Below are 57,671 nucleotides of genomic sequence, written 5' to 3'. Positions count from 1 at the left end.
GGTCCGGATAGTAGGCGCGCAGCAGGGCGGCGGTGCCGGCCACGTACGGCGCGGCGAAGCTCGTCCCGCCGCCGGAACGCAGGCCGAACCCACCGCCCTGCGGTGCGGGGCCCTGGATCCGCACACCGGGCGCGGCGACGTCGACGTAGTCGCCGGACGTCGACGTGGAGACGTGCTTGTCCTGCTCGTCGACGCCGGCGACGGCGAGCACACCGTCATACGCGGCCGGGTACGCGGGCTGGTTGGGGTTCTGGCTGGCGCCGTCGTTGCCGGCTGCGGCGACCACGACCACGTTCTGGCTCAGGGCCCGGCTCACCGACGCGGCGAGCTTCGGCGTCGGCTGCGTCACCAGCGACAGGTTGATGACGCCGGCGCCGTGGTCGACGGCGTAGTCGATGGCGGTCGCGATCGTGTTCGGCAGGTTCTGGTCGAAGGACTTCTGGTCGTCCTCCATCACCCGGATCGGCAGGATCTTCGCGCCGGGGGCGACCCCGTAGAACCCGGCGCCCGGCAGGCGCAGGCCGGCGATGATCCCGGCGACGAACGTGCCGTGCGCGACCTGGTCGCAGTCGCCGACGCCGTTGGCCTGCACGAAGTCCTTGCCCGGCAGGACCTGGTCCTTCAGCGACGGGTGGGTGGTGGCGACGCCGGAGTCGATGACGGCGACGATGACCCCGTCACCCTTCGTCATCGGCCACGCGAGCTCGGGATGCAGCCGGGTCAGCGGCCACGGCGTGTCGGTCAGCTTGTCGGTGAAGCTCGGCCCGCACGCCGACGGCGCCGCGGCCGCGGGCGTCGCCACGCCCGGCACCGCGGCGAGCACGCCGGCGGCGAGCGCGCCGGCGACCGCCTGAGCGCCGATCCGTCGAATGTGCCGCACGAGCGAAAGGGTATCGCGCCCCGCCCGGCGACCGCGGCCCGTGGCGGGGTGCGGTCACGGCAGCGACGGGTCGATGTGCACCTTCGGCGCGGCGCCCCACGCGGCCGGCCGGGACCCTGACAGCGCGGCCGCCGCCTCGGACAGCCCGATCGTCGCCGCGACCAGCGGGCGCGGGTCGACGGCACCGGAGGCGTAGAGCTCGACGGTACCGGCGAGACCTCCGGACGCACTGAGCACACCGACCGCGGTCACGTCCTTGAGTGCCAGGCTTCGCGAGTCGAGCAGGCTCGGCGTGCCGGACAGGCCGATGAACACCACCCGCCGGCCCGGCTCGACGAGGTCCAGCGCCAGGGCCGGCGAGGTCGCGGCGTTGGAGGCGTCGACGACCGCGTCCCACCGCAGCGGCGGCAGCGTGCCGGCGGTCCAGACCTGGCCGTGCCCGAGCCCGCGGGCGAACTCGACCGACGCCGCGGTGACGCCGAGCAGGTGCACCTCGACCCCCTGCGCGGCCGCGATCTGCGCCACGAGCAGCCCGATCGTGCCCGGGCCGAGGACGAGCAGCCGCTCACCGGGGCGCAGTCCGGCGCCACGGACGGCGCGCAGCGCGTTGCCGCCCGGCTCGACGAGCGCGCCCGCCGTCGGGTCGACCGGCGGCGGCAGCGGGTGCAACGCCGTCACCGGCACCGGGAGCCGCTCGGCGAGGGCGCCCGGCCAGCCGTTGCGGATGCCGATCTCGTGGCGGGTCGCGCAGAGGTGCTGGCGGTTGGACGTACATCTGCCGCAGACACCACAACCGAGCATGGTGTCGCCGGTGACCCGCCGGCCGACCCACCCCGGGTCGACGCCCGGCCCCGCCGCGCGGACCACGCCTGACCACTCGTGCCCGATCCGGATCGGGTATCGCGCCTGGCCGTCATGCAGGTAGGACATCTCGCCGGTGAAGAACTCGACGTCCGTGCCGCACACACCGGCCCGCTCCACGTCGACGACGACCTGGCCCGGCCCGGCGACAGGTTCCTCGACGTCCTGGACCTCAGCCCGGCCGGGGCCGATGATGACGAATGCGCGCACGGGCTCCATCTTCCGGGAAGCAGGTCCGATGTCACGACTGCGCAGTGCCGAGTGGTACGCCGGCGACGACCGCAACGCCTACATCCACCGTGCGTGGATGCGGCGCGGCCTGCCCGACGACGCCCTCGACGGCAGCCGCCCCCAGATCGCCATCGCCAACACCGCCTCCGACCTGACCCCGTGCAACCGCCACCTGGACGAGGTCGCCGAGCACGTCAGCCGCGGCGTCTGGGAGGCCGGCGGGGTGCCGCACAACCTGCCCGTCGTGTCGCTCGGCGAGACGCAGGTCCGCCCGACCGCGATGCTGTGGCGCAACATGGCCGCGATGGCGATCGAGGAGATGCTGCGCGCCAACCCGATCGACGGCGTCGTGCTCCTCGGCGGCTGCGACAAGACCATCCCGGCGCTGCTCATGGCCGCCGCGTCCGTCGACCTGCCGGCCGTGGTCGTGCCCGGCGGCCCCATGCTCACCGGCACGTTCCGCGGCGTACCCCTCGGCTGCGGCACCGACGTGTGGCGGCTGTCGGAGGAGGTCCGCGCCGGCACGCTCAGCGAGCAGGCGTTCCTCGACTCGGAGTCCTCGATGATCCGCAGCCGGGGCCACTGCAACACGATGGGCACCGCCTCGACGATGGCGCTGCTTGCCGAGGCCCTCGGCATGACGCTGCCCGGCACCGCGGGCATCCCCGCCGCCGACAGCCGCCTGCTGGCCCGCGCCCACGCCAGCGGCCTGCTCGCCGTGGACATCGTGCACGCCGGCCGCCGGCCCAGCGACGTCATCACCGCCGCGTCGCTGCACAACGCGATCGTCACCCTCGCCGCCACCGGCGGCTCCACCAACGCCGTCGTGCACCTGCTCGCCGTCGCCGGCCGGCTCGGCGTGCCGCTCACCCTCGACGACTTCGACCGCGTCGGCGCCGCCGTGCCGCTGCTGGTCGACCTGCAGCCCGCCGGCCGCTTCCTGATGGAGGACCTGCACCGCGCGGGCGGCCTCGCGGCGGTCCTGCGGGAGGTGTCGCACCTGCTCGACCCGTCCGCGATCACCGTCACCGGCGCGCCGCTCATGGCGACCGCCGCGTCAGGCACCATCTGGGACGAGTCCGTCATCCGTCCGTTCGCGTCGCCGGTACAGCCGGACGCCGGCATCGCCGTGCTGCGCGGCAACCTGGCCCCCGCCGGCGCGATCATCAAACCCGCCGCCGCGACCCCTTCGCTGCTGCGGCACCGCGGCCCGGCCCTCGTCTTCGACTCGATCGAGGACTTCCACGCCCGCATCGACGACCCCGCGCTCGACGTCGACGAGAACACCGTCCTCGTGCTGCGCGGCTGCGGCCCGAAGGGCTATCCCGGCATGCCCGAGGTGTCCAACATGCCCCTGCCGGAGAAGCTGCTGCGCCGCGGCGTGCGCGACATGCTGCGCATCTGCGACGGCCGGATGAGCGGCACCGCGTACGGCACCGTCGTGCTGCACGTCGCCCCCGAGGCCGCCGCCGGCGGCCCGCTCGACCGCATCCGCACCGGCGACCCCGTGGTGCTGGACGTGCCGGCCCGCACGCTCGACGTCGACGTACCCCAGGCCGAGCTCGACGCCCGCCCGCCTGCGCAGGCGCTGCTGGACGGGCTGGCCCGCCCCCGCCGCGGCTGGGAACGCCTCTACGTCGACACCGTCCTCGGCGCCGACACCGGGGCCGACTGCGACTTCCTGCTCGGCTCGTCGGGCCCCCGGGTCAGCCGCGAGTCCCACTAGCCGCCGCTGTTCACAGGCGATCTGCATGCTTCCGGGAGGGTGCGCACAGCCGCGCCGGTGACGCTCGGGCGATGACCTCACCTACCTCGCCCGGCGCCGGCCCGAACCCGACGCCTGTCCCGCCGCCGTCTGCGGGTGTTCCCGCTGCGGCGCCCTCGCCTTCGCCGGCGCCTCCGTGGGCCGCTGCCGCGGTGCCGTTCGTCCCGGCCGGCCGCCCGTCGCGGTGGAAGCTCGGCGCGGTCGCCGTGGTGTCAGCGGTGGTCGTCATCGGGGGCGGGGCCGCGGTGGCCAACGCCGGCCCTTTCGTGGCCAACCAGCAGGGCCAGAACGGCGCGGGCCGGCCCGGCGGCTACGGCGGCTCTGCCCAGGGCGGCGGCGCTGCCCAGGGCGGCGGCGCTGCTCAGGATGGCGGTGCTGCTCAGGATGGCGGTGCTGCTCAGGGTGGCGGTGCTGCCGAGGGTGGCGACGGTCAGGGTGGTGCGGGCGGTCAGGGTGGCGGTGGCGGCGCTGGTGGTCCCGGCGGCATGCCTAGCGGTGGTCAAGGTGGCATGCCCCGCGGCGGTCAAGGCGGCGGCGGGGGCGTGCCTGGCGCTCGCGGGGGAGCGGAGCTGTCCCGCGCTCTGCACGGCGACTTCGTGGGCAGGGACAGCACCGGCACGTACGTCACCCAACGCCTCCAGTCCGGCACCGTCGCCGCCGTCAGCGTCACGTCCATCACGGTCAAGAGCGAGGACGGGTACGAGACCACGTTCGCCGTAAACGCGACGACGAAGGTCAACGCCGGCGACGCCGCCATCGCCGACGTGAAGACCGGCGACCAGGTCACCGTCATCGGCCTCCTCTCCGGCACCACGGCCACCGCCACCGCCGTCACCGACGCGAACCTGCGCACCACGGGCGGATCCGGCTCCCGCGCCAGCGGACCAACGGCCCGCCCAACCGCCAGCGCCCGTCCGGCCCGCTGACGCCCCAGGGCAAGTTGACGCCACGCGGCCCGATCACCGACGCCATGCGACGGATCCCTCGGCGCGGACCAAATGCTGGAAGCGTTCCGGGCGAGGCGTTGTGCGCGCGGCGGTCGTTGCGTCAGGTGTCGTATTCGCCGTCCCAGGGCGGGTCGAAGCCGAGCTCGTCCGGGAGGAACTCGGCGTGGTCGGCGTCGTAGTCGTCGGACTGGTCGACGAGGCCGAACACGTGCCCGTCCACCGTGACCTGGAAGAGCTTGACGGCGATGTCGCCGAACCTGCGCTCGGGCAGCGCCGCGATCCACGTGTCGAGGCGCCGCTCGGCCAGCTCGACGGAGGCCTGCTCCTGCTCGCTGGTGCCGGCGAACCAGATGTCCGAACCGGTGTGCGTGCCGTCGCCGGCGAAACGGTGCAGCACCGCATACCAGCGCTTGTGCCGCGGCCAGTCCGCGGAGTCGGTGGCCGGCGCGCCGTCGTCGAGGGTGGCGGTGACCGACCCGAAGAACTGCCCGCCGGAGTAGTGACCGATGTGGCTGGTGCGGTAGTCGGGCTCGTGCGTGATCGGCACGCGCTCTGGGATCGCCATGGCCGTCACCGTAACCCCGGGGTACGACAGAAACCGCCGCCCGCAGCCATCCCCGCAGTCCGGCGACGGCGCCATCACCGGCCGCGCCACCGGCATGCAGCGGCCGTCGCGCCCGCGCCACGCTCACCGCGACACGAGGAAAGGCGTCAGGCGTTGGCGCGTGTCCGGTGCAGCGGCAGCTTGAACCCCACCGCTACCAGCCACGCCAGCCCTGCGAACCTCGCCACCGGCAGCAGGTACGCGGCGCCCTCCACCAGCAGGCTCAGCGTGGCCAGCTCGGCGACCGCCGCGCCGGCCAGCCCGGTCCACGCGAGCCACCGCGGCAGCAGGCCGGCGAGCAGGCCCGGCACGGCGATCCCGGCGAGCAGCAGGCCCAGCGGCACCACGTGGCCGGGGCCGCCGGCGGCGAACGCGAGCAGCTGCAGCGGGCGGATCAGGTCGGGGGCGCCGGTCACGGCGGGCTGGGAAAGGGTCCAGCAGGTCAGGCCCGAGGCGGCCAGGAACGTGGCGGCGAGCAGGCCGCCGGCGAGGGCGATGGTGGCGCCGGGGGCGCGGATGCCGAGATGGTGCAGGCGGGACGAGGCGGTCGCGGCGTAGATGGCGAGCGGGATCGCGGCGGCGAACTGGAAGGCGCCGCCGACGCGGACGGCGAAGGCGTGGTCCTGGAAGTACGCGACGATCGGCGCCGCCTCGCCGAACGGCGACGGGAACGGGGAGCCGCCGGCCAGGGCCGTGCCCAGGACGAGACCGGCGACGAACAGGGCGGTGACGACGACGCCGAGGACGCCGAGGGGTGGGCCGCCCTGGGCGGTGCGGGTGGCGGTGACCTGCGTGGCCATCGGAGCATCCCTTCATGGAGTGAATGGTTCACTGTGGTGAATTGTTCAGTAGACTAGCGCTGTGGGTAGTCCCGGGCAACCTCCGCAGGGCGCGGCGTTCCTCATCGCGCAGGTCGGTGCGCACGCCGCCGGCCGGTTCGCCGAGCGTGTCGAAGCGCTCGGCCTGACGCCGCCGGAGGTGGGGTTGCTGCGGATGATCGCCGGGGCGCCGGGGCGCAGCCAGCAGTCGGTCGCCGCCGACATGGGTGTGGTGCCGAGCCGGGTGGTGGCGATCCTCGACCTGCTCGACCACAAGGGCCTCGTCGAGCGGCGGCCGGGGGTGAGCGACCGGCGCCACCACGCCCTGCACCTCACCGACGAGGGCCGGCAGGTGCTCATGGAGATGCGGCAGCTCGCCCGGGCCCACGACGACGACGTCTGCGCCGCGCTCGACCCGCAGGAGCGCGCGCAGCTCGCGGGGCTGCTGCAGCGCATCGCCGACCAGCAGGGCCTCACTCCGGGTGTGCACCCGGGCTACCGTCAGCTCGGCCGGCGGAAGCGCTGACGTCCCCCGGGTGGTGAGAAGAAGCCCGGGCTGGACGGCGGACCCGGTGCATCCACTACGGTCTACGACCATGACCGCACCACAGCGCGCCGAGTTCTCCTTGGCCGGCATGGGGGCCCGCGTCGTCGCGCTCGTCGGCGCCCTGGGCGCGGTGCTCGCGATGAGCATGCCGTGGGCCAGCGAGGACAACACCGGCGTCGCGGAGAGCGGCGAGGTGCTGCTGCTGCGCGGCGGCGTCGAGTGGACCGGCTGGGGCATCTACGGCGCGAGCCGCCTGGACGGGCACCGGCCCGTGTCGCTGACCGTGGCGATGATCCTGATCGCCGGCACGGTGCTGGTCGCGATCGGCGCGTGGGTGGCGTTCGAGCGGACCCGCCGCCGGTGGCTGCCCCCGGCGACCGCCGCCGCGGCCGCGGTCATGCTGATCGTCAGCTTCCCGGGCCTGGAGGGGGTCAACGGCCGCTTCGGCACCGGCCACACCACGGTGACGGAGTTCGGCATCATCGTGTGGCGGCTCGCGGTCGCCGCGGTGCTCCTCGGCTCGACCCGGCTCGCCCTGCTCCAGGAGGCCGCGCCGCCACTGGGCCCGGACGCCGTCTGACACCTCCGGCCGGCACGCGGCTGGATCCCTGCCGCATTGCACGGTTCGCCGGTACGCCCAAATCCCGCGACCCGCAGTAACCGGCCCGGCACGATGCGGGTATGGCTGTCATCCGACCGGGCCGGTCGGGTGCCACTCGGTTGCTGACAACCTTGCCGCACCCTGGCGGCTACCTTGAGTGGACCAGCCGATCACGGCTGGCGGGGAAAGCGATGATCCACCGGGCGTCCTTGGTCGCCAATTGGTCCGGTGGGGAGCCAGTGGCGAAACCGGACCCGTCTCAGGTGACTACCGCGGGAGAACCGGTGTGCGTACCGACGCGCCCTCAGGCGCATTCATGAACCGCTGAACCAGCGCATTCTTCTGCTCGCATCACATTCTTCACCCTCGACATCTCGAGGGTTTCTCAAGCATGCCGTGCCACGGCGGAAACGGGGGTCTTCCGTGCTGAAGAAAGCAGTGTTCGGCGTCGGTGCCGCGGTCGCCGCGGTGGCCCTCGCCGCCGTGATCTACCTGGCCGCGGCGCACCGTACGCCCGCCGCCGACGCCGGAGTCGTCTCCCGTCCCGCGAGCCGCAGCGAGCTGCAGCCACCGCCGGACCCGCAGCAGCTCAAACCGTCCGAACGCGTCGTCGTCATCAGCGAATAGCGAAGCAAGCCGTCACCGACATACGTACCGCCCCACATTAGGAGAACTGCGTGTTCCGCTCGAAGAAGCAGAAGATCGCCGCCATCGGCGCGACCGCCGCGGCCGTGCTCGTCGGTGTCGGCAGCGCCGCTTTCGGTGCCATTCCCGCCAGCAACACCGGGGTCATCACCGGCTGCCGCGACAAGAACACCAGCGCGCTGCGGGTCATCGACTACCAGTCCGGTACGCGCTGCCGCAACAGCGAGCAGATGGTCCAGTGGAACCAGAAGGGCGCGACCGGCGCGACCGGCGCGACCGGCGCCACCGGCCCGCAGGGTCCCCAGGGCGCGACCGGCGCGCGGGGCCTCCCCGGCGCGACGGGCCCCGCGGGCCAGCCCGGCCCCGCCGGCCCGAAGGGCGCGACGGGCGCCACCGGTGCCACGGGCGCGACCGGCGCGACGGGCGCCACCGGCGCCAAGGGCGAGACCGGCGCCAAGGGCGAGACCGGTGCGCAGGGCGCTCAGGGCGTCCAGGGTGAGAGGGGCGAGACCGGTGCGCAGGGCGCTCAGGGCGTCCAGGGTGAGAAGGGCGAGACCGGTGCGCAGGGCGTCCAGGGCGTCCAGGGTGAGAAGGGCGAGACCGGTGCGCAGGGCGTCCAGGGCGTCCAGGGTGAGAAGGGCGAGACCGGTGCGCAGGGCGCTCAGGGCGTCCAGGGTGAGAAGGGCGAGACCGGCGCGGCCGGCGCCCAGGGCGAGACCGGTGCGCAGGGCGCTCAGGGTGACAAGGGCGAGACCGGAGCCCAGGGCGTCCAGGGCGAGAAGGGCGAGACCGGGGCGCAGGGCGCTCAGGGCATCCAGGGCGAGACCGGCGCGACCGGCGCTCAGGGCGAGAAGGGCGACACCGGCGCCCAGGGCGAAAAGGGCGAGAAGGGCGACACCGGCGCCCAGGGCGAGCAGGGCGAGCAGGGCCTCCAGGGCCTCCAGGGCATCCCCGGCATCAACGGCAAGGACGGCGACCCGGGCCCGAAGGGCGACACCGGCGAGACCGGCGCCCAGGGTGCGCAGGGCGTCCAGGGTGAGAAGGGTGAACAGGGCCCCCAGGGCATCCAGGGTGTCCAGGGCATCCAGGGCATGCCCGGCCTGAGCGCGTACGACCTGGCCCTCGCCAACGACCCGACCATCGGCACGGTGCAGGAGTGGCTCGCCTCGCTCGTGGGCGTGAACGGCGTCGACGGCAAGGACGCGTACCAGCTCGCGGTCGACATGAACGCGTTCACCGGCACGCCGGAGCAGTGGCTGGCCTCGCTGAAGGGCAAGGACGGCGTCGACGGCGCGGCCGGTGCCCAGGGCGCACAGGGTGCCCAGGGTGCCCAGGGCGAGAAAGGCGAGGCCGGCGCGGCCGGCGCCCAGGGTCCCGCTGGCACGCCCGGCGCGGTGTGGCTGACGGGCGCGGGCGCCCCCGCCGGTGCCCTCGGCGCGGTCAACGACATGTACCTCGACACCGCCACCGCCGACGTCTACAAGAAGACCGGCGCGACCGCCTGGACGAAGACGGCCAACATCAAGGGCGGCGCGGCCGCCGTCACGCAGACCGTGACCACCGCGACCGGCGGCGGCACCCTGGCCAACAGCACCGGCACGCTGAACGTCACCTGCACCACGGGTGTCGCGATCGCCGGCAGCTGGTACCAGGGCGCCAGCGGCACCGTGGGTCTGTCGTCCAGCGGCCCGGCCTCCGCGGGCTCCAAGACCTGGGTCTTCAACTTCACCCACACGGGCCAGACCAGCACCGTCTCGGCCGTCGTGAGCTGCCTGACCCTCAGCTGAACGACCGAAGGAGCGGCCCCGGCAAGCACGCCGGGGCCGCTGCGTCCGTACACCCGAAAATCCAAGCGAAAGCGAGCACCTGTGCGCACTGTGGTGAAGCTGGTGGCGTCGACGATCGTCGGCGCCATCGCCGCCGGTGGCCTGGGCACGGCGGCACACGCCGCGGGGCCGGCGGTCAGCGGGGTCACGCCGAAGAACGGGACGACCGGCGTTGCCGTCGGCGTCCGCCCGACGATCACCTACGCCGACGCGGTCGACCCGTCCGCGCTGCGGTACTCGTTCGTGAAGACCAGCGGCGGGGCGGCCGTCGCGTCCTACTACGCGTACGACGCGCCGACGCACACGTTCACCTTCACGCCGCGGGCCGCGCTCGCCGAGCAGACGAAGTACACGATGACGGTGAAGCTCGCCACGTCGAACTACGTCTGGTCGTTCACCACGGGCGTCACGGACCGGGTCGCGCCGACGGTGCCGGGCGCGCCGGGCGTCACCGACGTCACCACCACCGGTGCCACGGTCAGCTGGGGCGCCTCCACCGACGCGGTCGGCGTCACCGGGTACCAGGTGTTCGACAACGGCACCCTGAAGGCCACGGTCACCGGCACGTCCACGACCCTGGCCGGGCTCGAGCCCGGCACGGCGCACAGCGTGACGGTCAAGGCCCTCGACGCCGCGAACAACGCCTCCGCCGCGTCGGCCCCGGTCGCGTTCACCACGCTGACCCCGCCGCCGGCGCCGGACACGGCCGCGCCGAGCGCGCCGGGCGTCCCGGTCGCGAGCGCCGTGACGTCGACCGGCGTGACCCTCACCTGGGCCGCCTCGACCGACGACGTCGGCGTCACCCAGTACACGGTGCTCGGCGGCCCGACCGTGGTGACCAGCACCGTCAACAGTGTGACCCTGACCGGGCTGGCGCCGCTGACCGCCTACGGCTTCACCGTCCAGGCGTCCGACGCCGCCGGGAACGTCTCCGCGGCGTCCGCCCCGACGGTGGTCACGACGCCGGCCACGCCGGTCGCCAACGGCGTCAACGGCGCCGGCATCCCGGGCGCCACCGGCAGGACCCTGGTGCTGTACGACAGCACCGGCCCGTACGGCTTCCTCGGCGAGCTCTACGCGATGGCCGCCGCCAACCTCAGCTCCCACTTCGGCGACTGGACCGCGCAGCCGGTGACCAGCTATGCCGCCGGTGAGCTGGAGCAGTTCCAGGCCGTGGTGTACCTCGGCAGCACGTACGACGAGCCGCTGCCCGTGGCGTTCCTCGACGACGTGACCGCGACCACCAAGCCGGTCGTGTGGATCTACGACAACATCTGGCAGCTGACCGCCCGCGACCCGAACTTCGTGGCCGACCGCGGCTTCACCTGGACCGGCTTCGACGTGTCGGCGGTCTCCAAGGTGGACTACAAGGCCAGGTCGTTCACCCGGGACCCGCGCAACGGCGCCGGCATCATGAACACCACGATCAGCGACGCCACCAAGGCGACGCCGGTGGCCACCGCGGTGCGCGCCGACGGCACGACGCTGCCGTGGGGCGTGCGGTCGGGCAACTTCACCTATATCGGCGAGATCCCGTTCGCCTACATCAGCGCCGACGACCGGTACGTCGCGTTCTGCGACTTCCTCTTCGACGCGCTCGCCCCGTCGACCGCGGAGCGGCACCGGGCCCTGGTCCGCATCGAGGACGTCGGCCCCGACGCCGACCCCGCCGAGCTGCGGGCGATCACCAACTACCTGTACGGCAAGAACATCCCGTTCTCGGTGGCCGTCTACTCCCGCTACCGCGACCCGCTGGGCGCCGGCAGCGGCGGCGTGGCCGAGGACTACACCCTCGCCGACCGGCCCCAGGTGGTCGCCGAGCTCAAGTACATGCAGTCGCACGGCGGCACGCTGCTCATGCACGGCTACACGCACCAGTACGAGAGCATGCTCAACCCGTACAACGGCGCCAGTGCCGACGACTTCGAGTTCTACACCGCGCACGTCGACCCGGTCACGAATAACGTCATCTACGACGGCCCGGTGCCGGCCGACTCGCAGGTCTGGGCGCAGGGCCGCATCGACGGGGCGTTCGCGGCGTTCAAGGCGGCCGGGCTCACCGCGCCGACCATCTTCGAGTTCCCGCACTACGCCGGCTCCGACGCGGCCAACCGGGCGGTCGCGGCGACCTTCAAGACCCGCTACGACCGTGGCCTGTACACCTCCGGCGCCCTGCGCGGCGGCGCGCTGGACAACTCGCGGATCTTCGGCCAGTTCTTCCCGTACACGGTGCGCGACATCTACGGGGTGCTGACGGTGCCGGAGAACATCGGCAACGTCGAGCTGGAGCCGTTCAACAACCACCCGGCGCACCTGCCGGCGGACATCGTCGCCTCCGCGCAGCTCAACACCGCGGTCCGCGACGGCGTGGCGAGCTTCTTCTTCCACCCGTACGTCCCGCTGAGCTACCTGCGGCAGACGGTCGAGGGCGTGCAGGGGGCCGGTTACACGTTCGTCCCCGCGTCCGCGATGTAGGACCGCCCGACACGGAAAGGCCGGTGCCCCCAGCGCCGGCCTTTCTGGCTGCCCGGGGGACAGCTCCGCACCACGATTGCCCCTAAATTCGACATGTCAGAAATTTTCGCGCTTGTACCCGCAGGAGGCCCGCGTTGGCAGCGTCCCTGGAGACCGTCCCGACCGCCACCGCACCGGAGCCTCGGCCGGCGGAGGCCGGGCCGGCCGAGACCGAGCCGACAGGGACCGGGCCGGCGGAGGCCGAACTGGCGGAGGCTACGCCGGCGGGAACCGGGCCGGAGGGCGCCGGCCCGTACGCCGGGGCGTCGCGGCCGGCGCGGTCCGGGGCCGGCCGCGGGCGGCTCGCCGCGGGCTTCGCGCTCGTGGCCGTCGCCGCCGGTGTCGCCGGCTGGCAGGCGCCGCGGGTCGCCGCCGCGCTCAGCAGGCCCGCCTACCTGGGCGAGCCGGCCGCCGCGATCGCCGCCGACCTGCGCTGCGACAACTACGCCCAGTCCACCGACCACGACGAGTCGGTCTACCGGTACCACGACCAGGGCACCTGCTCCCTGGCGGGCACCGTCGTCACGATCACCACGTTCGACCGGGTCAGCGACGGGCAGGCGTTCGAGTCGGTGATGAGGGCCCTGATCCCCGTGGTCCACCCCACCTGGCAGGGCGCCACGTACGCGGCCGGCGAGGCGTGGAACGTCGCCGACGCCCGCAACCTGACCCCGGAGACCGCCACCCTCGTCGTGCAGCGCCTCGGCACCGGCGCCACGAAGGTGATCCCCTTCGGGAGCAGATAAGCGCGTCGCGTGGCACCATCTGCGGATGCTGGAGCTGGTCGCCGGGGACATCACCGAGCAGCGGGTCGACGCGATCGTCAACGCCGCGAACTCGTCGCTGCTCGGCGGCGGCGGGGTCGACGGCGCGATCCACCGCAAGGGCGGCCCGGAGATCCTGGCCGCCTGCCGCGCGCTGCGGGCCGCGCACCTGGGCAAGGGGCTGCGGCCGGGCCGGGCGGTCGCCACGACCGCGGGGCGGCTGCCCGCGACCTGGGTCATCCACACGGTCGGCCCCGTCTGGAGCGCCACCGAGGACCGCTCGGCGACGCTGCGCGAGTGCTACGTCAACAGCCTGGCCGTCGCCGCCGAGCTGGGGGCGCGGTCGGTGGCCTTCCCGTTGCTGTCGTCCGGGGTGTACCGGTGGCCCAAGGACGACGCCGTCCGGCAGGCCCTCGCCGTGCTGCGGGACCCGCCGCCCGGGGTCGACCCGGTGCGGCTGGTCCTGTTCGACGAGCCCACCCTGCGCCTCGCCGAACAGGTCCGCGCCGCCGGGGCGTGAGCGGCCGCTCAGACCCGGGCGGGCACCGGGGTGGTGACGGTGGCCGACCAGTCGATCGGGTGGTCGAACTGCCAGCGCCACTTCTCCGGGTTGTTCAGCAGCCGCATCGCCGTCGGCATCAGCAGGTCGCGCAGCACCCGGGCGACCGGCCCGGCGGCCTTGTCGCTGTTGGTGCGCGCCGCCGCGGCGATGACCCGCTCGACCCGGGCGCGGCGCAGCTGCTCGTACGCGGCGAAGGCCGCCGGCACGGGCAGGTCGCGCAGGCAGAGGGCGAGCTGCACGGCGCTCTCGGCGGCGAGTGAGGCGCCCTGCCCGGAGCTCGGCGAGGTCGGGTGGGCCGCGTCGCCGATGAGCACGGCGCGGTCGCGGTGCCAGACCGGGACCGACGGGATGTCCTCCAGGCCGCCGGTGACGACCAGGTCGGCGGGGTCGGTGCGGCGGATCAGCTCCACGGCCGGCACCCGGTCGCCGGCGAACGCGTCGGCGAGCACCGGCAGCCACTCGGCGGGCGTGCGGCCGGCGCCGTACGACGGGTCGCGCGAGGGCAGGTTGACGAACCAGCCGCCGTCGCCGCCGCCGGTCACCTGGTAGCCGAAGAAGGCGCGGCGGCCGAAGACCAGGTGCATCTTGTCGCCGGTGGGCGGCACGCCGTCGCCGGAGCAGCGGGCGCCGAAGCCGAGCAGCCCCACGTACCGGGGCGCCGGCGCGGCCGGGTCGATGAGGCGCCGCACCGTGGAGCGGATCCCGTCGGCGCCGATGACGACGTCCGCCTCGGCGGTGCTGCCGTCGGCGAACTCCGCCACGCCCCCGCGCAGGCCGACGAGGCGCTTGCCGTGCGCGATGCGGATGCCCCGGCTGACGGCCTCGTCGTACAGGGCGCGGTACAGCTCGTGCCGCCACACCAGCTGCATCGGCGGCAGGTCGTCGAACGAGCCGAACTCGGCCAGGCGCTTGCCGGTCCAGCTCTGCATGACCATGCCCGACATCGGCGTGCCGACCCGCTCGACGACGTGGTCGGCGTCGACCGCGGCGAGGGCGGTGCGGCCGTTCGGCGCGATGCTGAGCGCCCCGCCGACGCCGTCGGCGAACCCGTCGTGCCCCTCGAAGACGGTGACGGCGATGCCGGCCTTCCGCAGCGCGAGCGCGGCGACCGGACCGGCGATGCCGCCGCCGATGACGATCGCGGACGTGACTGTACCCATGACGTACCCCCGACGCGATGATTGGTTGATGCCAACTATCCGCCGTCAACTAGTCAGAGTCAACTATTGGGTGTCGTGGTACGCCGCCCACATCGGTCCCCACCCCGTCGCGGGGTCGGTGATCTGCTCGATGAACCGGTGCACGAACGCGATCTCCGCCTCCAGCAGGCCCTGCCGGTACACCTCCTCGACCAGGAACAACGGGTGCGGCGTGGCCGCCTCGGCGAGGGCCGCGGCCGCCGCGCGCTGCTCCTCCAGCAGCACCAGGCGCTGCCGCAGCAGCTCCACCACGACGTCCGGGTGCAGGGCGCTGACCAGCGACAGCGCCGAGCCGAACGCCGGATACTCGTGCCGCGGCGTGCCCACCAGGTCGCGGAGCCACTCCTGCAGCTCGGCCCGGCCGTCGGGGGTGATGCCGTACACGGTGCGCTCGGGGCGCTGCCCCTCCCGGCTGGTCTCCTGCTCCGCGATCAGCCCGGCCTTCACCAGCTGCTCGACCACCATGTACACCGAGCCGTGGGTGAACTTGATGCTGCGGTCGTCGCCGTGCGCCCGCAGCGTCTTGGACAGCTCGTAGGGGTGCATCGGCGCCCGGCCCAGGTAGGCCAGCACGGCCAGCGCCAAGAGGTTCGCGACCTTCCGCCGGCTCATGCTGGGCTGAGCGCCTTCATCGCCTCGTCGTCCAGGGCGACGTGCCCGGCGGCGACGTTCTCCTCGAGGTGCTCCAGCGACGCGGTGCCCGGGATGAGCAGCGTGTTCGGCGCGACCGCCAGGATCCACGCCAGTGCGACCTGCGCCGGGGTGACGTCCAGCCGGTGCGCGGTCGCCTTCACCGCCGGGTGCCCGAGGACCCGTTCGCGGCCGAACGCGGCGCCGAGCGGGAAGAACGGCACGAACGCGATCCCGCGGTCGGTGCAGGCCCGCAGCACGTCCTCGCCGCCGCGGTCGACCAGGTTGTACGGGTTCTGCACGCACGCGACCGGGGTGCGGGTCAGGGCGTGCTCCAGCTGCGCGAGGGTCACGTTGCTGAGCCCGACCGCGCCGATCAGCCCCTCGTCGCGCAGCGCGATCATCGCGTCCAGCTGCGCGTCGAAGTCGACGTCGCCGTCGGCGCCGGTCACCCGCAGATTCACCACGTCCAGCCGCTCCACGTCCAGCGACCGCAGGTTGTCCAGCACGCCCGAGCGCAGCTGCTCGGGCCGCTGCGCCGGCAGCCAGCCGCCCCGCTCGTCGCGCTTCGCGCCGACCTTGCTCACCAGCACGAGCCGGGAGTCGTACGGGTGCAGCGCGGTGCGCAGCAGCTCGTTGGCCACGTCGGGGCCGTAGTACTGCGCGGTGTCGATGTGGTTGACGCCGAGCTCGACCGCGCGCCGCACCACGGCCAGGGCCTCGGCCCGGTCCCGGGGCGGCCCGAAGGCACCCCGGCCGGGCAGCTGCATCGCCCCGAACCCGATGCGGTGGACGGTGCGCTCGCCGAGCGGGAAGGTCTTCACCGGGCCAGCCTACGACGGCGCCCGGTCCCGGCGGCCCGCGCACGACATCTGCACAACTCGCACACCCGCCCGCCCCCACCTTCCGCCCTCGGCCACCCGTCTCACCGGGCTGCCCGACCTGGTGGTGATCCAGGTGCGCGCCGCCTCGGCGTGGCGCGGCTACGAGCTGACAACCGGCGCGTTGCCGCCGCGCAGTCCGACGGGGTGCGCGGCATGGGCCGGGTCTGGCCGGCGGCTGGGACCGTCGCCTCGATCCTGCGGCCGGACCTGCTGGACCGCGCCGCCGACGCGGGCCTGCGCAGCTCGCGTTGCCGCTGCTGGAGGCGGCGCCGTCCAGCTTCGGGACCCGGGCCCCAGCCGAGCGGCCGCGGCGCCGTGGTGCGACGATCGAGGCGGCGGCCTCGTTCGGAGGCGCGCGTGTGAAGGGGGCGGCGGGATGACACTGGCGGTGCTGGGGACCGGGATCATGGGCGCGGCCGTCGCCCGCAACTGGCTGCGCGCCGGCGAGACCGTGCGGGTGTGGAACCGCACCGCCGAGAGCGCCGAGGCCCTGGCCCCCGACGGCGCCGTCGTCTGCGACACGCCGGCCGCCTGCGTCGAGGGTGCCGACGTCGTGGTGACCGTCCTGTTCGACGCGGCGTCCGTCGAGACCGTCGTCACCGCGGCCGCACCCGCGCCCGGCACCCTGTGGCTGCAGCTGAGCACCGTCGGTGTGCCCGGCGCCGACGACCTCGCCGCCGTCGCCGCGAAGCTCGGCCTGGTGTACGTCGACGCGCCCGTCCTCGGTACCCGTCAGCCCGCCGAGCAGGGCAAGCTCAACGTGCTCGCGTCCGGCCCCGCCGACGTCCGCGAGCGGGTCGAGGCGCTGTGCGCGCCGATCGCGGCGAAGGTCACCTGGCTCGGCGAGGCCGGCGCCGGCAGCCGCGTCAAGCTCGTGGTCAACAGCTGGGTGCTGACCAGCATGGCCGGGCTGGCGCAGAGCGTCGCGCTCGCCGACGGCCTCGGCGTCGACCCGAAGCTGTTCCTGCAGCTGGTCTCCGGCGGCGCGCTCGACATGCCGTACCTGCACGCGAAGGCACCGTCCATGATGGAGCGTTCGTACCCGGTCGCGTTCCCGGTCAGCGGCGCGGCCAAGGACGCCGCGCTGATCGGCGACCTCGCCACCTCGGTCGGCGTCGACCGGTCGGTCGTGGACGCGGCCGCGGCGCTGCTGGCCACCGCCGCCGAGCGCGGGTTCGCCGAGGACGACATGGCCGCGCTGTACGAGGCCGTGCGGTCCCCGCGGGAGTGAACCGCCGGGGCCTGCTGAGCCGGCTCGGCCTGCTCGGCGGGGGCCTGCTCGCCGGCTGCTCCGCCGCGCCCGCCGCACCGTCCGTGCCGTCCGCGCCCTCACCGTCGCCGTCACCGGTGTCGCCGTGGACGCTGCCGGTGGCCACCCCGGCGCCGTGGCGGTCGGGGCGGTCGCGGGCCGACCGGCTGCGCGCCGCCGTCACCCGGTACCTCGCGCCGAGCCCCGTGCACCCGATGTTCCCCGGTGGCGTGCTCTTCGCCGCCGTCGACGGTGCCGTGGTCGCGCACTTCGCCTTCGGTGACGCCGTCCGGTACGACGCCGCCAAGGCCGAACTGCCGGCGGAGCAACGGATCCCGGCGACCACGGACACCCTCTACGACCTCGCGTCGCTGACCAAGACGTTCACCGCCGTGCTGGCGCTGCGCCTGGTCGAGCAAGGCGCGCTGGCCCTGGACGCCCCGGCCGCGAACCACCTGCCGTCCTTTGTGGACAAGCCGGCGATCACCGTACGGATGCTGCTCACCCACACGTCAGGGCTGTCCAGGGACGTGCCGCTGGTCGGTGCCACCGCCGCCGAACGCGTCGAGCACGTGCTGCGCGAGCCGCCGGTCGGGCCGCCCGGCGGCGGCTACCTGTACGCGGACCAGAACTTCATCGCCCTCGGCGAGATCGTCGCCCGGCTCGCCGGCGAGCCGCTGGACCTGCTGGTCCGCCGGCAGATCGCCGGGCCGCTCGGCCTGGCCCGCACCGGCTTCCGGCCGCCGCCGTCGCTGCCGGTCGCGGCCACCGAGGGCGGCCTGCGGGGCACCGTGCACGACCCGTCGGCGGCCGCGTTCGGCGGTGTCAGCGGCCACGCCGGGCTGTTCGGCACCGCGGCGGACGTCGCGGCGTTCGCCGGCGCGCTGCTCGCCGGCGGCGGCCCGCTGCTGCGACCATCCACAGTGGACCTCATGCGGGCGGACGCCAACGCGCGGTTCGGCCCGGCCGCCGCGCACGGCCTCGGCGTCGACGTCGACCAGGCCTGGTACATGGGGCGGCTGGCCGGGCGCGGCGCGTACGGCCACACCGGCTTCACCGGCACGTCGATGCTGTGCGACCCGGCCCGCCGCATCGTGCTCGTCCTGCTCACCAACCGCGTGCACCCCGACGCCACCTGGGGCAACAACAACGCCGCGCGGCGGGCTGTGGCCGACGCCATGCTGTCCTGAGCCGCCGCGGTGAGGTACGTTGGTGGGGATGTGATCCGCTGACACCTTCCCGACCCGCGCCCGAGGCCATCGCCCGGCGGGTTTCCGACGTTCCTTGCCGGTGGTGTCCGCATGTCCTTTTCCCCTTTGCTCGCGCATGACCTCGTCCGCACGTTCGGCACCCGCCGGGTGCTCGACGGCGTGTCCCTCACCGCCGCACCCGGCCACCGCATCGGCCTGATCGGCGAGAACGGCGCCGGCAAGTCCACGCTGCTGCGGCTGCTCGCCGGCGTCGACGAGCCGGAGACCGGGACCGTCGAGCGGCCGGCCGACCTCGGGTACCTGCATCAGGAGATGCCGTTCGACGCGGGTGCCACCGTCGCCGACGTCATCGACGACGCCCTGCGCGAGGCCCGCGAGGATGTCGCCGCGCTCGAGTCGCCCGACGCGCTGAGCCTCGCGGAGTACGGCGAGCGGCTCGAACGCGCCCAACTGCACGACGCGTGGGACGCCGACCGGCGCGCCGGGCTCGTCCTGGACGGCCTCGGCCTCGGCGGTGTCGCGCACGAGCGCACCCTCGGCACGCTCTCCGGCGGGCAGCGGGGCCGGCTCGCGCTCGCCGCGCTGCTCATCCGCCGCCCGTCCGCGCTGCTGCTGGACGAGCCGACCAACCACCTCGACGACGACGCGGCCGCGTTCCTGGAGGCGCAGCTGCGCGACCTGCCCGGCGCCGTCGTCCTGGCCAGCCACGACCGTGCCTTCCTCGACGCCGTCTGCACCGACCTCGTCGACCTCGACCCCGCCGTCGACGGCCCCACCAGGTACGGCGGCAACTACACCGACTACCAGGCGGCCAAGCGCGCCGAACGGGAACGCTGGCAGCGCCGCTTCGAGGAGGAGCAGGAGGAGCTGCACGACCTGCGCCGCGCGGTCGCCGTCACCGCCCACCAGGTGGCGCCGGGCCGGGAACGCCGCGACAGCGAGAAGATGGGGTACGGGCACACCGCCGGACGGGTCCAGCAGCAGATCTCCCGCCGCGTGCGCAACGCGACCCGGCGCCTCGACGACCTCACCCGCACCCAGGTCCGCAAGCCCCCGGCGCCGCTGCGCTTCAACGCCGCCGCCCTGGCCGCGGCCCCGTCCGCCGTGGACGGCCTGCTGGTGTCGCTGCGCGACGTGTCGGTGCCGGGCCGGCTCACGCTGCCGTTGCTCGATCTCGCCGCCACCGACCGCCTGCTGGTCACCGGCGCCAACGGCGCGGGCAAGTCGACCCTGCTCGCGGTCCTCGCCGGACGGCTGGCCGCGACCGGCACCGTCCAGCGGCGCCGCGGCCTCACCGTGGGGCTGCTCGCCCAGGACACCGTGTTCGACCGGCCCGACCTGACGGTCGCCGCCACGTACGAGCAAACCCTCGGCCCCGACCGCGCCGAGGCGGTGCCCCTGCGGTCGCTGGGCCTGCTGGCGCCGCGGGACCTGGCCCGGCCGGTGGGGGAGCTGTCGGTGGGGCAGCGGCGGCGGCTCGGGCTGGCGCTGCTGGTCGCGAACCCGCCGGAGCTGCTGCTGCTGGACGAGCCGACCAACCACCTGTCGCCGCGCCTGGCGGACGAGCTGGAGGAGGCGCTCGGCACCGGCCCTGGCGCGACCGTGGTCGCCAGCCACGACCGGTGGCTGCGCGCCCGATGGGCCGGCCGCTCCCTGCGCCTCTGAGCGGCGTCGCGCTGCGCCTCTGAGCGGCGTCGCGCTGTGCCTCTGAGCGGCGTCGCGCTGTGCCTCTGAGCGGCGTCGCGCTGTGCCTCTGAGCGGCGTCGCGCTGTGCCTCTGAGCGGCGCCGCGCGGCCCGGTGGATCGCCGATCCTGTCTTGGCGACCCACCGGGCCGTGCGGTCAGCCCCGGCGGGCGCGGACGGCGGCGGCCAGGTCGGCCAGCAGCGTCTCGGTGGTGTCCCACGACATGCACGCGTCGGTGACGCTCTTGCCGTAGGTCAGCTCGCCGCCGAGATCCTGGCGACCCTCGACGAGGAAGCTCTCCAGCATGACGCCGGCGATGCCGTCCTGCCCGGCCGCGATCTGCGCGGCGATCTCCCGCGTCACCGTCGCCTGGCGGACGTGGTCCTTGCCGCTGTTGCCGTGGCTGGCGTCGACCACGAGCCGCTGCGGCAGGCCGGCCTTCTCCAGCCGGGCGAGGGCGTCACCGACCCCCTCCGGCCCGTAGTTCGGACCCGAACGGGCACCGCGCAGGATGATGTGGCAGTCCGGGTTGCCGGTGGTCTCCACGACTGCGGCCCGGCCGTCCTCGTCGACGCCGAAGAACACGTGCCGGCTGGCGGCGGTGGTGCAGCCGTCGATGGCCACCTGCACGTCGCCGTCGGTGGCGTTCTTGAACCCGACCGGCATCGACAGGCCCGACGCGAGCTGCCGGTGCACCTGGCTCTCCGGGGTCCGCGCGCCGATCGCGCCCCACGACACGGCGTCGGCGATGTACTGCGGGCTGGTCGGCTCCAGGAACTCGCAGCCGACCGGCAGCCCCAACCCGAGCACGTCCAGCAGCAGCCGGCGGGCCAGCCGCAGCCCCGTCGGCACGTCGAACGTCTCGTCGAGCCCCGGGTCGTTGATGAGGCCCTTCCAGCCGACCGTGGTGCGTGGCTTCTCGAAGTACACCCGCATCACGACGCACAGGTCGGCCTCGTGCTCGGCGGCGGCCGCCGCGAGCCGGCGCGCGTAGTCGACGGCGGCGACCGGATCGTGCACCGAACACGGCCCGACCACCACGAGCAGCCGGTCGTCGGCGCCGGTCACGATCGCGTGGACCTCGTCCCGCGATCGTCGCACGACCTCGGCGCGGGCATCGTCCATCGGTAGCTCGGCCTGCAGCTCCCGCGGCGTGACAAGCGGCCGGTACCCCGTGACGCGCAGATTGCTGGTGTTCATCGCCGTCTCTTCTCCCAGGTAGAGGCGGGTCCGGTGGTCCAGCCCGCCGTGTGACACGACAAAGGGCAGAGACGTTGGTCTCTGCCCTTGCTGGCTCCGGGTGATTAGGTCAGCGCAAACGACCGCCGGCTCCACCCGGAGCCACGGTAAAACGCCGATAACCCTGCATCACGCCGCCATCGTAGCTCATCCGCGTCGCCTGTCCACGTGACGGCCGCCTCACTGTGCGCTCACGGGGCTCGGAGCTCGACCAGCGTCACGTCCGGCGCTGCGCCGACCCGCACCGGCGGCCCCCAGAACCCGGCGCCGTTGGTCACGTACACCGGCATCCCGTCCACCTGCCCCAGTCCCGTGGTCACTGGCTGGGACGCCCGGGTCACGTAGTGGAACGGCCACAGCTGCCCGCCGTGCGTGTGCCCGGACAGCTGCAGGTCGACGCCCCGCTTCGCGGCCTCGTGCGCCTGGACCGGCTGGTGCGCCAGCAGCACCACCGGCCGCCCCGGATCCCGCCCGCCGAGGGCCAGGTCGTAGTCGGGCGGGTCGCCGACGCTGCCGCCGGTCGCGTCGTTCACCCCGGCCAGGTCCAGCCCGTCGACCTCGACCCGGGCGTTGCGCAGCACCCGCAGCCCGAGCCCGCCGACGTGCCCGATCCAGTCCTCGTGCCCGGAGAAGTACTCGTGGTTGCCCGTCACGAAGTACGCCCCCCGCCGGCTGCGCAGCCCCCGCAGCGGCTCCGCCGCCGTGCCGAGGTCGCCGACCGTGCCGTCGACGAGGTCGCCCACCACGGCCACGATGTCGGCGTCGAGCGCGTTGACGGCGGCCACGACCCGCTCCGTGTGCGCCCGTCCGAGCAGCGCCCCGAGGTGCACGTCCGACACCAGCGCGATCCTGGTCCCGTCCATGCCGCGGGGCAGCTTCGCCAGTGGGACACGCACCCGCCGCGTCGCGGGCGGCCCGAGGGCGCTGGCCATCCCGGCGGCGGTGACCCCGGTCGCGGCGAGCCCGGCCATGATGGCCGCGCCCCGCGCGATCAGCAGCCGCCGCTGCCGATCGACACCGCCGTCGGCCGCGGTGATCGCCCCGCCCGGTGCGGTGCCGCCCGGTGCCGTGCTGCTCGGCGCGGCGCCCGCCGGTGCGGCGCTGTGCTCGACCGGCCTGCTCAGCAGCACGACCCGGGCCGCCCACCGCGGCAGTTCCAGGACGACGAGCGCCAGCACGAGATAGGCGAGCACGGCCAGCCACACGTACCCGGGCCAGCCGACGATCCGTTCGAGGACCGGCTCGTACCGGCGCGGCAACGCCCGGTTGCCGACCGCCGTCACCGCCGCGAGCACCCCGAGCGCCGCCACCACCCACGCCCCGGCGCGGCGGACCCGCCGGCCGGTGCTCGTGTCCCGGACGACCCGCACCCAGACGTACCAGTGCACCACCCCTACACCGACCACCACCAGCACCGCGAACAGCATCCGACGATCGTCCCAACCCGCCGCAACGCGCCGACGGCGATCAGCCCGTCACGTCGCGTTGATGCGGCGGGCGACGGCCGGGTCGACTGGGAACGGCCGCTCCGCGGGCAGGAGCCGCTGCGCCTCGGCGGCGCGGCCGGTCTGCACGAGGCCGGCGATCTTCCGCACGGTCGGCGTGAGGTCGGTCAGGCCGACGACCCATTCGGTGGCGTACTGCCGGATCAGGTCCCGGCCGATCCCCACCTGGATGCTGTAGTGGTTGAGGGCGGCGCCGCGCAGGGAGCGCTCCGGGTCCCACTGCACGTGGACCCGGGCCTGCGCGAGGGCCGGGTCGCTGGTCGGCACCGCCTCCGACAGCGCCCGGTGCCAGCCGTCGCGGGTGATCCGCACCGCCAGGATCCGCTCCTGCCCGGACTTGCGGCCCCAGTTGCTGCGGTGCATGAGCCACAGCAGCGACGGCTTGATCCAGGTCATCCTGGTGAACGAGAACGGCGCCACGAACGTCCCGGCGGCGAGTGCCGCATCGGCCACCGCGGTCGGATACGCCTGGTACACCACGATGGTGGCCGCGTCGTAGCTCGCCCGGATCTCACGCATGGCGGTCATCGCCCACCTCCACGATGGACGATCGCCCCCGCCGCCGTCTCCCGGCAACCCGATTCCCGCCGCCGGTCCCGCATCGCCGTGGAGCCCGCCGGTCCGGCGGGTCTGGCGGGTCTGGGGGTCTGTGGGTCTGGCGGGTCTGGCGGGTCTGGTCAGAAGCACGAGCCGAGGTCGCGGAGCAGCTCGGACGCCGTGGCCGGGTCGAGCGTCGAGAACGGCACGGCGTGCTGGCGGGTCCACTGGTTGCCGCCGGCCGGGCAGATCCAGACGTCGTCGAAGACCTGCTCGGGATACTGTGTCGGCACGCCCATCGCGATGCCCGGGTCGAGGTCGACGATCAGCAGCGCACCGCCGGGCAGGTCACGCTCGACCCGACTCTGGTGGCCGCCCTCCTGGCCGGACCGCTGCCAGCCGCGCCGCTCCAGGGCGAGGAGCTTCACGGTGAGCGCCTTCCGCCCGTCGAACCGCTCCAGCCGCGTCGCGGCCGCCTCCTGCGCCGTGAAGCGGTGCACGTCGCGGGCGAGCTGCCGGAACGGTTGCAGGATCTCGTAGTCGGCGAACACCTCGGACCAGGCCGGCACGTCGAGGTGCACGGGATGCGCCACCGACACGACCGCGTCGTCGGCGAGCGCGACCGGCTGGTCGTCGACTCCGGCCAGCGTCCGGTCCTCCGCCAGCCGCACGGCAACACCGACCCCGCCAGCACCAGCGCCGCCGACAGGACCGCCGCCGTCAAGACCGCCGCCGACAGGACCACCGCCGACAGAACCGCCGCCGACAGGACCGGCGCCGGCGGGGCCGGCCTCGCCGGGCGGGGGAGCGACCAGCCACACCACACGGCGGGCGATCGGCCACAGCAGCGGATGCCGCAGGAACGTCCGGCGGAACTCGGCGCCCGTCCACTGCCGCCCCGTCGCCATCGCCCGCTCCAGGCGCGCCACCTGCTCCGTCGAGACCTTCCGCACGACCTTTTTCATGTCGGTGAAGCGTCGCTGCGCGGCCGGCGCGAGGCGGGCGTCGTCGCTCGCCGCCGGGTCCGGCAGGTCCTTGCGCCGGGCGCCGGTCTCGTCGAGCACATACGGCTTCAGCTGCTCGTCGAAGCCGACCGTGAACCGGCGCGGGCCGTAGTCGAGGGTGGTGGTCGCGTCCGGGGCCAGGTCGAGGTGCGGCACGAGACGGTCGGCGAGCTGGTCCGCGGTCAGCTCCAAGGCCTCGGCCACCTCGCGCAGCTTCGACTCGGCGCGGGCCCTGACCGCCTTCGCCTTCATCTTCGCGGCGATGTCCTGCAGCTGGATCAGGGCGGCGTCGGTGCCGAGCTGGGCGAGCACGTCGAGGCCCGCGGCGGCGCGCTGGTGGGCTCCCTCATACGGCCACACCCGCACCGCCGCGGCCAGCATGGCGGCGGTCTCGTCGTCGCCGAGCACGGCCTGCGCGTCGAGGGCCCAGCTGCCCGCCGGTGGCGCGTCGGCGGCCTCCCACCGCTGCAGCAGCGCCCACGCGAAGCGGGCCAGGTCGGACGGCTCGCAGGCGGCCCGGACCAGGGCGATCCCGGCATAGGGGTCGCCGGGCTTGGACAGCATGAGCATCGTGACCAGGTGCCGGACGGCGTCGGCCGGCAGGACGTCGGTGGAGTCGCGCAGCCGGACCGGGGGCAGGATGACCGGGTCGGCCCAGACCGGCGCGGCCGGGATGCGGGGCGGCAGGACGTCGAGCGGGTCGGTGTCGAGCAGGTCGCGGATCGCCGCGCCGGCGGCCGGCCCGTAGGCGTCGGCCGCGGCGAGGACCGGGTCGCGGTGGCCGGCGGCGGCCAGCGCGAGCAGGGCCTGCCCGGCGTGCCGGCGGCCCACCCCCGGCTTGGCCAGGGCGGCCGGGACGAGCGCCCGCGCCGCGGCGGCGGGATGCCGGCGCAGCCAGTCGAGCGCGATCGTGCGGGCCGCCTTCAGCCGGCCGAGCCAGTCGGCGACCAGCAGCGCCACCTCCGGCGCGGTGAACGGCAGCAGGTGCGGCCCGCCGTCCAGCGGGCTGCGGCGGGCGATGCGCAGCACGAGGGGCAGCGCCGGGAGACCGAACCGCGCGGCGATCCTGGGCAGCCAGTAGTGCACGCCGGTCAGCCGGTGCGGATTCCACACCGGCAGCAGCGGCAGCACGACCTCCTCGGGACCGTCCTCGAGCAGGTCGGTGGCGACCCAGTCGTCGATCGTGCCGTCGTGCACCTGCCTGGCGAGCTCCCGCGGGTCATGCATGGGCGACAGGGTGCGGTGCCAGGACAGCAGCCGCTCCCGCTCGCCCGCCGGCCAGGCGACGGCCGGCTCGTCGGTGCACCGCAGGTCCGCGAGCACGACCGGCTTCACCGCCTTGCGCCGGACCGTCCACGGCGGTGTCACCAGCACGGCCGGCAGGGGCCCGGTCCCGGCCGGACCTTCGGCGGGGGAGGCCGCGGCGCCTTCGGGCGCCAGCTCGGGATGCCGGGCCACGTGCCGCCGCAGCAGCTCGGCCACCCTCGGCCGGTCGGCGGACGCGGCCAGCAGCCGCATCGCCCGCTCGGGGAACCGCCCGGCCGCGGTCTCGATCGCCTCCTGCGCGCCCTTGACGTCGAGGCCACGCAGCAGCTCCTCGAACGCCCGGTCGGTCGGGATCGCCGCGAGCGTGGCCAGCAGCGAGCGCCGGTGCGCGGCCGAGCCATAGCCCCGCTCGCGCCAGCGGTCAAAGATGTCGAGCAGGCCGTCGCCGAGGCCCTCCGCGAGCGTGTGCACCATGATCGTGCTGCTCAGCGACCACCAGCCGCCATAGTCCTCGATCCACGGCCGGATCAGCGCCGCCTGCGTCGCGGTGTGCGCCGCCGCCATGAGCAGCTCTGCGTCCTGGCGATCCCTGCGCTGGCGGGCGACCTCGGCGGCGTCGGCGTCGACCCAGCGGGTCTGCGCCGGGTCGAGGAACGACGTCACGATCCGCCGCCGCAGCGAGCCGGTGCGATAGGGCAGCAGCGCCTCGACGACGGCGGCGTGGACGTCGTCGGGGGCGGCCGCGACCGCCGTGCGCACCCTGGCCAGCACGGTGTCCAAGGCGACCACCGAGCCGCGGTCGTTCGGCGCGACGCTCAGCCGCCGGATCGACAGGTGCCCTGCGCAATACCGCTCGCCGCATTCGCCGTCGGGGACGGGCTCCGGGCCGCGCCGGACCGGGCAGCCGCGGCGGCTCACCATGAGGTCGCTCGCCTCGACCGCCGCGGCCGCGGCGAACGGCAGTCCGAAGCGGGTGATCCAGCCGTCGGCGACGGCCTGCCGGTTGAAGCGCGGCAGGCTGGTGTCGCGCAGCAGGACCGTGCCGACGGCCGCGACGCCCAACGGGGTCGGAGTGCCGTCGAGCGTGGCCAGCCCCGCGGCGGTGACGTCGGCGTCGGCGCCCGGGTCGGACAGCACCGTGCGGGTCACCGACCAGTCGGGCACGTTGCCGGTCACCGGGACCCATGGGACCTGGATGCCGCCGCGCCGGGGATAAATGCTGCGCCGCCACGAGCCCGGCACCACCATCGCCACTGCTGTCACGGCCGACACACTAACCAGACCCACCGACATTTTCCGCCGCCCCGACGCCGAAGGCGACGTCCAGGTGGTACCGCTCGCCGGCGTACCGCGACTCGGTCAGCTCCAGCGGCACGTCGGCGGCGTCGAGGATGAGCCGCCGCTCGACCAGCAGGGGCGCGCCCGCGCGGACCGACAGCAGCCGGGCGTCGGTGCGGGTCGCGGCGGCCGCGGTCAGCGTCGCGGTGCCGCGGGTGGGGGTGCGGCCGAGCGCGGTGACGGCGGCGTGCAGCGAGCCGCCGGCCAGGTCGGCCTCCAGCACCGCGGCGAGCGCGCCCGGGAAGACGGCCCGTTCGACGGCGACGGGGGTGCCGTCGGCGAGCCGTACCCGCGACACGGCAACGACGTCGACGCCCGTGGGCAGCCGCAGCCGGGCGGTCTCGGCCTCCGTCGCCGGCCGCACCGACGCGTCCACCACCAGCGACGACGGGGTCCTGCCCTGCCGGCGCATCTCCTCGCTGAAGCGCACGAGGTTGTCGGCGCGGCGCGGCGCGGCGGGCACGGCGACGAACGTGCCGCGGCCGGGGGAGCGGTACGCCAGCCCCGCGCTCACCAGGTTGGTGACGGCGGCCCGGGCGGTCATCCGGCTGACCCCGTGCTCGCGCGCCAGCTCCGGCTCCGACGGCAGCGGGTCGTGCGGCGCCGAGCGGGCGACCAGCGCCCGCAGCGCCTGCTCGATGCGGTGGTAGTGCGGCGTGAAGTCGGTCACGGGATCCGACGGTACACACGAAGCTGTATAGACAACTAGACTGGGGTGCATGGAGAACGTGGCAAAGACGATCGACCACTCGCTGCTCCGGCCGGAGCTGACGCTCGACGAGGTGCGCGCCGGCTGTGCGCTCGCCGCCCGCTACGACGTGGCCTCGGTGTGCGTCCGCCCGTGCGACGTGCCGGAGGCGGCGGCGCTGCTGCGGGGGACCGGCGTGCTCGTCGGCACCGTCGCCGGGTTCCCGCACGGCGACGCCACCACCGCGACGAAGGTCGCTGAGGCGCGGCGCGCGGTCGCCGACGGCGCCGCCGAGATCGACATGGTGCTCAACATCGGCCGGCTGCGCTCCGGCGACCTCACCACGGTCGAGGCCGACATCCGCGCGGTCGTCGATGCGGTGGACGGCGCGACGGTGAAGGTAATCCTGGAGAACGCGTACCTCACCGACGCGGAGAAGGTCGCCGGCTGCGAGGCCGCCGAGCGCGCCGGCGCGCACTACGTGAAGACGTCCACCGGCTTCGCGCCGGGCGGCGCCACGATGGAGGACCTGCGGCTGATGCGCGCCGCCGTCTCGCCGAAGGTGAAGATCAAGGCGGCCGGCGGCGTGCGGACCCTCGACATCCTCCTCGCCATGGCGGCCGTCGGCGTGACCCGGTTCGGCGCCACGGCGACGGCCGCCATCCTCGACGACCTGGCGAGCCGGTCCTAGACGATCACCGCGAAGGCGACATCAGGGCACCGTGACCGGGATGACCGCCTCCGGGTGCTCGATGACGACCTGGCCGTCGTACGGGGTCAGTTGCCGGATCGCCACGTAGTGGTTGCCGAGGTTGACCGGGTCGTCGACCGGCGCCGGGCGCCGCGCGGCGAAGAACGTCAGCGGGTACGCGACCGTCGCCCCGGCGCCCGGGCCGTCCAGCTCGCAGACCACCGCGTTGTGCCCCGGGTCCGGGCGCACCGCGCAGGACTGCCAGCCGTCGCCCGCCGGGCGGACCCCCTCGGGCAGGATGAGCAGGAGCTCCAGGCGGGCGACCGGGACGTTGCCGTCGTTGCGCACCGTGACCGTCGTCGAGCCGGTGAAGGCGCGGCCCTGCAAGTGGAAGGTCAGCGCCGACGCGGTGACGGTCAGGCGCGACGACGGCGCGTCGGCCGGGAACGTGGTGGGGCCGTCGACCTGGCGGAAGCGGCCGTCCTGCAAGGCGTACGTGCGCCACTGGTTCGGGACCGCGTTCTGGCCGGCGTCGGAGTACTGCTCGGAGACCAGCACCGCGATCCGGCCGCCGTCGCGGGCCTGCAGGTGGTCCATCATCGCGAAGCCGTCCTGCGGGCCGATGACCTGGCCGATCGGCTGCAGCTCGGACGGGTCGGACGGGAGCCGGCGGTACGCGACGATCTGGCCGCCGCCGGACTCCGGGCCCTCACCGCAGCGCAGATACGCGACGTAGTCGCCGATGTCGTCGTGGTCGACGTCGGTGGTGGCGTAACCGAGAACGTTCACGGGCCGGCGCGTACCGCTGACCCCCTGCCCGCTCTCCAGCGTGACCTTGCCCTTGGTGCAGGTGGCGTCCAGGGTCGCGCCCCAGCTCGGCACCGTGATGGTGCCCGAGGCGAACGGGCCCAGGTCCGGCCCCCGGTACGCGACCTCGCTCGGCAGGGTCGTGGGCGAGGCCACGGCCGGCGGCGGGCTCGCCTCCGGCGTCGGCGCCCGGTCGTCGCCGCGCACGGCGGTGGTGCCCAGCGCCACGGCGAGGACGGCGACCCCGGCCAGCGCGGTGGCGCCGACGCGCCGGTTCCGGATGCGCCGCGACTCGGTGAGAGCCCGGTCACGCAGGTCGACGGGGGCGACCTCGCCGGCGATGTCGTCCAGCGCCCGGCGCAGGTGGTCGATCTCGCTCATCGGGCATCTCCGTTCACGCCGGCGCCGGCGAGCTCCGGCGCGAGGATCCGCAACCGCTCCAGGGCCTTGGCGGTCTGGCTCTTGACGGTGCCGACGCTCACGCCGAGGACCTCGGCGGCCTGCGCCTCGGTGAGGTCGTCGAAGAAGCGCAGCACGACGACGGCCCGCTGTTTGGCGGTCAGCCGCGACAGCGCGCTGCGCAGCGACAGCCGTAGCGCCGTGTGCTCGGCATGGTCGGGTCCCGCGCCGGCCCGGTCGGGCAGCTCGCCGGGGAACGCCTCGGCGACCCGCCGGCGCCGCCATCGCGAGACCTGCAGGTGATACATCGTCTTGCGCACGTACGCCTCGGCGTTGCCCTCCGCGTGCAGCCGCCGCCAGGCGCGGTGGGTGAGCCCGAGGGCGCTCTGCACGAGATCCTCGGCGAGGTGCTGATCACCGGTCAGCAGGTACGCCGAGCGCAGCAGCGCGGGTGTTCGCGTCCGGACGAACGCGTCGAAGTCAGCGGCGAGCGGCTGACCTGTGGGAGCCATACCAGCCAAGACGACAACTCCCGCCGGAAGGTTGGGACCTCCGCGAAGATTTTGCCCGCGATCCTAGGCGAACACCGGCGGCTGGCCGGTCGCCTCCAGCACCGACATCCACAGGTCGCCGCCGGGGTCGACGAGGTTGCGGGAGCTGATCGCCAGGGCGATCGGCACGTGCACGAAGCGCCCCCGCCAGCGCCCGACGACCATCTCCGTGCGCCCGGCCATGGCGGCGTGCACCGCGGCGTGCGCGAGCCGGATGCAGTAGACGCTGTCGTACGGGTTCGCCGGCACGCTGCGAATGGTGTAGCTCGGGTCGATGTACTTGAGGTTGGCCTCGACGCCGGCGGCGGCGAAGTCGTCGGCGATGCGGTGGCGCAGGTAGCGGCCGAAGTCCTGCAGGCGCACGTTGCCGGAGGCGTCCAGCGTGGTGGCGGAGTCCAGCAGGTACTCCTGCCCCGCGCCCTCGGCCACGACGATCATCGCGTGGCCGCGCTCGACCACGCGGGCGCGCAGGTGCGCCAGGAAGCCGCCGGGGCCGTCGAGGGAGAACGGCACCTCCGGGATGAGCACGTAGTCGGCGTCGTTGTTGGCCAGGGCCGCGTAGCAGGCGATGAACCCGGAGTGCCGGCCCATCAGCTGCACCAGGCCGATGCCGTTCGGGAACGCGGTCGCCTCGACGTGCGCGGCCCGGATCGCCTCCGTCGCCTTGGCGAAGGCGGTCTGGAAGCCGAAGGAGCGCTCGATGTACGGGATGTCGTTGTCGATCGTCTTGGGCACCCCGACGACGGCGATGCGCCGCCCCCGCTCGGCGACGACCTCGGCGATCTTCAGCGCGCCGCGCATGGAGCCGTCGCCGCCGATGACGAACAGGACGTTGACCGACAGCTGCTCCAGGCAGTCGACGATCTCGTTCGGGTCCTGGTTGCCGCGCGACGTGCCGAGGATCGTGCCGCCGTACTCGTTGATGCCGGCGACCACCTCCGCGTCGAGGTCGACGACCTCCCGGCCGTAGCGGGCGGTCATGCCCTGGTACCCGTTGCGGAAGCCGAAGATGCGCCGCACCCCGTAGTGGTTGGTCAGCTCCAGGACCAGGGCACGGATGACGTCGTTGAGCCCGGGGCACAGCCCGCCGCAGGTGACGATCCCGACGCGGGTCTTCGACGGGTCGAAGAAGATCTTGCGGCGGGGGCCGCCGGGCTCGAAGCCGGGCAGCTCGTCGACGGGCACGCCCCGGGCCGCGACGAGCGCGACCGTGTCGTCGAGCAGCACCCGGTCGGACTCGTCGACGTAGTGCTGGGTGGTGCGCCCGGTGCGCAGCAGCGCGGCCAGGGGCGAGTCGATGCGGCTCTCGCCGAGCGTCTTGACCTCGAGCTGGGCCCGTTCGTCGACCATGGCTCCATGCTGCTGGATCCTCGTTTCGTACCGGTGAAATCGGTTGAGCGGGCGGTCGCCGCGGTGGATGGTGGAGCGATGCGAGTCACCTTCCACCGGTTGCCGGACCATCAATGGGCCGACGTGCTGATCCAGCGCGACGACGGCGTGGTCTACCGGATGCACGCCGGTCCGGTGACCGCCCACGCCCCGCACGACCTGGTCCACTTCACCGTCGAGGACGCCCTCGGCATGTCCGACGGCATCTGGGGCGCGATCGCCGGCGGCGTCGTGTTCCGCAGCATGACGCACGTGTCGGGGCGCCGGCCGCCGCACGCCGCCGAGCGGTCGGCGGAGCTGATCCGGGCCAACCGTGACCGGCTGCAGCGCGCCGAGCTCATCGGCGGGTTCGTCGAGCGGGCCGCCGCCGTGCCGGACGCGGACCTCGACCGGCTCGCGGCGCAGCAGGGCGCCGACCCGTTGAACGGCGCCGACAAGGTCGCGGTCCGCCGGGCGGTCGCGGCGCTGCGGGCCGCGCAGGAGACGTGGGCCGCCCTGCCGGTGGGTGCGGAGCTGACGCTGACCTGGCCGCGGCACCGCCGGCTGGCCCCGCTGAAGCGCAAGGTCCAGCGCCGCGCCCCGACGCTGCGGCGGGCGTCCTAGGTGTAGGCGCTGTAGCCGTAGCCGTGGCACAGCCACAGCAGCACGAGCGCGAGCAGGAACGAGACCGCCAGGGTCCACGCCGCCCGGCGGGCCAGGCGGGTCTGCGGGTCGGCCGGGCCCGCGGTCTTCACCGGCCGCGGGTCGGCGGCGGGCGGGCGGCCGTCGAGCGGGTCGACCCAGTGCGCGGCCTCGGTGGCGAAGCGGTCGCCGTAGGCTGCGTGGTCGGCCGGGATGCGTCCGGCGAGGCGGACCGGCAGCGCGTCGAAGTCGCCGCCGTCGCCGACGACGATCACCGAGCCGGGCACCTGCCGGCGGTCGAGGGCCTCCAGGAAGAGCATGGTGTGCCCGGTCGCGTCGGCGTCGGTGCCGGTGACCACGACGACGGGCGCGCGCACGGCGGTGGCCAGGTCGGCCGCCGTCCAGCCGGCACCGGGTGGGGCGACGACCCAGGCGTCGACGAGCACGACGACGCGGTGGTGCCGGGCGCACAGGTCGGCGACGACCGCGGCGACGGCGTCCAGGCCGGTCCCGACGGGCAGCTGCACCACCTCGGCCGCCTGCGCGTCGATCAGCTCGGGCACGGCGCCGAACACGACCGCCGCCGCGGTGCCGTCAGCGGTCGCGGCGAGGGCGGCGGCGGCCACCACCCAGTCGACCGTCGAGGAGGTCGGGGTGACGACCCACGGGCCGCGGACAGGCAGAGACATCGAGACGCATCCTAGGCCCGCGGCGGCGCGGTCGAGCCCCGCACCACCAGGTGCGTGGCCAGCTCGACGTGCAGCGCGTCGAGCTGGTGCCGCTCCAGCAGCCGGACCAGCAGCGACACCGCCATGCGGCCCATCTCCGGCAGCGGTTGGCGCACCGTGGTCAGGTCCGTCGCCTCCGCCAGGTCGATGTCGTCGAAGCCGGTGACCGACAGGTCGTGCGGCACCCGCAGGCCGCGCTCCGCCGCCGCCTGCACCGCGCCGACCGCGGCCTTGTCGTTGAACGCGACCAGCGCCGTCGGCGGCCGCGGCAGGTCCAGCAGCGCGCCGGCCGCGCGGCGGCCCTGCCCGGTGGTGGGCTCGATGGCCCGCAGCAGCTCGCCGTCGGGCAGCACGCCCACGTCGGCGAGGGCGGCGTTGTGCCCGGCCAGCCGGGCGTCGCTGGCCAGCCACTCCGTCGGCCCGCCGATCACGCCGATGCGCCGGTGGCCGAGGCCGACCAGGTGCGCGGTGACCTTGCGGGCGCCGGCGAAGTGCGCCGCGGACACCGACACGATGTCCGGCGGCAGGGTGGTGCGCGGGTCGACGACCACGAACGGGATCCGGCGGCGCTGCAGCTCCACCAGGTCCGAGCCGGGCTCCGGCGGCAGGATCACGATGATCCCGCCGATGCCGTCGTGGCGGTCCAGGTCGCGCAGCAGCGGGGTGCGCTGGGCGGCCTCGCCGGCGGTGAGCACCAGCTGCCGGCCGTGCAGCTCGACGGTCTCCGCGATCGACGACACGATCAGCCCGAAATAGTCGGTCAGCACGTACGGGCAGCGCAGGTACACCCGGTCGCCGGCCGGGCGGGCGCGCTCCGGGCGCTGCGCGCCGAGCCGCTCCGCCGCCTGGCGCACCAGGTCCCGGGTGTGCGGGGCGACCGTGTCGTGGTCGTTGAGCGCGCGGGAGACGGTGGCGATGGACATACCGGTCGCCGCCGCGATCTCTCTGACCGTCACCTTGCGCATCCGTTGCAGTCCCCGTTCCGCAGTTTCTGTGAAGACTCTTGACAGTTCGACGATCCTGGCTGTTTCCTGGTCCCAGGCGATGTTACACGGCGTTTCATTTGTTACATCGGCCGAACGTAGGAGCGCGGCCCGGGACGGCGACGGTGGGGTGGTCGTCCGGGAGCCGGAAATGGTGGGACGGCCGGTCGGGACCGGCCGTTCCGCCAGCGGCACGCCGGCGAGCTACGCCCGCTGCTTCCAGCTCATGGCGTGCGACGACCGCACGCCGCTGATGACATGGATCGCCAACCGGTCCGACCTGGTCGACTTCGGGGTCGTGCCGGTCGTCACCGGGCCTACGCCGCCGCCGCGCTCCCGCCCGCGGCAGGTAGGCCTTTTCGTGACCTCGGCGCCGAGCGCGTGCGGTAGCGTACGGAAGGTCATCCGCGTGTTGTCGTGATCACCTCCGGTGAGGATGCGTCCATTGTCACGCAGACCCTTGTCCGTCCCGCTCGCAGTCGCCGTGGCCGGGGTGTTCGGGGCCGTCGGCCTGGGCGGTTCGGGGCTGCTCGGTCCGTGGTGGTCGCAGTTCGTCGACGACCTGGCGCAGGTCGGCGCCGGTCTCGCCGCCACCCTCACGTGCTGGATCACCGCCCGCCGGCACACCGGCGCCCAGCGTCGCTGGCGGCTGTGGATGGGCGCCGGCGCCTGCGGCTGGACGATCGGCCAGTGCATCTGGTCCTGGTACCAGCTGTTCCGCGACGACGCGCTGCCCTCGCCGTCCCTCGCCGACGCCGGCTACCTGACCCTGCCGGTCTTCGCCCTGCCGGCCCTGATCGCCCTGGCCGGCGACCGCCCGCCCGCCGTCGGCGGACCCCGCCGCATCGCCGGCCAGCTCGTCATGGTGCTCGACGGCTTCATCGTCGTCGGCGCGCTGTTCGTGCTGACCTGGGCCACCTCGCTCGGCGCCGTCGTGCGGGCCGGCGCCGGCACGCCGTTCGCCTACACCGTCGCGATCGCCTACCCCGTCACCGACCTGCTGCTCACCGTCATCGTGATCCTGCTGCTGGCCCGCTCCGCCGCGGTCAACCGCCGCCAGCTGTCGATCCTCGGCGTCGGGCTGTTCTGCCTGTCCTTCTCCGACAGCGTCTTCGCCTACCTGGTCGCCGCCGGCGCCGAACGCATGCCGCCGCTGGCCGACGCCGGGTTCATCGCCGGGCAGGCGCTCGTCGCCGTGGCCGCCGCGACCCCGACCCGCGAGGCGCCGCCCGAGTCGCCGCGACCGCACCACCGGTGGGGGCACCTGCTGCTGCCGTACGTGCCGGTCGCCGGCACCGGCGTGCTCTTCATGATCCAGCTGGCGCAGGGCCGCACGATGGACACCTTCGAGATCGCCGTGGAGACGGCGGTCATCTCGCTGCTGATCATCCGGCAGGCGGTCACCCTGGTCGAGAACGCGGTCCTGCTCGACCGCCTCTCCGAGAGCCAGGCCAGGCTCAGCCACCAGGCCTTCCACGACGGCCTCACCGGGCTGTCCAACCGGGTGCTGTTCCAGGACCGGCTCGGCCACGCCCTCGCCCTGCACCACCGCGACGAACGCCCCCTCGCGGTGCTCTTCCTCGACCTCGACGACTTCAAGGCGGTCAACGACCGCTACGGCCATCACGCCGGCGACCGGCTGCTGCGCCTGGTCGCCGACCGCCTGCGCGGCGCGGTCCGCGACGGCGACACGATCGCCCGCGTCGGCGGCGACGAGTTCGCGGTCCTGCTGGAGGGCGGCGGCGACCCCGGCGTCCCGGCCGAGCGGATCATGAAGGCCCTGCGCGAGCCGTTCGACCTGGAGGGCGCCACCGTCACCGTGGCCGCCTCCATCGGCCTGGTCGAGGCCGGCTCGCACGGCCCCGTGCACACCGCCGACATGCTCCTGCGCCGCGCCGACGCCGCCATGTACGCCGGCAAACGCCAGGGCAAGGGCACCCTCGTGCGGTACCGGGTCGACCTGCCCGACGGCACCGGCAGCTCCGACCTCGCCGAGATGCTCGCCGACACCCTCCGCGACGGGCGCGGCCTGGACGTGCACTACCAGCCGATCGTCCGGCTCAACGACGGCACCGTCGTCGCCGTCGAGGCCCTCGCCCGCTGGACCCACCCGAGCCTCGGCCCCGTCTCGGCCGACATGTTCATCGCCACCGCCGAGGAGATCGGCCTGATCCGCCTCGTCGACGACTTCGTGCTCGACCGCGCCTGCCGCGACGCCGCCGCGTTCCGCGGCCCGTGGGCGAGCATCGCCGTGCACGTCAACACGTCCGCGGCCCGCCTCGGCCGGCCCGGGCACGAGGAGACCGTCCGCGCCGCGGTCCTGCGCCACGGCCTCACCCCGCACCGGCTGCTGCTCGAGCTCACCGAGACCGCGCCGCTGCCGGACCTGTCCGCCGCCGCCGGCGCGGTGCGGCGCCTCGGCCGCTTCGGCGTCCGGTTCGCCCTCGACGACTTCGGCACCGGCTACAACGCCCTCGCCCAGCTGCACGCCATGCCCGTCGACGAGGTGAAGCTGGACCGCAGCTTCACCGTCGCCGACGGCGGGCGCAGCGAGGCCATCTGCCGCTCCATCGTCTCCATCTGTGCCGGCATGGGGGTCACGGTCGTCGCCGAAGGCATCGAAACTGATCGGCAGGCGGCGACCATGGCCGCGCTGGGCTGCCGGTACGGCCAGGGCCACCGCTACGGCCTGGCCGGACCGCTGCACGAGGTCGCTCCCCCGGGGGCGCTGGACCCCGAAAACAGTCTGGTGTGACGTAAGGTCCTTCACGTGTTGGGCCTGATCGTCGCCGCGCTGCGGGCCCGGCGTGCCGCCGCCGTCGTCATGCTCGTCCTCGCCGCGGTCACCATGGGCGCGGCCGTCGCCGCCGGCACCGTCGCCGGACGCGCCGAGCGGACCGCCGTCGCCGCCAGGGTCGCCGCGGCCACCCCGGCCGAGCGCACCCTGAGCGTCCGCGGCGCGGTCGCCCTCGGCACCCGCCCCGACGACATCGTCGGCAGGTTCCGCTCGATGATCACCGGCGTGGTGGCGGACCGCACGGTGCTCGGGGTCCGCTACTCCGGGGTGCTGCGCGCCGGGTCGCTGCGCCTGCCGGTCGACCTGCGCGCCGTCGACGGCTTCTGCGGCAACGCCACCATGCTGCAGGGGCACTGCCCCGAGGACGACGGCGAGATCGTGCTCGCCCCCGACGTCGCCCGCCAGCTCGGCCTCGCCGTCGGAGACGAGCTGCTGCAGGACGGCGGATCCGGCACCACCCAGGTGCCGCTCACGCTGGTCGGGCTGTTCACGCCGGCCGACCCGCTCGGCTGGTTCTGGTCCGGGCTCGACGGCGTCGCCGCCTACACCACCCGCGGCACCGTCGCCAAACCCGGCGGCACGGCCGTGGCCACCTACGACGCGCTGCTGCCCGAGGAGGCGTTCGACGACCCGGCGGCGCTCGACGCGACGATCGCCCGGCTGCGCGCCGGCTCCCTCGAGGTCGTCTCCGGCGCCCCGGCCCTGGCCGCCACCGTCGCCGCCGACCGCCACGGGGTGCGCCGCGGCCTGCTCCTCGTCGAGCTGCAGGTGCTGCTGTGCGGCGGCCTCGCCGTCGCCGTCGCGGCCGCCTACGCCGCGCAGGAGCGCCGGGCCGACGCCGCCCGCATGGCGATCCGGGGGCTGCCGCCGTGGCGGATCCTCACCGGCACCGCCGGGCAGAGCCTGCTGCCGCTGCTGGCCGGCGCGGCCTGGGCCGTCGCGGTGCGCCCCGCGCTGTGGCCGGCCCTCGCCGCCGGGGTGCTGCTCGTCGCCGCCGCCGAGTGGCCGGCGACCCGGGCGAGCGTGCCGGCACTGCTGCGGGTCGTGCAGCCCCGCCGGCCGCTGGTCGCCGCGACCCTCGAGGTGTGCGTGCTCGCCCTCGGCGCCGCGGCCGTGTTCCAGCTGGCCGCGGAGCCGGCCGCCAACGTGCGCCGGGACACCGGGCTCGGCCTCGGGCAGGCGGCGCCGCTGCTGATCGCATTGGCGGCAGGTGTACTGGCCACCCGCGCGCTGCTGTCCGCCGCCGGGCTCGCCGGCCGGACCGCGCTCGCCGGCGGCCGGGTCGGCGGTGCCCTCGCGGGGCTGACCCTGGGCCGGCGGCGCACCGCGTACCGGATCGTGCCCGTGCTGGCCGCCGCCACCTGCGTGCTCGCCGTCGCCGCGCAGGACTGGGCCGGTGCCGCGGGCGCCCGCACCCAGCGCGCCGCCGTCGAGGTGGGCGCCGACCGGGTCCTGCGGATCGCGCCGACGGACCGCGAGCGGCTCCTCACCGCGGTCCGCGCCGCCGACCCGGGTGGCCACGACGCGATGGCCGTCGCCGTCGGCGGCGGGACCGGCGTGCCCGTCATCGCCGTGGACGGCACCCGGCTGCGCGCGGTCACCGGCACCGACCTGCCGTCGCTGCGCGCCGACGCGCCCGCGCCGCTGACCGTCACCGGCAGCACGCTGCGCCTGCGGACGGTCTCGGCCGGCGCCACGGTGACGCTGCTGCTGGCCGGCGACGCCGAGCGGGTCACCGCCGTCTTCCGGCCCCCGGGCGCCCCGCCCGCCGGCCCCGAGCCCGGCACCGCCGGGCAGCCCACGGAGTCCACGGTGGAGGTCGCGGTGCCGCAGTGCGCCGGCGGCTGCCGGCTCGTCGCGGTCGAGGTGAACCGCGGCCCCGTCGACCTGCTCGAGCTGCGCGCCGACGGCAAGGTCGCGGTCGACGGCGCCGCGTTCGGCGACCCGGCCCGCTGGCGCACCACGCTCGGCCGGGCGGTCAGCACCGTCCTGGCCGGCCACCGCGACGGCCGCCTGCGCCTGCAGGACGCCGACCCACCCAGCGAACGGCCCCGCGACAACCGCCTCTACGTCGTGGACACCCCCGTGCCGCTGCCCGCCGCCGTCGCCGGCGGCCCCGCGCTCACCGAGGACAACGACGTGCCCAGGGTGCGGCTCTTCGGCGCCGACCTGCCGGTGACCCCGCACGCCGTCGCGTCCGTGCCCCGCGGCGGCGCCACCGGCGTCCTCGTCGACCTCGAGTACGCCGCCCACATCGCCGGTCCCTCCGGCGGGCCGGCCGCCGGCGCCACCGAACGCCTCGAGGTGTGGCTGAGCCCGTCCGCCCCCGCCGACCTGCCCGACCGGCTGCGGGCCGCCGGGCTCACCGTCGTCGGCGGTGACAGCGCCGCCGCCGCGGCCACCCGCGCCGGGCGCCTCGCACCGGCGGTGACCCTGCTGGCCGGGCTCGCCGGCGGGGCCGTCGCGCTGCTGCTGGCCGTGGTCACCGCAGCGGTCGTCGCCGCCGTCGACCGCCGCCAGCGCGGCGCCGAGCTCGCCGCGCTGCGCCGCCAGGGGCTGCCCGCGGCGACCGCCCGCACCGTGGGCCGGTGGACCTCGGCGGCGCCTGTGCTGGTCGCCGTGCCGGTCGGGCTCGCCGCGGCGGTGCTGCTGCGGCTGCTGGCCCCGGCGCCGGTGCGCCCGTTCGCCGACCGCTGGCCCGTGCCGGTCCCGCCGGTGCAGTGGCTCGCCGTCCTCGCCACCGCCGTCGTGGTCCTCGCCGTGCTGCTGCCGCCGGCCCTCTGGTCGCGCGGCCCCGCCGCCGGCGGTCCTTCCCGCACCACCGGCAACGGCAAGACCGCCCGGGCCGCGTCCCGGCCGGCCGCCGACACCGCCGTCGGCGCCGGCGACCCGGATGCGGCATCCGACGCGGGGAGGTCGCGGTGATCGGGCTCGTCCTGGCGATGCTGTGGTCGCGGCGCGGCCGCGCCGCCACCGTCATGCTGCTCACCGCCCTGGCCACCGCCGGCGCCCTCGCCGCCCCCGTCTACCTCGCCCGGGCCGACGACCGGATCGTGCGCACCGAGGTCGCCGGCGCCGCGGCGTCCGAACGCACCGTGCTCATCACCGGCGAGGTCCAGTCCACCGGCGGCGGGAGCATGGCCAAGACGTTCGAGAGCCTCGCCGGCGGCTGGCTCGACACCCCCGGGTACGCCACCGTCTTCTCCGCCCAGTTCACCGCCCAGCCCGGCGAGCTGGAGCAGGCGACCGCCGCCCAGCTCAGCACCGTCATGTTCCGCGAGGGCATCTGCGAGCACGTCCGGGTCGTCGCCGGCCGCTGCCTGATGGGCACCGGCGACACCGTCCTGACCGAACGCACCGCCGGGCGCCTCGGCCTGCGCCCCGGCGACACGGTGTCCCTCGCCGGGTCCCGGTACGACTCCGTCAGCGGCCGGTACACCCCCGCCGGCGCACCGACCTCGCTCACCGTCGTCGGCGTCGTGGTGGCCCGCGACGGCGCCGAACCCTACTGGGGCCGCGCCGGCGGCTCGCGCGACGCGTTCCAGGTCGACCGGCGCACCCTGGACACGTTCGCCCGGCCGAGCGAGCTGCAGTCCTTCGACGCGTACCCGCTGCCCGGCGCCATCACCGTCGAGACCCTCCCGGCGCTGCGGGAGTGGGTCCAGGGGGCGCAGCGGCGCAGCACCGACGACGCGCGGCTCAACACCGACCTCGACGTCCTGCTCGACCGCATCGCCGAACGCCGCGCGGAGCTGCGCGACACCGTGCCGTTCGCGGTCGCGCCGGTGCTGCTGCTCGCCTGGGCCGTCATCACCCTCGCCGTGTCCACCGTCATCCGGGCCCGCCGCTTCGAGCACGGCGTCATCGCGCTGCGCGGCGTCGCCCGGCCCGGCCGGTGGTGGCTGGCCACGGGGGAGACGCTGCTGTCCGTGCTCGTCGGCGCGCTGCTCGGGTTCACCGCCGCCGGCGGCTGGCAGACCCGCGACGCGTGGCCGTACGCGACGGTCGCGGTGCTCGGCGCCCTCGCCGTCGCGGTCACCGTCGCGCTGCGCACCGTCTCCGCGCCGGTGTCGGCGCTGCTGCGCCAGGTCGACCGGCGCACCGCCCGCTGGCGCGGCTTCGCCCTGGAGGGCCTGCTCGTGGTGGCCGCGGTCGTCGCCGTCGGCCAGGTCCGCGGCCGTCCCGGCGGCGTCGCGCTGCTCGCCCCGGCCCTGGTCATGCTCGCCGTGGCCGTCGTCGCGGGCCGGGTCGTGCCGGTCCTCAGCGGCCTGGCGGCCGGCCGGGCGCTGCGCCGCCGCGCGCTCGGCCGGGTCCGGCTCGCCGGGGTCCTCGCCGGGCTCCGGCTGGCCCGCCGGCCGGTCGGCGCGCGGCTGCTGGTGCTGCTGACCCTCGCCGTGGGATCCCTGGCGTTCGCCGCCGCGGCCACCGCCGCCGTCGACGAGCGGCAGCGGCAACAGGCCGACCTCGACACCGGCGCGCCGGTCGTGCTCACCGTCGACGCGACCAGCCGCGTCCAGCTGCTGCGGGCCGTGCGCGCCGCCGACCCCGACGGCCGCTCGGCGATGGCCGTCGTGCCGATCCGCCTCGGCGAGGACGGCGCCGCCGCGGCCGTCGCCGTCGACGCGCCCCGCCTCGCCGCCGTCGCGCTGTGGCCCGGCGGCGCCGGCTCCGCCGCCGACGTGGCCGCGCGCCTGCACCCGCCGTCGCCCGGGACCCCGGTCATCCTCACCGGCGCCACGCTGACCCTCGACGTCACCGCCAGCACGCTCGACCGGCCCGACGTCGTGCTGGCCGCCACCCTTGCCCCGCTGGACGGCCGGCCGACCTCCACCGTCGAGCTGGGCCGGCTGGTGCCGGGGCGGCAGTCGTACACCGCGCCGACCCCGATCTGCACGGCCGGCTGCCGGCTGGTCGAGATCGCCGTGCGGTTGCCGTCGTTCGTCGGACCGACCGTCGTGGTCACCCTGCACGCGCCGCCGACGACCGACTGGCGGGTCGCCTCCGGCGCGAGCGCGGCCCCCGGCGCCGGCGGGATCACGTTCACCCTGCCGGCGACGACGCAGCCGGACGCCGGCGTCCTGCGCCCCGCGGGGAGCCTCGACCAGCTCCCGGTCGTGACCGCGGTGCCGTTGCCGGACGCCACGTTCAAGACGTTCGGCAGCCGGCCCGTGCCCGCGGCACCGTCCGCGGCGGCCCGCCTGCCCCGGGTCGGCACCGGCGGCGCGCTCGTCGACCTCGAGTACGCCGACCTCCTCGCCGCCGACGACGGCCGCGCCGACGGCGCCGAGGTGTGGCTGTCGGCGACCGCGCCACCCACCGTCGTCGACGCGCTGCGCGCCCAGGGCCTCACGGTCACCGGCCGCCGCACCGTCGCCGACGCCCGCGCCGCGATCGCCGCCGGTGGCACCGCGCTCGGCCTGCGCTTCTACCTCTTCGCCGGCGTGCTGTCGGCGACCCTCGGCGCCGCCGGGCTGGCCGTCGCCGCCATCGGCACCACCACCGCCGACCTGCGCGCCCTGCGGGTGCAGGGACTGCGCCGCGCCACCGGGACCCTGGTCGAGCCGCTGGTCGTGGCGGCGCTCGTGACCGCCGCCGGGCTGGCCGGGGTGGTGGCCGCCGCGGTGGCGTGGCTCGCGGTCGGCGGGACGCTGCCCGGGCTGGCCGGCACCGGGGTGCCGCCGCTGGGGGTGCCGGCGGTGACGGTCGCCGGGACGCTGGTGCTGCTGGCCGTCGCGGGGCTGACCGCCCAGGCGGCGGCCGCCCGACGCTGACGGCGTCTGCGATGCTGTCGGCGTGCAGTACGTGTCCAGAGTGCCGCGACCGCCGCTGGACGGGCTGATCGACGACCTGTACTACCTGGGCGGTGCGTCGCCGTACGCCCGGCTGACGCTGCCGCCGATGCCGGGGGCGTTGCTCATCGTCAACCTCGGCGCGCCGTTCCGCGTCCGCGCCGGCACCGACGCCGAGACGGCCGAGTACGCCGACGGCTGCGTGGTCACCACGCCCACCCGCGCGTTCGAGTTCGGCTACCCCCTGCGGACCCGGTCCGTCGGCGTGCACTGCAAGCCGTGGGGGCTGGCGCCGTTCCTGCCGGTGCCGGCGGCCGAGCTGTGCGACCGGCCGGTGACGCTGGAGCAGGTGTGGGGCCGGCCCGCGGTCGCCGAGCTGCGCGACCGGCTGGCCACCGCGGACGGGCCGCACGCGATGCTGACGCTGCTCGAGCAGGAGCTGATGCGGCGGCTGGGCGGGACCGCCGGCCTGGGGCTGGTCCGCCACACGAGCGGCGTCATCGCGGCGACCGGCGGGTCGGCGGCGATCGGCGGGCTGAGCGCGGCGGCCGGGGTCAGCGGCACCCATCTGGCGCAGCGGTTCAAGGAGCTCGTCGGCGTCACGCCGAAGCGGCTGGCCCGCACGTACCGCTTCGCCGCCACCGTGCTGTCGATCGACCCCGCCGGACCGATCGACTGGGGCGCTCTCGCCGGCGGCGCCGGCTACTTCGACCAGGCCCACTTCTGCCACGAGTTCCGGGCGTTCACCGGGCTCACGCCGACCCGGTACCTCGAGGTCCGGCGGCGGTTCCTGCGCGAGCATCCCGGCCACGCGCTGGACGGCTGGCCGCTGCCGGCCGATTGATTTTCTCCAAGAGCCGCAGCTCACGACGCGTTAGTTTGAGGGCATCCCGACGCAGAGGAGAGCCCCGTGGGCAAGGTGGTCATGTACAGCTCGGTGTCGGTGGACGGCTTCGTCGCCGACGACAACGACCAGCCCGGACCGCTGTTCGACTGGCTGACCAGCGGTGACGTCCCGCTGGACGACAGCGGCGCGCTGAAGGTGTCGCAGACCTCCTACGACTACACCCGGCCGTACTGGGACCAGATCGGGGTGACCGTCGTCGGCCGCCACGTGTTCGACATGACGGACGGCTGGGACGGCACGCCTCCGGGCGGGGTCGACCACGTGGTCGTCGTGACGCACCGGCCGGCGCCCGAGGGCTGGGACCCCGGGGCGCCGTTCCACTTCGTCGACGGCGTCGAGGCGGCCGTCGCCAGGGCGCAGGAGCTCGCCGGCGACCGCGTCGTCGAGGTCGCCGCCGGCGACGTCGGCGGCCAGGTGCTCGCCGCGGGGCTGGTCGACGAGGTGCGCATGGACGTCGTGCCCGTGGTGCTCGGGTCCGGCAAGCGCTACTTCGGGTCGGTCGACGCGCAGCACCTGCTGGAGGATCCCGACGCGGTGATCCAGGGCGACCGGGTGCTGCACCTGCGCTACCGGGTGCGCCGGTGAGCGGGCCGGCCGGCCGGGCGCGTCAGGCGGGCAGGCGGGTCCAGCTGTCGTAGTCGTGCACGGCGACGCCGTTGAAGGAGGTGTACCGCGCCGCCGCCGCGTCCACGGTGGACAGCTGCGAGGCCAGGACGGTCCGAGGCTGCCCGGCGAACGTGCAGTACCCGCAGTCCGCGAGCGGCTGGGTCTCCGCGGCGAGGCGGACCGGGCGGCTGGCGCGCTGCCCGCGGGCGAGCAGGTCCGCGCCGACGTCGAGGACGCCGGTGGCGCTGTCCCGGTACGACATGACCGTGATCGCGTGCACCCTGGCGATGACGGCGTCGGCCAGGTTGCCGGCGCCGGCGGGCACCGTGGCCAGCCAGAACGGCACGTCCGCCTCGAGCGGCTCCGGCCCGGCGGCGCGCACGGCGTCGAGCGTCGCCAGGTAGCCCTCGACGATCCGGCGCCGGTCGGTGGTCCAGCCCGGCAGCAGGTACGGCTCGACGTCGAGGTGGATGCCGTCGAAGAGGCCGGTGGCGGTGGCCCGCTTCCGCCAGGCGACGGCGGACGCGGCGTCCAGGGCCCAGGAAGGGTCGCCGCCGAGGGCGGAGAGCCGGACGCCGGCGGCGCGGGTGCGGGTCCGCAGGTCCCTGAGCCGGGTGAGCTGCGCCGCCGTCGGCTGCCACGGCACGGCCACGAAGATCTCCGTGACGCCCTGGGCGGTGGCCCACGGCACCACGGCGGCGGGGTCGGCGGGCGACCACAGCCACATCGCCCGGCCCTTGACCGCGGTCTTCACGGTGACCGGCCTGGCGACCGGTCTGGTGGCCGGCTCGGCTGCGGTGGGCCGGCCGGGGGCCGGCTGCCTGACCGGTTCGGCGGCGGTGGGCCGGCCGGGGGCCGGCTGCCTCGCCGCGGCGGCCGGCGCCGGGGTCAGGGCCGCGCCGAGCACCGCCGCCGCGACCAGCGCCCACACCCTGCGTGCCATGCCGTACCTCCGTGCCCGTCACCGTAGTGCGGCAAGCGTGCTGGGCGGACGGGGGCGGCCCCGGTCCGCGACGGGTGCCGTGCGGTTGCCGTGTCACCGGACCGGCACGTCCCGTGATACCGCGCGTCCCGCGTCGTCCGGACGGCCGGAAGCACCTGGCGGTCCGCCCGACGCCGCGGGCCGTGCGGCGCGGACCGTGGCGGTGAGGGCACAATCGGTCGGGTGCGGATCGGGGTGCTTGGGCCGCTCGAGGTGCGGGCCGCGTCCGGCGCGCCCGTCGAGGTCGGTGGCGCGCGCCTGCGGCTGCTGGTCACGCTCCTCGCGCTGGAGGCCGGGCGCACCGTCACCCCCGGCCGGCTCGCCGACGGCATCTGGGGCGACACGCCACCCGGCGACGCCGGCAACGCGCTGCAGTCGCTCGTGTCGCGGCTGCGGCGGGTCCTGCCGGACGGGATGCTGGCCGCCCGCCCCGGTGGGTACCTGCTCGACGTCGCCGCCGGTGACGTCGACCACCTGCGCTTCACCGACCTCGTCGAGCGGGGCCGCGCGCTCCTGCCGCACGACCCGGCCGCCGGCGCCGGGCTGCTGCGCGAGGCCGAGGCGCTGTGGCGCGGCCCGGCCCTGGCCGACGCCGGCGACGCGCCGTTCGCGCGGGGGTGGCGGGCCCGGCTCGACGAGCTGCGGCTGGCCGCCGCCGAGGACCGCATCGACGCGGAGCTCGGCCTCGGGGTGCGGGCCGTGGCGGAGCTGGAGGCCATGGTCGCCGCGCACCCGCTGCGGGAGCGCCTCGTCGGGCTGCTCATGCGGGCCCTGCACGCCGAGGGCCGCACCGCCGACGCGCTGCGCGCGTTCGACCGCTGCCGGCAGCTGCTCGCCGACGAGCTCGGCGCCGATCCGTCGGCCGTGCTCACCGCGACCCACCTGGCGATCCTGCGCAACACCCCGCCCGCGCCGCCACTGTCCGCCGCGCTCCCACGCTCCGCGGCGCGGCCACCGTCAGCCGCGCCGTCACCCTCCGCCGCGCGGCCACTGTCCGCCGGGCCGCCACCGCCCGCCGGGCCGCCACCGTCCGCCGCGCGACCCACCTCCGTCAGGCCGACGGCACACGCCACGCCGCCGCCGTTCCCCATCCCGGAGCCGCCCCCCGAGGCTGAGGCGCCCGTGCCCACTCCCAAGGCGCCCGCGCTCGCCGGAGAGGCGCCCGCGCCCACTCCCGGGCCATCCACGCCCGCCGGCCTGCCGGGACCGCCGCGCCGGGGGAACCTGCGGGCGCCGCTGACCAGCTTCGTCGGCCGCGACGACGAGGTGCGGGCGGTCCGCGGCCTGGTCGGCCAGGCCCGGCTGGTGACCCTCGTCGGCCCGGGTGGCGCCGGCAAGACCCGGCTCGCCACCGAGGTCGGCCGCGGGCTGCCGGACGCCCCTGACGGCGGGGTGTGGCTGGTCGAGCTGGCCAGCGTCACCGGTGGCCCGGCGAGCGGCCCGGCGAGCGGCCCGGCCGACCCGAGCGACATCGTGCAGGCGGTCTGGACGGCACTCGGCATGCGCGACCCGGCCGGCACCACCGGCCCGGGCCGCCGGGTGTCCGCCGCCGACGGCTCGGTCGGGCTGGACCGGTTGGCCGACGCGCTGGCGTACCGGCGGATCCTGCTCATCGTCGACAACTGCGAGCACGTCGTCGGCGCCGCCGCCGTGCTCGTGGACCGGCTGCTCGGCGACTGCCCGCACCTGCGCGTGCTCGCCACCAGCCGGGAGCCGCTCGGCATCACCGGGGAGGTGCTGGTGCCCGTCGGGCCGCTGCCCGGCGACGCGCTGGACTCGCCGGCGGCGCGGCTGCTGTCGGACCGGGCGGCCGCGGTGCGTCCGGGCTTCCGGCTGGACGGCTCCGCCCTGCGGATCTGCCGCGCCCTGGACGGCATGCCGCTGGCGATCGAGCTGGCCGCCGCGCGGTGCCGGTCGATGACGGCCGCGCAGGTCGCCGACCGGCTCGACGACAGGTTCCGGCTGCTGACCCGGGGCAGCCGCACGGCGCTGCCGCGGCACCAGACGCTGCGGGCGGTCGTGGACTGGAGCTGGGACCTGCTCACCGGCGCCGAGCAGGTGATGCTGCGCCGGCTCGCGGTCTTCCCCGGCGGGGCGACGCTGGAGGCCGCGGCGGCCGTCTGCGACCCCGACGGCACGCTCGGCGACCCCGTCGAGCTGGTCGCCGCGCTGGTGGACAAGTCGCTGCTGGTCGAGGTCGACGGCCGGTACCGGATGCTGGAGACCATCCGCGCCTACGGCCTGGAGCGGCTCGACGAGCAGGGCGAGACCGCGCGGCTGCGGCACCGCCACGCGACCTGGTTCCTGGCCCTCGCCGAGCGCCTCGAGCCGAGCCTGCGCACCGCGGAGCAGCTCACGTCCCTCGCGCTGCTGTCGGCCGAGCACGAGAACCTGCACGGGGCGCTGCGCCGGGCCGTGGCCGACGGCGACGCCGACCTGGCGGTGCGGTTCGTGCTGGTCCTCGGCTGGTACTGGTGGATGCGCGGACACCGGGTCGAGGGCGCCGGGCTGGCCGTCGCCGCGCTCGCGCTGGACGGCCCGGTCGACCCCGACGCCCGCGCGATGGCGTGCGGGGTCGCCGCGGTCAACGGCTTCGACGGCATCGGCGACAACGCCCAGCTGGACGCCTGGTTCACCGAGTCGTTCACGTACCAGGGCGGCCACCCCATGTTCCGGCTGTTCCAGGCGGTCTCGATGCTGTTCCGCGAGGGGTCGACCCGGGCCACCCTCGACCACATCGAGGCGCTCACCAGCGACCCCGACCCGTGGCTGGCGAGCCTCGGCGAGCTGCTGCTGTGCCATGCCGAGATGAACATCGGCCTCCCGTACGACGTCGCGGCCGCCCGCTTCGAGAAGGCCCTCGCCGGGTTCCGGGAGATCGGCGAGCGGTGGGGGCTGGCGGCGGCGCTGCAGTCCTTCGCCGAGATCCTCGCCCGCCGCGGCGACTACGCCGAGGCCGTCGAGCACCTGGAGGAGGGGCTGCGGCTCTTCGCCGAGCTGGGCACGACCGAGGACCGCTCCGCCGCCGAGGTGCGCCTGGCCCAGCTGCACGAGCTGCTCGGCCGCCCCGAGCAGGCGGAGCTGGTGCTGGACCAGGCACGGCGCACCGCGCTGCAGGTGGGGTTGCCCGATGGGATCGCGCTCGTCGAGTACGTCTACGCCGACCGGGCGCTGCGGGCCGGCCGGCTCGCCGAGGCCCGCCGCCGCTTCGACGAGGCGGCCCGCGTCCTGGCCGGGGGGCGGGCCTCGCCGCAGCTGCTCGCCGCCGTCCACGGTGGACTGGCGGTGGTGCGTGCCCGCGAGGGGGCGCCGGCCGAGGCCCGGGCCATGGCGGCCGTCGCCCTCGAGCATGCCCGCGACGCGCTCGACGGGCCTGTCGCCGGCGCGGTGCTCGAGGACGCGGCGGAGGTCGTGCTGCTGCACGGCGACGCCGCGACCGCCGTGACGCTGCTCACGGCCGCCGAGCGGGTCCGCGGTGGCCCGGACCGCACCCGCCCGCACCTGGTCACGCTCGCGGACGCCGCGCGGGCCGCCCTGACGGATGCGCAGCGTGCCGCCGCGGTCGCGCGGGGTCGAGCGACGACGATCGAGACGGCCGCCGATCTCCTGTAAATGGTTTGAAAATGCCCCGGGTCGCGGCGCAGTCTGAGGAGCCGCCACGACGATCCGGGGGGATCCACCATGCGCCTGCTCCGTGACCTCTGGGCCACGTCGCCGCGCCGCACCGGGCTGGTGGTGTTCCTGGTCATCCTCGGCGCCGCCGGTCAGGCCGCCGCGGCCGGCGTGGCCGGATCGGTCCTGATACATCGATCATGGACGATGTTCACGGTGCTCGCCGTGGCCCTCGTCGCCGCCGTGCTCACCGACCTCGCCGTCGGGCTCATCATGGCCGGGCTGACCGCCGACTGGTCCGCCGACGTGCGCCGCCGGCTGTGCCGGGTCGCGTTCGGCCAGGACCTGCCGACGCTGGAGACCACACCCGTCGGCGAGCTGCTCGACCGCATCGACGGCGACGTCTACCAGGTCGCCTCCGAGGTGCGCGGCAGCGGCGTGCGGATCGCCCAGTCGATCGCGTTCGGCGTGCTGTCGATCGGCACCACCATGTACGTCTGGTGGCCCGCCGGCATCGCCATGATCGTGCTGGTCGCCGGCCTCACCGCCGTGCTGCGCAAGCCGACCGCGAAGATCGGCACCGCCCGCATGGGCGAGGAGGAGGCCTGGTCCGACCTGGCGGCGGTGATGGAGGAGTCCATCCACGGGCAGGACGACGTGCGCACCAGCCTCGCCCGGCCCTACGTGCTGCGCCTGTTCGCCAACCGCGCCAGCGTCGTGCTCGCCCGCGGCCGGCAGGTGTGGACCCGCTCCGGCGCGGTCACCGCGGTCGCCGCCGGCACCGTGCGCGCCGGCATCGCCGTCATCGTCCTGGCCGGCCTGTGGGCCATGGCCGACGGTCGCATCGACGGCGCCCGGCTCACCGCGGTGTGGCTGCTCGCGCTCGGCTTCGGCGCCACCGTCGAGCACACCAGCCGGATGGTGCCGGAGCTGCAGTACGCGCTCGGCGCCTGGGGCCGCGTCCAGCTGCTGCGCGACTCGCCGCAGGAGCCCGCCGGCGGCCTCGAGCCGGCCGAGGGCGACCTCGTCGTGCGGGACCTCACGTTCCGTTACGCCAAGGGCGACCAGGACACCGCCCGGCGGCCCGCGCTGCGCGACGTCAACCTGACCTTCGCCCGCGGCCGCTCCTACGCGCTCGTCGGCCGGACCGGCTCCGGCAAGTCGACCCTCGCCAAGGTCCTCACCCGCGCCGTCGACCTGCCCCGCGGCACCGTCTTCCTCGGCGGCGTCGACCTGCTCGACCTGGACGTGGAGGCGCTGCGCCGGTGGATCGCCGTCGTGCCGCAGCGCACCGAGATCCTCGCCGGCACCCTCGCGGAGAACATCGCCCTGTTCGACCCCGCGCTGATCGAGCGCGCCGGCCAGGCCATGGAGGAGCTCGGCCTCACCTCGTGGGTCGCCGAGCTGCCCGACGGCATGCGGACGAGGCTCGGCGAGGGCGGCCACGTGCTGTCCGCCGGGCAGGAGCAGCTGGTCGCGTTCGCCCGCATCGTGGTGCGCGACCCGCAGGTCGTCATCCTCGACGAGGCCACCGCGCGGCTCGACCCGGTCACCGAGACCCAGGTGCAGCGGGCCACGGACCGGCTGCTGGTCGGGCGCATCGGCATCATCGTCGCGCACCGGCTGTCCTCCGTGCGCCGCTGCGACGAGGTCGTCGTCCTCGCCGACGGCGCCGTGGTCGAGGCCGGTCCGCTGTCGTCCTCCACCAGGTTCGCGGAGCTGCTGGCCGCGTCGTCGGTACGGGTACCCGTCGCGCCCTCCGGCTCCTCCGTCGCCGTGCTGGAGCCGGCCCCGCTGGAGGGGTCGCTCGTCTCCGCGCTGGCGGACAAGACGGACCCGCCGCCGCTGCCGAAGCTGCCCAGGGCCCGCACCCTGTGGAACATCTGGAAGCTCGCCACCAACGACGCCCGCTTCGGTCTGGTGTCGGTGGCCATGTTCGCCACCATGGTGTTCCTCGGTCTCGACGGCTCAGTGCTGCCGTGGCTGTGGGCCGACCTCGTCGACGGCGTCGGCGGCACCCTGTGGCCCGCCGTCGGCATCGTTGCCGGCCTGCTACTGCCGTTGCCGCTGCCGTACTACACCGGCAAGTGGTTCCCCGAGTGGTGGGTGCGGCAGCTGCTGCGCATCAGCCTGCGCCTGGTGCACGGCCAGACCGGCCCGCGCCGGGTCAGCACGCACACCCCCGCCGAGGTCGTCGCCCAGGGCGGCGACACCGAGCGCGTCGTCGTGCTCGCCGACAACCTCATCGACCAGTGGATCTGCGCGTTCGTCCTGGTCTCCATGACCCTCGTGTCGGGCTCGCTCGTCCCGGCCGCGTTCATGGCCGCCACCATCGTGCTGTCCGGCCTCGCCGCGTCGCTGTTCGGCCCGGTGCTGAAACGCTCCGCGACGAAGACCGTGGCCGCCCGGGCCGCGTTCGCCACCGCGCTGGTCTCGTCGCTGTCCGCGGCCCGCACGGTCAAGCTCGCCGGCGCCACCCGCCCGGTGCTGGACCACCTCGCGCACCTCGACGCCACCCGCAGCGCCCGGCAGCGCTGGGAGATCTCCATGCAGGTGTGGGCCCGCTCGACCCCCGCCATCGCCAGCGGCCTGCTGCCGATCGGCGCGTGGGCGCTGCTGCTCACCGGCAACCTGTCCGCCGGCGCGACCCTCGTCGCCGTGTCGACCCTCGGCTCGGCCCGCTGGTTCGCGTGGACGACCGCGTCGCTGGTCTCGCAGCTGCCGTCCGCCCGCGTGTGGACCCGCCGCACCGTGGCGATGACCGGAGAGGCCGAGTACGCCGCCGCCGTCCCCGGCGTCGACCTGTCCGAGGGCGTGGCACCGGCCCCGGTGACCCCGCCCCGCCGCCCGCTGCGCCGCCTCGACCTGGACGGCTTCACCGCCGTGCACGAGGACGGCACCGTCGCCGTGCGCGACCTCGACCTCACCGTCTCCCGCGGCGAGCTGGTCCTGGTCGTCGGGCCGGTCGGCTCCGGCAAGTCCTCGCTGCTGCGCGCCCTGGCCGGCATCGTGCACCACACCGGTGCCCTGCGCTGGAACGGTGAACCCGTCACCGAGCCCGAGATGTTCCTGCGCCCCAACCAGATCGGCTACGTCGCCCAGCTGCCCCGGGTGCTGTCCGGCACGGTCGCGGACAACATCCGCCTCGGCCACGAGGTCGACGCCGCCGACGCCGTCTCCACCGCCCAGCTCACCCATGACCTCGCCGCCGCCGGTGCCGGCCTGGGCCTGCTCATCGGGCACAAGGGCACCCGCCTGTCCGGCGGCCAGCTGCAGCGCCTGGCCCTGGCCCGCGCCCTCGCCCCGCGTACGGAGCTGCTCATCGCCGACGACGTGTCCTCGGCGCTGGACGTCACCACCGAGCTGGCCCTGTGGCGCGCCCTGCGCGACCACGGTGTCACCGTCATCGGCTCCACCTCGAAGCGCGCCGCCCTCACCCAGGCCGACCGCGTCGTGGTCCTGCTCGACGGCACCGCCGCGGCGCAGGGCACCTGGCGCGAGCTGGAGGACCGCTGGGGCCACCTCGCCGGCTGACCCGCACCGCGGACGCGGTGCGGGCCGGTCAGCTTCCGTCGACGAGGAAGTAGAACACCTGCTGCGGGTCCGGGAAGTGTTCGAGGGCCGCCTCGCGTCCGGCCTCCGGCAGCGGCGGCCGCAGCCCGGCCCGGTCGCAGAAGTCGAGCAGCTCCGCCGCGCCGAGCTCGCCGACCCACCGCCCGAGGAAGTCGACCAGGCTCGTGCCGACCAGCTCGACGGTCGCCTCGTCGTCGACGAAGATGACCGGCGCGCCGGCGAACGTCTGCGCCCCGGCGCTCCAGTAGCCGATCGGCAGGCCGGCGACGGTCTCGCCCAGCCAGAGCACGTCGGCGAGGAACCTGGCGACGCCCGGGTGGCCGTCGGCCAGGTACTCGCGGACGGTGGGCGGGTCGTCGGTGACGGTGAAGCACTCGGCGAGGAACGGGTCGTCGCGCATCCGCCGCCACACGGCCAGCTCGGCCGGCTCCGGATCGCGCGCCGCCGGCGGCACCCCGGCCCCGGAACGCAGCCGTCGCAGCAGCCGTTCGGTCGCTTCGGTGCGGTCGGTCATGGCGGCTCCTGGTTCGACACGCCGTCGGTCGGCGACCCGCCAAGCTACCCCGCCGGCGCAAGCGGCCCGCCCGCGGCGAAGGGGCGCCCACCGGATCCGGTGGACGCCCCTTCGCCGTTCAGGTCATCGGTAGGTGATGTCGCTCTTGTTCACCTTGCAGTTGGCGTCGTTCCAGCCCTCGCCGAGGTAGGTCGGCTCGGAGCCCTTGCTGACGCCCTTGTACTTGCCGCAGATCACGGTGCTGGAGCCGTTGTAGACCGTGACCCGGGTGATCGTCGCGGTGTCGCCCCAGTTGGAGTTGATGCCGGCGACCATGTCGACGTCGTCGACGATCACGTTGTCGATCCGCACGTGCCGCTGGTACGAGCTGGAGCAGTTCCCGCACGCCCGGTACAGCTTGCCGGTGCCCTTGAGGTAGAAGCCGCTGATGCTGACGGTGCCGTTGCCGTTGTGCTGGAAGGTCTTGTCCGAGCCCGACCGGGCGCCGCCGCCGATCACGTACGAGGTGCCGCCGCTGGTGCCCTTGAACGTCGCCGCGTCCTCGCCGATGTCGTTCCACCACACGTTCCTGAGCGTGCAGGTGCCCTCGCAGTGCACGCCGTCACCGGCGGGCGACCCGAGGATCACGTTCTGCAGGGTGCCACCGTTGGCGATCTTGAACATCGGGTCCTGGCTCTCCGACTGGCCGCCGTCACCGATGCAGCAGTACGTCTTCATCCCGCCGTCGAACGTGCCGGACACGTTGACCGTGGCGGAGATCTTCACGCTGCCCTGCGACGTGGGCCACGACGTGGTCGGGTTGCCGCCGCCCCCGGTCGAGGTCGGGGTCGGCGTCGGGGTGCCGCCGCCGGTCGAGGTCGGCGTCGGGTTCGAGCCGCCGCCGGCGTACGTCTCGAACTCCGCGATGCGCGGCGTGCCGGACGCGCTGGTGATCTCGAAGGTGATCTTCTTCAGCGAGACCGCCGAGAAGTTGATGGTGCTCGGGCTGCCGCTGCCGCTGGCCAGGACGGCGCTGGTGTCGTAGTTGAGGAGCCGCCAGGCGCCGATGGAGCCGCCGCCCGAGGCCTGCCGGATGACGGCCGAGGACACCGTCGTCGCGCTGCCCCACTTGATCGAGACGTACCCGGTCGACCCGTTCGGTGACCAGTAGGTGCTGGTGTTGCCGTCCTTGACGTTGCCGTAACTGGTGCCGTCGGCCTTGCTGGAGCCGTCGGCGCCGGCTCCGAGGCTCAGGTTGTCGGCTGCCGCGGCCTGGGGCATCTGCAGCGTCAGCGTGACGGCGGCGGCTGCGACCGCGGCGGCTCCCGCAGCTAGCCACCGTACGGCGACTGGTCGTCTCATCCGTGTCTCACCTTCCGGGAGAGGGTCGCCCCCGCCGAGCGGGAAAGCGCTTTCCTGGAAACCTAGAGACGCTCCGGTACCAGAACAAGACGGTGTCCGATATATGCCGCTTAAGGGCGTCAGCAACCGTGAAAATTGCAGGGTCCGGGCCGTTCGGCGCCGACCTTCACATGCGCGGTAGCGACCAACGTGGGCCGCTACCGCCGAATGCGGACGGGGGGCACCCGAAAGCCGTGGAAGGTCGACGCACGTAACCCGAGGTCATTCCCATGATGACCACCAGCCGCGGACATTCACCCCGGCGGGGTGCGTGGCTCGCGGCGCAGGGTGTGGCGGCGCTGCACCGATGCCAGAGCCACGCCGATCGCCGCGGTGGTAATAGTGCCGACGGTGCCGATGGCCAGTGCGACGATGCCGCGGAGTTCCGGCACGGCGCCGAGGGCTGTCATCGCCGCAATGGCATACACGCTCTGTCCGGCTGTCCTGTGGACGAGCCGCAGGATGGTCGGAGTCTGCTCGGGATGCTGTGGGCGCTGGGTCACCGTCATGGGCACAGCACAGCAGGCCTTGGCGGGTCGTTCGAGATGACAAATGTCAGGTTGCGCGGCCGGCCCCGGATCGGTTGCCGTGCTGGTCGGCGGCGTCGAGGCGGATAAAACCCGCCCTGGCCAGTACGTAGACGTACTCCGGATCAGTCCGGGCCGGCTCCCGGCGCAGGCCTAGACCGGTGGCTCGCCGGCGGGCCTGGTCCAGCCGCTGGTTGAGGGCGGTGCGTGACCGTCCGATTCGACGGGCCGCCGTATCCACGGTGTCCGGCCGGGCGTCGCGCACCGGCGGCCAGGCGAGGATTTCGTGAAACACCGCGTAAACGGCCTCTAGCTGCTCCGGCGTCAGCGGCTCGGGCAATTCCGTCGTTGCGGTCACACCCGTCGTATGGGGGCCGAGCGCGGTGTAGGCCTCGGTGTCGTCCAGCAGGATCCAGTGTTCGTACTCGGCCGCGCCCTTCACAAACAGGCCTACCCGGGGCCACAGCACGGTCTCGGTGCGAGTGATCGGCCGCGGTGGTTGCGCCCATTGGTGCAGTACTACGCCGTTGCGGTTGCGCGGCTCGATGCGCCAGCCCTCGGGGTTCGGGACGACGATCGCCGCGGTCCGCGAGACCTTGTCGTCGATCGGGTCATTGGCGATCGTGACCTCGCAGCTGCGTCCGATATGGAGTTCCTGTCCGGCCAGAAGTGGCCGGCGCATTCCCGCCCGCCAGTTGCCTTTGATCGACTCGAGCGTCTGAACGTGGTACGGCATGGTCTCTCCGAGTGGATCGGCGGACGGAATGGGGCGATCGATGGGACGGGCGATCCGGCCCACTCGTACGATGTCCGGCCCCGAGCCGAAGCATATTGTGGGCGGCGCGGAAACGGCGACCGTGCAGTAAAGGAGATTCGTGAACGACGATCATCATTGGGTAGGTCCGGCCGAACAGCCGGACATGTATCAGCTGATCAGCGTCCTCGGTCAGGGTGGTGAGGGATCGGTCTGGAAGGCATCCGTCCCGCTCTCCGGCGAGGGGGTTTCTTGGGTCGCCATCAAGATTCTTCGTCCGACTCCGAGCGATGACCCGGCACGATGGATGCGGCATAGCCATCTGCTGCCAGCGCTGGACCATCCAGGCATCGTGAGGGTGATACGGGTATTCGTCGGGCCCGGGCCGCACCGCCCCGGACAGCATCGGACCACCCGAATCGACGAGACGGCGCCGGATCGTCCGGGACGGCCGGAGGCGTTGCCCGCGGGCGTCGCGCCCGGCGCCGCGTTCCGGTACGTGGTTATGAGCCTCATCGAGGGCGAGACCCTGGGTGACTGGCTCGCTGAGCAGCCGGCTGCCAGCGCTTCGCAACGGATCAGGGCGCTGCGCACGATTGCCGCGGCTCTCGACTACATGCACTCCGGCGAAAGCACGAACGTTCCGGTGGCGCACGGCGATGTGAAACCCGAGAACATCATCCGCCGCGCCGACGGTTCCACCGTGCTGGTCGACCTCGGCCTGGTACGCCTCACAGACGATGGCGGGAAGGCGGGACGAACGCGGGCGTACGCTGCTCCCGAATTATTCGCGAGGGGCGCGCTGGCGACCCCCGAATCCGACCGGTTCGCCTTCGTTGCGACCGTGGTGCACGCCCTGTTGGGCCAGACCCCGCCGACCGCTGATCCCTTCGGTCCCGACCTGCCGGCGATAGAAGCGCTGCTCAACCGCGCATCGACCACCGCCGGCCGGCCGCAGCTCGTCCGTGCCCTCATGACGGCGCTGCAGTGCCAGCCCGAGCAGCGCCCCCGGTTGCTGTCGCAGTGGCTGAGCACGCTGACCGAGTCGCTCTCGTCAACGACGTCTTCCGAAGGGCTGGGGGCTGCGTCTGGTGGTGCGACCACCACGCTGCCGGCCGGGCCGCCGGTGCCGCGGCCGCGAAACCGATCGCGGCAGGTCGCGGCCGTGGTTGCGATCGCGGCCGTGGTCGCCGTCGTCGCCGCGCTGTTCGTCTTCAACCCGTTCAGCGGTCAAGCGAACGGCACCGGGGCAGGGCCGCCGTCGGGCGGGCCGGGTGTCTCGTCGGCGAGCACGCTGACGTCGACCCCACCGGCTGAGACGTCGAGCCCGACACCCGGTGCCGAGCCGTCGGGCTCGGCCGAGCCTACTCCGACCGGCACCGCGACCCCCGGCCCGACGCCCAGTGGCGAGGTTGCCGGGCTCCTCATCGCCGGCCCGCAGGCCAACGACTCGGGTGTCATCGTCGCCCGCAGCGAGAACGCCGTCCACGGCATGAGCATCGATGCGCAGAACTTCTCAATCAACGCAGTGCCGGTGACCTACGGTTGGCTGGCCAGCTGCAAACTCGGGTGTGGATCGACCGAGGAGTCATACGTCGAACTCAACCTGGGCCGCTCATACACGAAGCTGGAGGCGACCTTCGGCATCTCCGACCGCAGTAGCGGAAAGGGGCCGCTCACGATCCAGGTCGCCGCGCTGGATGACAATCAAACCAAGATTATCTTCAAGCAGCAGTTCACCATTGGCAGTGGAGGAAAGAAAAACATCAATGTTACCGGAATCCTGCGCTTGAAAATCTCCTTTATCGGGCCACTGGGCTCAACTAGGGGCGCGCTCGGCGACCCGACCCTGTACTGAAGGTGGTCCGTTCCTCAATAACGACCGTCAAAGGCATCGAAGTGCATCGGGGCTTCGTCGGACCCGGGTGGCGTGGCGAGTCGTTGCCAGGAACCTGGGCCACCACCTAACTTGGTTTTTAACCTGTGCGGCGGGGCCGGGGGTTGGTCGATTTCTTCTTTCTGGGTTTCGGGTTCCCGGCTTCGCTGCTGGTAGCGGTGTGG

General features: G+C 74.7%; 47 protein-coding genes and 1 pseudogene (1 of these 48 running past the window's edge). 23 read left to right on the top strand and 25 right to left on the bottom strand.

Going from position 1 to position 57,671, the window contains the following annotated elements:
• Together mycP and OP18_RS31085 are read right to left on the bottom strand one after the other, a co-directional pair.
• On the bottom strand, positions 1–880 hold the 5' portion of the coding sequence (mycP, locus tag OP18_RS31090; RefSeq protein WP_063745644.1) for a type VII secretion-associated serine protease mycosin. 485 nt of this gene lie to the left of the window's left edge; 880 of the gene's 1,365 nt are visible here — the first part of the coding sequence; its start codon is at positions 878–880; the stop codon falls past the left edge of the window.
• 54 nt (positions 881–934) lie between these two features.
• Positions 935–1,951 carry a zinc-dependent alcohol dehydrogenase gene (locus tag OP18_RS31085; protein WP_081971270.1) on the bottom strand — a complete coding sequence of 339 codons (1,017 nt, stop codon included), beginning with the start codon at positions 1,949–1,951 and terminating at the stop codon, positions 935–937.
• Between the two features lie 28 nt (positions 1,952–1,979).
• Between OP18_RS31085 and OP18_RS31080 the strand changes: the two genes are divergently transcribed.
• On the top strand, positions 1,980–3,698 hold the full coding sequence (locus tag OP18_RS31080) for an IlvD/Edd family dehydratase (RefSeq protein ID WP_033362669.1): 1,719 nt from the start codon (positions 1,980–1,982) through the stop codon (positions 3,696–3,698).
• 251 nt (positions 3,699–3,949) lie between these two features.
• On the opposite strand, the gene OP18_RS53325 is transcribed toward OP18_RS31080, so the two are convergent.
• The gene (locus tag OP18_RS53325) at positions 3,950–4,240 is read right to left on the bottom strand and encodes a hypothetical protein (protein ID WP_156089919.1); all 291 of its coding nucleotides are present in this window, start codon (positions 4,238–4,240) and stop codon (positions 3,950–3,952) included.
• A gap of 93 nt (positions 4,241–4,333) precedes the next feature.
• On the opposite strand from OP18_RS53325, the gene OP18_RS53320 reads away from it, so the two are divergent.
• Entirely contained in the window at positions 4,334–4,663 is a 330-nt protein-coding gene (locus OP18_RS53320) for a hypothetical protein (protein ID WP_052387602.1), read from the top strand.
• A 121-nt stretch (positions 4,664–4,784) separates the two neighbouring features.
• Here the strand turns inward: OP18_RS53320 and OP18_RS31070 are convergent, their stop codons facing one another.
• The gene (locus OP18_RS31070; protein WP_033362668.1) at positions 4,785–5,249 is read right to left on the bottom strand and encodes a hypothetical protein; all 465 of its coding nucleotides are present in this window, start codon (positions 5,247–5,249) and stop codon (positions 4,785–4,787) included.
• Between the two features lie 146 nt (positions 5,250–5,395).
• A complete protein-coding gene (locus OP18_RS31065; protein ID WP_033362667.1) occupies positions 5,396–6,088 on the bottom strand; it encodes a hypothetical protein in 693 nt (230 codons plus the stop codon).
• A gap of 61 nt (positions 6,089–6,149) precedes the next feature.
• Here OP18_RS31065 and OP18_RS31060 point away from each other — a divergent pair, with 61 nt between their 5' ends.
• The 7 genes from OP18_RS31060 (at position 6,150) to OP18_RS31030 (ending at position 13,523) form a co-directional block, all read left to right on the top strand.
• Complete coding sequence (locus tag OP18_RS31060) at positions 6,150–6,632, top strand: MarR family winged helix-turn-helix transcriptional regulator (protein WP_033362666.1); 483 nt, start codon at positions 6,150–6,152, stop codon at positions 6,630–6,632.
• Between the two features lie 70 nt (positions 6,633–6,702).
• Complete coding sequence (locus OP18_RS31055; protein WP_156089918.1) at positions 6,703–7,233, top strand: hypothetical protein; 531 nt, start codon at positions 6,703–6,705, stop codon at positions 7,231–7,233.
• A 444-nt stretch (positions 7,234–7,677) separates the two neighbouring features.
• A complete protein-coding gene (locus OP18_RS31050; RefSeq protein WP_156089917.1) occupies positions 7,678–7,881 on the top strand; it encodes a hypothetical protein in 204 nt (67 codons plus the stop codon).
• A 50-nt stretch (positions 7,882–7,931) separates the two neighbouring features.
• On the top strand, positions 7,932–9,686 hold the full coding sequence (locus OP18_RS31045) for a collagen-like protein (RefSeq protein ID WP_052387601.1): 1,755 nt from the start codon (positions 7,932–7,934) through the stop codon (positions 9,684–9,686).
• Between the two features lie 81 nt (positions 9,687–9,767).
• Complete coding sequence (locus OP18_RS31040; protein WP_211273727.1) at positions 9,768–12,200, top strand: DUF2334 domain-containing protein; 2,433 nt, start codon at positions 9,768–9,770, stop codon at positions 12,198–12,200.
• Positions 12,201–12,334: 134 nt separating this feature from the next.
• Complete coding sequence (locus OP18_RS31035; protein ID WP_033362663.1) at positions 12,335–12,985, top strand: DUF5320 domain-containing protein; 651 nt, start codon at positions 12,335–12,337, stop codon at positions 12,983–12,985.
• Positions 12,986–13,010: 25 nt separating this feature from the next.
• Positions 13,011–13,523, top strand: a complete 513-nt coding sequence (locus tag OP18_RS31030) for an O-acetyl-ADP-ribose deacetylase (RefSeq protein ID WP_033362662.1) — start codon at positions 13,011–13,013, stop codon at positions 13,521–13,523.
• An 8-nt stretch (positions 13,524–13,531) separates the two neighbouring features.
• Here OP18_RS31030 and OP18_RS31025 read toward each other — a convergent pair whose 3' ends face one another.
• The 3 genes from OP18_RS31025 to OP18_RS31015 all read right to left on the bottom strand — a co-directional run bounded on the left by OP18_RS31025 (position 13,532) and on the right by OP18_RS31015 (position 16,218).
• Positions 13,532–14,725, bottom strand: coding sequence for an FAD-dependent oxidoreductase (locus tag OP18_RS31025; RefSeq protein WP_033362661.1), 1,194 nt, complete (start codon positions 14,723–14,725; stop codon positions 13,532–13,534).
• A 63-nt stretch (positions 14,726–14,788) separates the two neighbouring features.
• Positions 14,789–15,376, bottom strand: coding sequence for a PadR family transcriptional regulator (locus OP18_RS31020; RefSeq protein WP_033362660.1), 588 nt, complete (start codon positions 15,374–15,376; stop codon positions 14,789–14,791).
• Complete coding sequence (locus tag OP18_RS31015) at positions 15,373–16,218, bottom strand: oxidoreductase (RefSeq protein ID WP_033362659.1); 846 nt, start codon at positions 16,216–16,218, stop codon at positions 15,373–15,375. The genes OP18_RS31020 and OP18_RS31015 overlap by 4 nt, the downstream gene beginning before the upstream one ends.
• A 436-nt stretch (positions 16,219–16,654) precedes the next feature.
• On the opposite strand from OP18_RS31015, the gene OP18_RS31010 reads away from it, so the two are divergent.
• The 3 genes from OP18_RS31010 to OP18_RS31000 all read left to right on the top strand — a co-directional run bounded on the left by OP18_RS31010 (position 16,655) and on the right by OP18_RS31000 (position 20,403).
• Complete coding sequence (locus OP18_RS31010; protein WP_033362658.1) at positions 16,655–17,509, top strand: NAD(P)-dependent oxidoreductase; 855 nt, start codon at positions 16,655–16,657, stop codon at positions 17,507–17,509.
• Complete coding sequence (locus tag OP18_RS31005; RefSeq protein ID WP_033362657.1) at positions 17,506–18,717, top strand: serine hydrolase domain-containing protein; 1,212 nt, start codon at positions 17,506–17,508, stop codon at positions 18,715–18,717. The genes OP18_RS31010 and OP18_RS31005 overlap by 4 nt, the downstream gene beginning before the upstream one ends.
• Before the next feature lie 111 nt (positions 18,718–18,828).
• Complete coding sequence (locus tag OP18_RS31000) at positions 18,829–20,403, top strand: ABC-F family ATP-binding cassette domain-containing protein (RefSeq protein ID WP_033362656.1); 1,575 nt, start codon at positions 18,829–18,831, stop codon at positions 20,401–20,403.
• A gap of 176 nt (positions 20,404–20,579) precedes the next feature.
• On the opposite strand, the gene OP18_RS30995 is transcribed toward OP18_RS31000, so the two are convergent.
• From OP18_RS30995 to OP18_RS30975, 5 genes are all read right to left on the bottom strand, one after another.
• Entirely contained in the window at positions 20,580–21,623 is a 1,044-nt protein-coding gene (locus tag OP18_RS30995) for a 3-deoxy-7-phosphoheptulonate synthase (RefSeq protein ID WP_033362698.1), read from the bottom strand.
• Between the two features lie 230 nt (positions 21,624–21,853).
• Positions 21,854–23,089, bottom strand: coding sequence for a metallophosphoesterase (locus tag OP18_RS30990; protein WP_033362655.1), 1,236 nt, complete (start codon positions 23,087–23,089; stop codon positions 21,854–21,856).
• A gap of 48 nt (positions 23,090–23,137) precedes the next feature.
• Positions 23,138–23,695 carry a DUF4291 domain-containing protein gene (locus OP18_RS30985; protein WP_033362654.1) on the bottom strand — a complete coding sequence of 186 codons (558 nt, stop codon included), beginning with the start codon at positions 23,693–23,695 and terminating at the stop codon, positions 23,138–23,140.
• A gap of 149 nt (positions 23,696–23,844) precedes the next feature.
• Positions 23,845–27,237 (bottom strand): DUF4132 domain-containing protein, encoded by a 3,393-nt coding sequence (locus OP18_RS30980; protein WP_156089916.1) that lies wholly within the window; start codon positions 27,235–27,237, stop codon positions 23,845–23,847.
• A gap of 10 nt (positions 27,238–27,247) precedes the next feature.
• Positions 27,248–27,982 (bottom strand): GntR family transcriptional regulator, encoded by a 735-nt coding sequence (locus OP18_RS30975; protein ID WP_033362653.1) that lies wholly within the window; start codon positions 27,980–27,982, stop codon positions 27,248–27,250.
• Positions 27,983–28,031: 49 nt separating this feature from the next.
• On the opposite strand from OP18_RS30975, the gene deoC reads away from it, so the two are divergent.
• On the top strand, positions 28,032–28,691 hold the full coding sequence (gene deoC / locus OP18_RS30970; RefSeq protein ID WP_033362652.1) for a deoxyribose-phosphate aldolase: 660 nt from the start codon (positions 28,032–28,034) through the stop codon (positions 28,689–28,691).
• Between the two features lie 21 nt (positions 28,692–28,712).
• Here the strand turns inward: deoC and OP18_RS30965 are convergent, their stop codons facing one another.
• From OP18_RS30965 to OP18_RS30955, 3 genes are all read right to left on the bottom strand, one after another.
• Positions 28,713–29,879, bottom strand: coding sequence for a hypothetical protein (locus OP18_RS30965; protein WP_033362651.1), 1,167 nt, complete (start codon positions 29,877–29,879; stop codon positions 28,713–28,715).
• Positions 29,876–30,409 carry a SigE family RNA polymerase sigma factor gene (locus OP18_RS30960; RefSeq protein ID WP_033362650.1) on the bottom strand — a complete coding sequence of 178 codons (534 nt, stop codon included), beginning with the start codon at positions 30,407–30,409 and terminating at the stop codon, positions 29,876–29,878. Before OP18_RS30960 ends, OP18_RS30965 begins: the two co-directional genes overlap by 4 nt.
• A 63-nt stretch (positions 30,410–30,472) precedes the next feature.
• Positions 30,473–31,798 carry an ATP-dependent 6-phosphofructokinase gene (locus tag OP18_RS30955; RefSeq protein WP_033362649.1) on the bottom strand — a complete coding sequence of 442 codons (1,326 nt, stop codon included), beginning with the start codon at positions 31,796–31,798 and terminating at the stop codon, positions 30,473–30,475.
• Positions 31,799–31,876: 78 nt separating this feature from the next.
• On the opposite strand from OP18_RS30955, the gene OP18_RS53315 reads away from it, so the two are divergent.
• Complete coding sequence (locus OP18_RS53315; protein WP_052387599.1) at positions 31,877–32,440, top strand: hypothetical protein; 564 nt, start codon at positions 31,877–31,879, stop codon at positions 32,438–32,440.
• On the opposite strand, the gene OP18_RS30945 is transcribed toward OP18_RS53315, so the two are convergent.
• A complete protein-coding gene (locus OP18_RS30945; RefSeq protein ID WP_033362648.1) occupies positions 32,437–33,147 on the bottom strand; it encodes a hypothetical protein in 711 nt (236 codons plus the stop codon). The genes OP18_RS53315 and OP18_RS30945 overlap by 4 nt on opposite strands.
• Before the next feature lie 11 nt (positions 33,148–33,158).
• Positions 33,159–34,151 carry a LacI family DNA-binding transcriptional regulator gene (locus OP18_RS30940; protein ID WP_033362647.1) on the bottom strand — a complete coding sequence of 331 codons (993 nt, stop codon included), beginning with the start codon at positions 34,149–34,151 and terminating at the stop codon, positions 33,159–33,161.
• Between the two features lie 28 nt (positions 34,152–34,179).
• Between OP18_RS30940 and OP18_RS30935 the strand changes: the two genes are divergently transcribed.
• From OP18_RS30935 to OP18_RS30910, 6 genes are all read left to right on the top strand, one after another.
• A complete protein-coding gene (locus OP18_RS30935) occupies positions 34,180–34,590 on the top strand; it encodes a DUF3303 family protein (RefSeq protein ID WP_156089915.1) in 411 nt (136 codons plus the stop codon).
• 39 nt (positions 34,591–34,629) lie between these two features.
• A complete protein-coding gene (locus OP18_RS30930; RefSeq protein ID WP_033362645.1) occupies positions 34,630–36,924 on the top strand; it encodes a putative bifunctional diguanylate cyclase/phosphodiesterase in 2,295 nt (764 codons plus the stop codon).
• Positions 36,925–36,939: 15 nt separating this feature from the next.
• Complete coding sequence (locus OP18_RS30925) at positions 36,940–39,891, top strand: hypothetical protein (protein WP_156089914.1); 2,952 nt, start codon at positions 36,940–36,942, stop codon at positions 39,889–39,891.
• The gene (locus OP18_RS30920) at positions 39,888–42,737 is read left to right on the top strand and encodes a hypothetical protein (RefSeq protein WP_033362643.1); all 2,850 of its coding nucleotides are present in this window, start codon (positions 39,888–39,890) and stop codon (positions 42,735–42,737) included. The genes OP18_RS30925 and OP18_RS30920 overlap by 4 nt, the downstream gene beginning before the upstream one ends.
• Before the next feature lie 22 nt (positions 42,738–42,759).
• Positions 42,760–43,599, top strand: coding sequence for an AraC family transcriptional regulator (locus OP18_RS30915; protein ID WP_245635586.1), 840 nt, complete (start codon positions 42,760–42,762; stop codon positions 43,597–43,599).
• Between the two features lie 66 nt (positions 43,600–43,665).
• Positions 43,666–44,247, top strand: coding sequence for a dihydrofolate reductase family protein (locus tag OP18_RS30910; protein ID WP_033362641.1), 582 nt, complete (start codon positions 43,666–43,668; stop codon positions 44,245–44,247).
• A gap of 22 nt (positions 44,248–44,269) precedes the next feature.
• Here the strand turns inward: OP18_RS30910 and OP18_RS30905 are convergent, their stop codons facing one another.
• A complete protein-coding gene (locus tag OP18_RS30905; RefSeq protein ID WP_033362640.1) occupies positions 44,270–45,211 on the bottom strand; it encodes a hypothetical protein in 942 nt (313 codons plus the stop codon).
• 222 nt (positions 45,212–45,433) lie between these two features.
• Between OP18_RS30905 and OP18_RS30900 the strand changes: the two genes are divergently transcribed.
• Positions 45,434–48,862, top strand: a complete 3,429-nt coding sequence (locus tag OP18_RS30900) for an AfsR/SARP family transcriptional regulator (RefSeq protein WP_043788041.1) — start codon at positions 45,434–45,436, stop codon at positions 48,860–48,862.
• A gap of 69 nt (positions 48,863–48,931) precedes the next feature.
• A complete protein-coding gene (locus OP18_RS30895; RefSeq protein ID WP_033362639.1) occupies positions 48,932–52,396 on the top strand; it encodes an ABC transporter ATP-binding protein in 3,465 nt (1,154 codons plus the stop codon).
• 28 nt (positions 52,397–52,424) lie between these two features.
• Here OP18_RS30895 and OP18_RS30890 read toward each other — a convergent pair whose 3' ends face one another.
• The 5 genes and pseudogenes from OP18_RS30890 to OP18_RS30875 form a co-directional block, all read right to left on the bottom strand.
• A complete protein-coding gene (locus tag OP18_RS30890; protein WP_033362638.1) occupies positions 52,425–52,949 on the bottom strand; it encodes a hypothetical protein in 525 nt (174 codons plus the stop codon).
• Between the two features lie 123 nt (positions 52,950–53,072).
• A complete protein-coding gene (locus tag OP18_RS62655; protein ID WP_425388667.1) occupies positions 53,073–53,855 on the bottom strand; it encodes a pectate lyase in 783 nt (260 codons plus the stop codon).
• Positions 53,829–54,188, bottom strand: a pseudogene (locus OP18_RS62650) (pectate lyase); the annotation flags it as partial. The gene OP18_RS62655 and the pseudogene OP18_RS62650, both read right to left, overlap by 27 nt.
• Positions 54,189–54,583: 395 nt before the next feature.
• Entirely contained in the window at positions 54,584–54,838 is a 255-nt protein-coding gene (locus OP18_RS30880) for a hypothetical protein (RefSeq protein WP_033362636.1), read from the bottom strand.
• Positions 54,839–54,884: 46 nt separating this feature from the next.
• Positions 54,885–55,592 carry an FHA domain-containing protein gene (locus OP18_RS30875; protein ID WP_033362635.1) on the bottom strand — a complete coding sequence of 236 codons (708 nt, stop codon included), beginning with the start codon at positions 55,590–55,592 and terminating at the stop codon, positions 54,885–54,887.
• A gap of 139 nt (positions 55,593–55,731) precedes the next feature.
• On the opposite strand from OP18_RS30875, the gene OP18_RS30870 reads away from it, so the two are divergent.
• The gene (locus OP18_RS30870; protein ID WP_156089913.1) at positions 55,732–57,468 is read left to right on the top strand and encodes a serine/threonine protein kinase; all 1,737 of its coding nucleotides are present in this window, start codon (positions 55,732–55,734) and stop codon (positions 57,466–57,468) included.
• A gap of 14 nt (positions 57,469–57,482) precedes the next feature.
• Here the strand turns inward: OP18_RS30870 and OP18_RS59885 are convergent.
• The coding region (locus OP18_RS59885) for a hypothetical protein (protein ID WP_211273726.1) at positions 57,483–57,671 on the bottom strand (189 nt) is incomplete at its 5' end.

Origin of the sequence: Dactylosporangium aurantiacum (assembly GCF_000716715.1) — a bacterium.
Lineage (GTDB): Bacteria > Actinomycetota > Actinomycetes > Mycobacteriales > Micromonosporaceae > Dactylosporangium > Dactylosporangium aurantiacum.
This window is presented reverse-complemented; position numbering and strand designations above follow the sequence as displayed.

Excerpts from the sequence above, each read along its gene's own strand:
- OP18_RS31080 (WP_033362669.1), top strand. The coding sequence starts at position 1,980 with ATGTCACGACTGCGCAGTGCCGAGTGGTACGCCGGCGACGACCGCAAC.
- OP18_RS31070 (WP_033362668.1), bottom strand. The coding sequence starts at position 5,249 with ATGGCGATCCCAGAGCGCGTGCCGATCACGCACGAGCCCGACTACCGC.
- OP18_RS31065 (WP_033362667.1), bottom strand. The coding sequence starts at position 6,088 with ATGGCCACGCAGGTCACCGCCACCCGCACCGCCCAGGGCGGCCCACCC.
- OP18_RS31055 (WP_156089918.1), top strand. The coding sequence starts at position 6,703 with ATGACCGCACCACAGCGCGCCGAGTTCTCCTTGGCCGGCATGGGGGCC.
- OP18_RS31030 (WP_033362662.1), top strand. The coding sequence starts at position 13,011 with ATGCTGGAGCTGGTCGCCGGGGACATCACCGAGCAGCGGGTCGACGCG.
- OP18_RS31025 (WP_033362661.1), bottom strand. The coding sequence starts at position 14,725 with ATGGGTACAGTCACGTCCGCGATCGTCATCGGCGGCGGCATCGCCGGT.
- OP18_RS31020 (WP_033362660.1), bottom strand. The coding sequence starts at position 15,376 with ATGAGCCGGCGGAAGGTCGCGAACCTCTTGGCGCTGGCCGTGCTGGCC.
- OP18_RS31010 (WP_033362658.1), top strand. The coding sequence starts at position 16,655 with ATGACACTGGCGGTGCTGGGGACCGGGATCATGGGCGCGGCCGTCGCC.
- OP18_RS31000 (WP_033362656.1), top strand. The coding sequence starts at position 18,829 with ATGTCCTTTTCCCCTTTGCTCGCGCATGACCTCGTCCGCACGTTCGGC.
- OP18_RS30995 (WP_033362698.1), bottom strand. The coding sequence starts at position 21,623 with ATGAACACCAGCAATCTGCGCGTCACGGGGTACCGGCCGCTTGTCACG.
- OP18_RS30990 (WP_033362655.1), bottom strand. The coding sequence starts at position 23,089 with ATGCTGTTCGCGGTGCTGGTGGTGGTCGGTGTAGGGGTGGTGCACTGG.
- OP18_RS30985 (WP_033362654.1), bottom strand. The coding sequence starts at position 23,695 with ATGACCGCCATGCGTGAGATCCGGGCGAGCTACGACGCGGCCACCATC.
- deoC (WP_033362652.1), top strand. The coding sequence starts at position 28,032 with ATGGAGAACGTGGCAAAGACGATCGACCACTCGCTGCTCCGGCCGGAG.
- OP18_RS30965 (WP_033362651.1), bottom strand. The coding sequence starts at position 29,879 with ATGAGCGAGATCGACCACCTGCGCCGGGCGCTGGACGACATCGCCGGC.
- OP18_RS30960 (WP_033362650.1), bottom strand. The coding sequence starts at position 30,409 with ATGGCTCCCACAGGTCAGCCGCTCGCCGCTGACTTCGACGCGTTCGTC.
- OP18_RS30955 (WP_033362649.1), bottom strand. The coding sequence starts at position 31,798 with ATGGTCGACGAACGGGCCCAGCTCGAGGTCAAGACGCTCGGCGAGAGC.
- OP18_RS53315 (WP_052387599.1), top strand. The coding sequence starts at position 31,877 with ATGCGAGTCACCTTCCACCGGTTGCCGGACCATCAATGGGCCGACGTG.
- OP18_RS30945 (WP_033362648.1), bottom strand. The coding sequence starts at position 33,147 with ATGTCTCTGCCTGTCCGCGGCCCGTGGGTCGTCACCCCGACCTCCTCG.
- OP18_RS30940 (WP_033362647.1), bottom strand. The coding sequence starts at position 34,151 with ATGCGCAAGGTGACGGTCAGAGAGATCGCGGCGGCGACCGGTATGTCC.
- OP18_RS30905 (WP_033362640.1), bottom strand. The coding sequence starts at position 45,211 with ATGGCACGCAGGGTGTGGGCGCTGGTCGCGGCGGCGGTGCTCGGCGCG.
- OP18_RS30895 (WP_033362639.1), top strand. The coding sequence starts at position 48,932 with ATGCGCCTGCTCCGTGACCTCTGGGCCACGTCGCCGCGCCGCACCGGG.
- OP18_RS30890 (WP_033362638.1), bottom strand. The coding sequence starts at position 52,949 with ATGACCGACCGCACCGAAGCGACCGAACGGCTGCTGCGACGGCTGCGT.
- OP18_RS30880 (WP_033362636.1), bottom strand. The coding sequence starts at position 54,838 with ATGACGGTGACCCAGCGCCCACAGCATCCCGAGCAGACTCCGACCATC.
- OP18_RS30875 (WP_033362635.1), bottom strand. The coding sequence starts at position 55,592 with ATGCCGTACCACGTTCAGACGCTCGAGTCGATCAAAGGCAACTGGCGG.